This is a genomic window from Butyricicoccus faecihominis (genome assembly GCF_014648015.1).
In the GTDB taxonomy this organism is placed as follows: Bacteria; Bacillota; Clostridia; order Oscillospirales; family Butyricicoccaceae; genus Agathobaculum; species Agathobaculum butyriciproducens.
Map to the genome: position 1 here is coordinate 1 of NZ_BMQH01000012.1, position 57,671 is coordinate 57,671.

General features: G+C 56.0%; 39 protein-coding genes, 1 tRNA gene and 1 CRISPR repeat array (1 of these 41 running past the window's edge). Of the genes, 21 read left to right on the plus strand and 19 right to left on the minus strand.

The window, feature by feature from the left end; genetic code table 11:
- On the minus strand, positions 1 to 161 hold a 161-nt coding region (locus IEY11_RS15090), incomplete at its 3' end, for a Gfo/Idh/MocA family oxidoreductase (RefSeq protein WP_158575299.1).
- 339 nt (positions 162 to 500) lie between these two features.
- Here IEY11_RS15090 and IEY11_RS11740 point away from each other — a divergent pair.
- The 6 genes from IEY11_RS11740 (at position 501) to ybaK (ending at position 9,259) form a co-directional block, all read left to right on the plus strand.
- Positions 501 to 1,523, plus strand: a complete 1,023-nt coding sequence (locus IEY11_RS11740; RefSeq protein ID WP_110435861.1) for a LacI family DNA-binding transcriptional regulator — start codon at positions 501 to 503, stop codon at positions 1,521 to 1,523.
- Between the two features lie 13 nt (positions 1,524 to 1,536).
- The gene (locus tag IEY11_RS11745) at positions 1,537 to 2,814 is read left to right on the plus strand and encodes a TolC family protein (RefSeq protein WP_188886619.1); all 1,278 of its coding nucleotides are present in this window, start codon (positions 1,537 to 1,539) and stop codon (positions 2,812 to 2,814) included.
- A gap of 17 nt (positions 2,815 to 2,831) precedes the next feature.
- Entirely contained in the window at positions 2,832 to 4,097 is a 1,266-nt protein-coding gene (locus IEY11_RS11750) for a TolC family protein (protein ID WP_188886620.1), read from the plus strand.
- Between the two features lie 56 nt (positions 4,098 to 4,153).
- Complete coding sequence (locus tag IEY11_RS11755) at positions 4,154 to 5,332, plus strand: efflux RND transporter periplasmic adaptor subunit (RefSeq protein WP_158557384.1); 1,179 nt, start codon at positions 4,154 to 4,156, stop codon at positions 5,330 to 5,332.
- 6 nt (positions 5,333 to 5,338) lie between these two features.
- Positions 5,339 to 8,449 (plus strand): efflux RND transporter permease subunit, encoded by a 3,111-nt coding sequence (locus IEY11_RS11760; protein ID WP_188886621.1) that lies wholly within the window; start codon positions 5,339 to 5,341, stop codon positions 8,447 to 8,449.
- Positions 8,450 to 8,779: 330 nt separating this feature from the next.
- Positions 8,780 to 9,259, plus strand: a complete 480-nt coding sequence (ybaK, locus tag IEY11_RS11765) for a Cys-tRNA(Pro) deacylase (RefSeq protein ID WP_188886622.1) — start codon at positions 8,780 to 8,782, stop codon at positions 9,257 to 9,259.
- A 195-nt stretch (positions 9,260 to 9,454) separates the two neighbouring features.
- Here the strand turns inward: ybaK and IEY11_RS11770 are convergent, their stop codons facing one another.
- Positions 9,455 to 10,228, minus strand: a complete 774-nt coding sequence (locus IEY11_RS11770; protein ID WP_188886623.1) for a hypothetical protein — start codon at positions 10,226 to 10,228, stop codon at positions 9,455 to 9,457.
- 174 nt (positions 10,229 to 10,402) lie between these two features.
- On the opposite strand from IEY11_RS11770, the gene IEY11_RS11775 reads away from it, so the two are divergent.
- The 5 genes from IEY11_RS11775 to IEY11_RS11795 all read left to right on the plus strand — a co-directional run bounded on the left by IEY11_RS11775 (position 10,403) and on the right by IEY11_RS11795 (position 14,199).
- On the plus strand, positions 10,403 to 10,915 hold the full coding sequence (locus tag IEY11_RS11775) for a YqeG family HAD IIIA-type phosphatase (protein ID WP_118286169.1): 513 nt from the start codon (positions 10,403 to 10,405) through the stop codon (positions 10,913 to 10,915).
- The gene (locus IEY11_RS11780) at positions 10,908 to 11,768 is read left to right on the plus strand and encodes a TIM barrel protein (protein ID WP_118286170.1); all 861 of its coding nucleotides are present in this window, start codon (positions 10,908 to 10,910) and stop codon (positions 11,766 to 11,768) included. The genes IEY11_RS11775 and IEY11_RS11780 overlap by 8 nt, the downstream gene beginning before the upstream one ends.
- Positions 11,769 to 11,828: 60 nt before the next feature.
- Positions 11,829 to 12,263, plus strand: a complete 435-nt coding sequence (gene aroQ, locus IEY11_RS11785; RefSeq protein WP_119214865.1) for a type II 3-dehydroquinate dehydratase — start codon at positions 11,829 to 11,831, stop codon at positions 12,261 to 12,263.
- A gap of 19 nt (positions 12,264 to 12,282) precedes the next feature.
- Positions 12,283 to 13,347 carry an aminopeptidase P family protein gene (locus IEY11_RS11790; RefSeq protein ID WP_118730134.1) on the plus strand — a complete coding sequence of 355 codons (1,065 nt, stop codon included), beginning with the start codon at positions 12,283 to 12,285 and terminating at the stop codon, positions 13,345 to 13,347.
- 189 nt (positions 13,348 to 13,536) lie between these two features.
- Positions 13,537 to 14,199, plus strand: a complete 663-nt coding sequence (locus IEY11_RS11795) for a response regulator transcription factor (RefSeq protein ID WP_158575291.1) — start codon at positions 13,537 to 13,539, stop codon at positions 14,197 to 14,199.
- A 545-nt stretch (positions 14,200 to 14,744) separates the two neighbouring features.
- Here IEY11_RS11795 and IEY11_RS11805 read toward each other — a convergent pair.
- Positions 14,745 to 14,821 (minus strand) — tRNA-Arg (locus tag IEY11_RS11805).
- A gap of 223 nt (positions 14,822 to 15,044) precedes the next feature.
- Complete coding sequence (locus IEY11_RS11810; RefSeq protein ID WP_188886625.1) at positions 15,045 to 16,412, minus strand: TrpB-like pyridoxal phosphate-dependent enzyme; 1,368 nt, start codon at positions 16,410 to 16,412, stop codon at positions 15,045 to 15,047.
- Between the two features lie 549 nt (positions 16,413 to 16,961).
- On the opposite strand from IEY11_RS11810, the gene IEY11_RS11815 reads away from it, so the two are divergent.
- Complete coding sequence (locus IEY11_RS11815) at positions 16,962 to 17,930, plus strand: leucine-rich repeat protein (RefSeq protein ID WP_188886626.1); 969 nt, start codon at positions 16,962 to 16,964, stop codon at positions 17,928 to 17,930.
- Positions 17,931 to 18,011: 81 nt separating this feature from the next.
- The gene (locus tag IEY11_RS11820; protein WP_188886627.1) at positions 18,012 to 19,298 is read left to right on the plus strand and encodes a vWA domain-containing protein; all 1,287 of its coding nucleotides are present in this window, start codon (positions 18,012 to 18,014) and stop codon (positions 19,296 to 19,298) included.
- Positions 19,299 to 19,565: 267 nt separating this feature from the next.
- On the opposite strand, the gene IEY11_RS11825 is transcribed toward IEY11_RS11820, so the two are convergent.
- Positions 19,566 to 22,742 carry an ATP-binding protein gene (locus IEY11_RS11825; RefSeq protein ID WP_188886628.1) on the minus strand — a complete coding sequence of 1,059 codons (3,177 nt, stop codon included), beginning with the start codon at positions 22,740 to 22,742 and terminating at the stop codon, positions 19,566 to 19,568.
- A gap of 209 nt (positions 22,743 to 22,951) precedes the next feature.
- On the opposite strand from IEY11_RS11825, the gene IEY11_RS11830 reads away from it, so the two are divergent.
- Positions 22,952 to 23,908: a ketopantoate reductase family protein gene (locus IEY11_RS11830; protein WP_188886629.1), complete on the plus strand. Its 957-nt coding sequence runs from the start codon at positions 22,952 to 22,954 to the stop codon at positions 23,906 to 23,908.
- 97 nt (positions 23,909 to 24,005) lie between these two features.
- Here IEY11_RS11830 and IEY11_RS11835 read toward each other — a convergent pair whose 3' ends face one another.
- The 11 genes from IEY11_RS11835 to cas3 form a co-directional block, all read right to left on the minus strand.
- Entirely contained in the window at positions 24,006 to 26,795 is a 2,790-nt protein-coding gene (locus IEY11_RS11835) for a molybdopterin-dependent oxidoreductase (RefSeq protein WP_188886630.1), read from the minus strand.
- 20 nt (positions 26,796 to 26,815) lie between these two features.
- Positions 26,816 to 28,360 (minus strand): sodium:solute symporter family protein, encoded by a 1,545-nt coding sequence (locus tag IEY11_RS11840; protein WP_188886631.1) that lies wholly within the window; start codon positions 28,358 to 28,360, stop codon positions 26,816 to 26,818.
- Between the two features lie 15 nt (positions 28,361 to 28,375).
- Entirely contained in the window at positions 28,376 to 28,645 is a 270-nt protein-coding gene (locus IEY11_RS11845) for a hypothetical protein (RefSeq protein ID WP_188886632.1), read from the minus strand.
- A gap of 47 nt (positions 28,646 to 28,692) precedes the next feature.
- Complete coding sequence (locus tag IEY11_RS11850; RefSeq protein ID WP_188886633.1) at positions 28,693 to 29,367, minus strand: cysteine hydrolase family protein; 675 nt, start codon at positions 29,365 to 29,367, stop codon at positions 28,693 to 28,695.
- A 240-nt stretch (positions 29,368 to 29,607) separates the two neighbouring features.
- Positions 29,608 to 31,299: a CRISPR direct-repeat array (repeat unit 32 nt; unit sequence ATTTCAATCCACGCTCCCGCGAAGGGAGCGAC).
- 186 nt (positions 31,300 to 31,485) lie between these two features.
- Complete coding sequence (cas2, locus tag IEY11_RS11855; protein WP_118730144.1) at positions 31,486 to 31,776, minus strand: CRISPR-associated endonuclease Cas2; 291 nt, start codon at positions 31,774 to 31,776, stop codon at positions 31,486 to 31,488.
- 10 nt (positions 31,777 to 31,786) lie between these two features.
- The gene (gene cas1c, locus IEY11_RS11860) at positions 31,787 to 32,818 is read right to left on the minus strand and encodes a type I-C CRISPR-associated endonuclease Cas1c (RefSeq protein ID WP_188886634.1); all 1,032 of its coding nucleotides are present in this window, start codon (positions 32,816 to 32,818) and stop codon (positions 31,787 to 31,789) included.
- Positions 32,815 to 33,429, minus strand: coding sequence for a CRISPR-associated protein Cas4 (gene cas4 / locus IEY11_RS11865; protein WP_243184004.1), 615 nt, complete (start codon positions 33,427 to 33,429; stop codon positions 32,815 to 32,817). Before cas4 ends, cas1c begins: the two co-directional genes overlap by 4 nt.
- A gap of 35 nt (positions 33,430 to 33,464) precedes the next feature.
- Entirely contained in the window at positions 33,465 to 34,352 is an 888-nt protein-coding gene (gene cas7c / locus IEY11_RS11870; RefSeq protein WP_188886635.1) for a type I-C CRISPR-associated protein Cas7/Csd2, read from the minus strand.
- Complete coding sequence (gene cas8c / locus IEY11_RS11875) at positions 34,353 to 36,083, minus strand: type I-C CRISPR-associated protein Cas8c/Csd1 (RefSeq protein ID WP_188886636.1); 1,731 nt, start codon at positions 36,081 to 36,083, stop codon at positions 34,353 to 34,355.
- The gene (cas5c, locus tag IEY11_RS11880) at positions 36,080 to 36,742 is read right to left on the minus strand and encodes a type I-C CRISPR-associated protein Cas5c (protein WP_188886637.1); all 663 of its coding nucleotides are present in this window, start codon (positions 36,740 to 36,742) and stop codon (positions 36,080 to 36,082) included. The genes cas8c and cas5c overlap by 4 nt, the downstream gene beginning before the upstream one ends.
- A 378-nt stretch (positions 36,743 to 37,120) precedes the next feature.
- Positions 37,121 to 39,298 carry a CRISPR-associated helicase Cas3' gene (gene cas3 / locus IEY11_RS11885; RefSeq protein WP_188886638.1) on the minus strand — a complete coding sequence of 726 codons (2,178 nt, stop codon included), beginning with the start codon at positions 39,296 to 39,298 and terminating at the stop codon, positions 37,121 to 37,123.
- A 489-nt stretch (positions 39,299 to 39,787) separates the two neighbouring features.
- Between cas3 and IEY11_RS11890 the strand changes: the two genes are divergently transcribed.
- The 7 genes from IEY11_RS11890 to IEY11_RS11920 all read left to right on the plus strand — a co-directional run bounded on the left by IEY11_RS11890 (position 39,788) and on the right by IEY11_RS11920 (position 47,213).
- The gene (locus IEY11_RS11890; RefSeq protein ID WP_118730151.1) at positions 39,788 to 40,834 is read left to right on the plus strand and encodes a methionine ABC transporter ATP-binding protein; all 1,047 of its coding nucleotides are present in this window, start codon (positions 39,788 to 39,790) and stop codon (positions 40,832 to 40,834) included.
- The gene (locus IEY11_RS11895) at positions 40,815 to 41,495 is read left to right on the plus strand and encodes a methionine ABC transporter permease (RefSeq protein ID WP_118285836.1); all 681 of its coding nucleotides are present in this window, start codon (positions 40,815 to 40,817) and stop codon (positions 41,493 to 41,495) included. The genes IEY11_RS11890 and IEY11_RS11895 overlap by 20 nt, the downstream gene beginning before the upstream one ends.
- Before the next feature lie 12 nt (positions 41,496 to 41,507).
- Positions 41,508 to 42,461, plus strand: coding sequence for an L-lactate dehydrogenase (locus IEY11_RS11900; RefSeq protein ID WP_188886639.1), 954 nt, complete (start codon positions 41,508 to 41,510; stop codon positions 42,459 to 42,461).
- A 45-nt stretch (positions 42,462 to 42,506) separates the two neighbouring features.
- Complete coding sequence (locus IEY11_RS11905; protein WP_161274787.1) at positions 42,507 to 43,397, plus strand: MetQ/NlpA family ABC transporter substrate-binding protein; 891 nt, start codon at positions 42,507 to 42,509, stop codon at positions 43,395 to 43,397.
- A 64-nt stretch (positions 43,398 to 43,461) separates the two neighbouring features.
- On the plus strand, positions 43,462 to 44,850 hold the full coding sequence (locus IEY11_RS11910) for an FAD-binding oxidoreductase (RefSeq protein WP_243184005.1): 1,389 nt from the start codon (positions 43,462 to 43,464) through the stop codon (positions 44,848 to 44,850).
- A gap of 2 nt (positions 44,851 to 44,852) precedes the next feature.
- Positions 44,853 to 46,025 carry a pyridoxal phosphate-dependent aminotransferase gene (locus tag IEY11_RS11915; protein WP_188886641.1) on the plus strand — a complete coding sequence of 391 codons (1,173 nt, stop codon included), beginning with the start codon at positions 44,853 to 44,855 and terminating at the stop codon, positions 46,023 to 46,025.
- 18 nt (positions 46,026 to 46,043) lie between these two features.
- Positions 46,044 to 47,213: a M20 metallopeptidase family protein gene (locus IEY11_RS11920; RefSeq protein ID WP_188886642.1), complete on the plus strand. Its 1,170-nt coding sequence runs from the start codon at positions 46,044 to 46,046 to the stop codon at positions 47,211 to 47,213.
- A gap of 63 nt (positions 47,214 to 47,276) precedes the next feature.
- On the opposite strand, the gene IEY11_RS11925 is transcribed toward IEY11_RS11920, so the two are convergent.
- The 3 genes from IEY11_RS11925 to IEY11_RS14615 all read right to left on the minus strand — a co-directional run.
- On the minus strand, positions 47,277 to 48,578 hold the full coding sequence (locus IEY11_RS11925; RefSeq protein WP_110435567.1) for a hypothetical protein: 1,302 nt from the start codon (positions 48,576 to 48,578) through the stop codon (positions 47,277 to 47,279).
- Between the two features lie 400 nt (positions 48,579 to 48,978).
- Entirely contained in the window at positions 48,979 to 57,063 is an 8,085-nt protein-coding gene (locus tag IEY11_RS11930) for an InlB B-repeat-containing protein (protein ID WP_188886643.1), read from the minus strand.
- Positions 57,064 to 57,502: 439 nt separating this feature from the next.
- Positions 57,503 to 57,671, minus strand: the 3' portion of a protein-coding gene (locus IEY11_RS14615) for an SGNH/GDSL hydrolase family protein (RefSeq protein ID WP_194461873.1). The gene runs 56 nt beyond the window's last position; the window shows 169 of its 225 coding nt (coding positions 57-225); its start codon lies off the right edge, out of view — the gene reads right to left on this strand; the stop codon is at positions 57,503 to 57,505.

Consider the following 57,671-nt stretch of genomic DNA (forward strand, 5'->3'; position numbering starts at 1 on the left):
GTGATCTTGCGCTCTGCCAGCCACTCGCGTGCGCCGGACTTGTCAAGCATCGGGTCAGCAGCAGCTACTACCTGAACGCCCGGTACGGAGTTGATCAGGTTGTTAATGTGCAGCTTGCCGATTCGGCCGCAGCCTACAACGCCAATTTTCAAAATGCCCATTGGAATTCTCTCCTTTTATATAAGGTGATTCTATTATAAACCACTTGCGGGTGTGCTTCAAGGGTGCAGCGTATTTTTCAGCGCACCGCCCAATTTTGGGGCTTCTGTTTGGTGAAAAATAGCAAAGCGGAGCGCAAAAAAATCGTGCAAAATATCCGTGCATTGTGCTAAAAAGGAAAATGCACAGGAAAATGCAACACATTGCACGTTGGTGTCTAAAATGCGGTGAAACGCTTGTGCGCTTTACTGCACTATGATAAAATATGAACGTATTGTGGCAAAAATGTGTCTTTTAGGGATAAAAGAGGATACATGGATGCCTGAAAAGGAGAATATCTTATGAAGGTAACTGCACAGTGGATCGCAGAGCAGTGCGGCGTATCGCGTGGAACAGTGGACCGAGTTGTAAACGGCCGACCGAATGTAGCGCCGGAGGTGCGGGAGCGCGTGCAGAAAATAATCAGCGAATACGGCTACAAAACGCCGTCGCAGCGGCAGGCCGCCCGTGCGGGACACGGCGCGTTCCGCATCGGCGTGATTCTGCCGAGCTGGGATGCGTTTTTCATCCGCCGGATGCGCGAGGGCATTCGCGTGGCTGTACACAATCGCGGATTAAATGATGTAAATGTGCTGGTGGAGGAGCTGAAAAACCGCTCGCACCGTGCGTATTTCGAGGCCATCGGACGCATGGAGGAGCGCGGCATTGACGGTCTCATTGTCACCGCGCCGGACACGGTAGCGATGAGTGAGGAGATCGACCGGCTGGTCGCAATCGGTATTCCGGTCGTTACCTGCGACTCGGATGTGCGGCAGAGCCGCCGCCTGTATCATATCGGACAGAACATGGTCAAATCCGGCCGGATTGCAGCCGGACTGCTTGCACCGTACGTTGAGGGACAGGATGTGCTCGTCGTTACCGGCAACCGTGAATTCACGGCGCACGGACTGCGTGTGCGTGGCTTCCTTGACCGTCTGCACGAGATTTTTGACGATAATGTAAACGTCAACGTCATCGAGAGCGTCGAGCAGTATGAGCTGACCTACGACGGCGTACTGCAGCAGGTGCGGCAGAACCCGCGTCTGCGCGGTATTTATATGGCAAACGAGTCCGTGCGCGGCTGTATGGACGCGCTCGAGCGCGCAAAGCCCAATCGGCGGATTCATGTTGTCTGTCACGATCTGACGCCGCATGCGCGCCAGTATTTGGAGGACGGACGGCTGGATTTCATCGTCGATCAGGATTTTTCGGCGCAGACGACGCGGGCGATCGAAGTGCTGGCGCATACACTGCGTACCGGAGAGTCGCCGCGGCAGAGCATCGAATATATTCACACCAGCATTATCACACGGGAATTGTTGTGAGAAAGGAGCCTATATGAAAGCAAACTGGAAGCGCACACTGCTGTCTCTGGTGCTGTGCGCCGGATTTGTATGGCCTGCAGGCGCGGTAAGCACCGGACAACCGGCAGCGTCGCAGACCGGGACGAGCACCGCGCAGAGCAAACCGGCGGCTTATACCGTCAAGAAAATGGGTCTGCTGGGCGTCAAGCGTACGGTGGAGAGTGACAATAACACGGTGAAAATGCTGAACAAAACGGCAGCTTCGCTGGACAGCAGCTCGTATATGTCGGGTTCGGCGTCCGGTGCGACCGGCGAGAGCGAGATAGCAATCTACGCTGCGCTGATTGAGGATATGAAAAAGGCCATGGATGGACTGGATACGACCAGTGATCTTTATAAGACCTATGCGGCACAGTTAAAGGTATTAGAGGATTACCAGACCAGCCTGAATCAGAATGCCGTCAGCGGCATGCAGCAGGCGATGGCTATGCTGTCCCAGCTGGATGACGCGGCGTACACGCTGCGCAAGCAGGCGAAAAACGTCTCCGGTCAGCTGGCGCTCGGTGCACAGACCATGCTGATTACCATTAAAAATCTGGGCTACACCAAGGAAAACCTGCAGGTAACGCTCACACAGCTGGATCGCAATCTGGCTGTGCTGAAAACTCAGCGAAAACTCGGCATGATTGGGCAGCTGCAGCTTGACACGGTGCAGAATCAGCGCGACAAGCTGGCGCAGTCCATCGACACGCTGGAGACCACCCGCGAAAACCTCGGTTCGAGCGTTGCGCTGATGTGCGGTCTGGATGCGAACACCATCGTGATGCCGGCCGACTTTGAGACGCTGTACGAGGGCAATCTGGATAAGATGTCCTATCAGAAGGATTTGGAGCAGGCGCAGAAGAACAGCTTCCTCATCTGGCAGAAGCAGGATGCTGTGCGCAGCGCGTACAACGCGTATGACAAGAATATCAGCGGTACCGCCGAGGCGGTCAAGTCCGCTGAGGACGCATTGGCGGCGGCCAGGGAGTCGGTAGTGGCTGCCTTCGACAGCACCTACAAGACCGTCAAGGACTGCCGGACGACTCTGGCAGCCAAGCGAACCGCGCAGTCGCAGGCGGAGCTTGACCTGAAAACCGCGACCGTGAAGTACAGGAAGGGCATCATTTCCAAGCTGGCGTATCAGCAGGCGCAGGATGCCGTAACGACCGCAAAGCTGAATGTGGAAAGCGCGTATCTGTCGCTGTATACCGCATATAACCAGTACGAATGGGCCAAGGAAGGCGTACTTATCACCACCGCAGCCGCATAAGAGAGGAGTATATTATAATGAAACGAACCATTGCAGCCGGTCTTTCCGCCGCTCTGCTGTGCGGCATGGTCGTGCCGGCGTTTGCCGCCGATACCAAGACCGCGACGAACGCCACCGGCACCACCCAGACCCAGCCGACGGCGCCGGTCAAGCTGACGTTTGACAAGCTGGAGGAGACCGTCCGCCGGAACAACGTCACCATCAAGGCGAACAACAACACCGTGCTCAGTGCGGAAAAGACCGATGTAAGCGATCGATACATCGAAAGCTATTTCCAGCTTTCCGAGCAGATTTCGTCCTACCAGAAGCAGATCAAGGAACTGCAGAAAACGCTGAAGGAACTGGGAACCGACGAGGCGAACGCCGGTCTGCGCAAGACGCTTGAGAGCCAGATTTCCATCCTGCAGCGCAATCTGGCAGCTGCTGAGGCTTCGTACAGGAACCTCGACGATGACGAGGACGACGCCGAGGAAGATCAGGAGAAAACGGTTGATCACACCCGCCGTCAGATGCAGAATGCAGCCGATGAGATCTGCCTGAGTGCGGAAAACACCTACATTTCTCTGCGCGGCATGAAGTATACGCTCAACCAGACAAACCGCAGCATTCAGCAGCTTGACCGCAACATTGCGACTGTGCAGAATCAGGTAAAGCTGGGCATGACCGGTGTAAATACGCTCAAGAGCCTGCAGGCACAGCGAGAGAGCGCTGTTGCCAGCAAGGCATCGCTGACCACGCAGGTAGAGGCGCTGACCAACACGCTCGCTATCCAGTGCGGCTATACCACCGGTACGCAGATCGAAACAAGCGATCTTCCGGTCGTAACCGCCGAGCAGGTCACCTCCATTGATTATAACAAGGATCTTGCCGAGGCGCTCAAGAACAGCTATGCGATCTACTCCAAGGAGTACGCAATGCAGACCGCGTCCGACGATTACGAGAACAACAAGACCAACACGCTGTATGCTTATCAGGCAGCCAAGATCGACCGCGATGCACAGAAGGAGAGCACGACCGCTTCTTTCCGCAAGCTGTATACCGACCTGCAGGAGAAGCAGACCGCGCTTGCTGCGGCGGACGCCGATCTCGCACAGGCGAAAAAGACGTTTACGGTAAGCCAGGTGCAGTACACGCGCGGCATGATCTCCAAGATGGCGTACACGGATGCGCTTGATACCTTCACCACAGCACAGGAGACCGAGGTTGCAGCGCGTATTGATCTGCTGACCGCCTACAACACCTATCAGTGGGCAAAACGCGGTGTCATTACGGCAACAACTTGATAAGCTGACCGTTTTTGCGAATATAGCAGATATGTATAATGAATTGGAGGACCCCGATGAGCAATAGCAAACGAATCCTTGCGGCGCTGCTGGCCGGTGCGATGGTACTGTGTGCAGGCTGCGGCAAGGAAGAGGAAACCGAGGAGGAAAGCTCAAACAGCACTGCGGTTGAGGTAACCGATGTTACCTCGGGTGCGATGAGCTCGGAGTACACGCTGAATGGCAAGATTGCCGCCGTCAATGAGGTGCAGGTGTTCCCGCTGCTGGCAGGTCAGGTGCAGACGCTGAACGTCAGCGAAGGCGACACCGTATCCAAGGGTCAGACCCTGTTTACGGTGGATACCTCGACGGTTACCTCGACGATGAGCTCGCTGCAGCAATCCTACAGCGCCACAAAGACCGCGACCGACCGTGCGATTGAATCGGCAAAGGTCGGTGTGGAGCAGGCGGAACTGGCGGTCAGCAACACGGAAGCACTGCTCGAAGCCGGTGCGGCTGCCGAGCAGGATCTGACCAAGGCTAAGCAGGCACTGACGCAGGCGCAGGCAGGTGTCGCGCAGGCTGAGGCCCAGCAGTCCGCGTCTTTGGCGCAGATTCAGGCGTCTATGGACCAGATCAACAAGCAGGCAAGCCTTGGCACGGTAACCGCTCCGTGCTCGGGTACGGTTACGGCTGTAAACGTAGACCGCGGCGGCATGGCATCCTCGGCGCAGCCGAGCGTGGTTATTGCCGAGAACGGTGCGGTTGAGGTGCAGGTTTCTGTCGCCGAGGACGTATTCACCGGCATCAAGGTCGGCGATACCGCAAGCGTCACAGTTTCCGCTGTCTCCAAGGAGTCGATGAACGGTACGGTCAGCACGCTGCCGGCGGCTGCCAATGCACAGACCAATCTGTATGACGTTTCGGTTTCTCTGCCGTCCGGCACCAAGCCGCCGATCGGCGCGTTTGCTACCGTCACCTTCTATACCGACCGCCGCGCAAGCACGATTTCCGTGCCGACCGAGTCCATCCTGACCGGCAACAACAACGAGCAGTATGTGTTCACCGTAAATGCGGATGGCACTGCCGCAACCCGCGTTACCGTCACTACCGGACTGGTTACCAAGGATTCGACCGAGATCGTTTCCGGCCTCAAGGCGGGCGACCGGGTTGTTACCAAGGGCCAGTCCTATCTGTCGGACGGTGCAGCCGTGCATGTCGTCACCTCGGACGCCGCAGACGGCGGGGAGGGCTAAGCGCGCATGAAATTCGCACAAACCTTTATCAGACACCATGTAATGACCATCCTGCTGTACATACTGGTCGTTGTGTTTGGTTTTTATAGCTTCCAGAACCTGCCGCTGGCGCTCATGCCGTCCATGGAGGTTCCGGCAGCGGTTGTTTACGCTACTTACCCGGGTGCCGGCCCGGAGGATATCGAGCAGCAGGTAACCAAAAAACTCGAGGGTGCGGTAGCGGGTCTGTCCGGTCTGGATACGCTCCAGTCCACCTCGTCCGAGAATATGGCTATGCTGGTCATCCGGTTTACGAATGATACCGATATGGATCAGGCAATGACCGACCTGCGCGACAAGGTTGCACAGGTAAAGAGCCAGCTGCCGGATGACGCATCCGACCCGACCGTTATGTCGATTGATATTGACTCCATGCCGGTCGTTTCGGTGGCGCTGCGCGGCAACGACCTGGCCTCTCTGCAGTCTATTGCTGAGGACGAGATTCAGCCGGCGCTCGAGCGTCTGGACGGCGTAGCGTCTGTTGATATTTCGGGCGGCTACGAGCAGGAGATCGCAGTCCATACGGATGCATCCCGCCTGAAGGGCTATAACCTGACGATTTCGTCCATCGGTCAGCAGCTCGGCGCGGACAACATCGCCATTCCGGGCGGCGATCTGGATAACGGTTCGCAGACGCTGGCTGTCCGCACGGACGGTGAGTATTCGTCCATTGATGATGTTAAGAACGCCCTGATCTCGCTTCCGGCAGGCGGCACGGTACGTCTGAGCCAGATCGCGGATGTTTCCATGCAGCCCAAGGATCAGGACGCCATCTCCAAGGTTGACGGTGAGGAATGTATCATCCTGTCGGTCAACAAGCAGTCCGGCTCCAATACGGCGCAGATTGCCGAGCTGGCCAAGGCTGAGTTTGACTCCCTGCTTAAGAGCAACGATTCCCTGCAGTGGAATATCGTTATGGATCAGTCCGACTATATCAACATGACGGTTGATAACGCTATTCAGAACATCTGGATGGGCGTGCTGTTCGCCGCGATCGTGCTGTTCCTTTTCTTGCGCGACTTCGGCGCGACCATGGCTGTTACCATCGCAATGCCGTGCTGTATCCTGTTTACGTTCCTGATTATGAACGTGCTGGGCATTACGCTGAACATGATGTCGCTCGGCGGTATCACGCTCGGCGTAGGTATGATCGTGGATAACTCCATCGTTGTTCTGGAGAACATATTCACCTATCGAGCGGACGGCTACGACCGTATGGATGCCTGCACCAAGGGCACCGGCGAGGTCATCGGTGCGGTTATCGCTTCCACGCTGACCACGGTTGCCGTATTCCTGCCGATCGCACTTTCCGGCGGCATGGCCGGCATGATGTTCAAGGAATTTTGTATCACCATTGTAGCGCTGCTGCTCAGCTCGCTGATCATTTCCATCACGCTCGTGCCGCTGCTGTGCTATTTCCTGCTCGGCGGCACCAAGCAGCAGAGCATCAAGCCGCAGGGCTCGGGCGCAACGCCGATCACCGAAAAGCCGCTGTCGCGTGCATACCGCAGTTCGCTGAATTTCCTGATTACCCACCGCTGGGCAGGCGTCGCGCTGACCGTTGTCATCTGTATTGTCAGCGTGCTCAGCGTCAGCCAGGCGGGCATGGAGCTCATCCCGGAGATGGATGAGGGTGAGGTGAGTGTTACGGTTTCCATGCCGAACGGTTCGACTATGGAGGACACTGCCGCCATCGAGGACCGCATTGCGGCCATCGCAGTTGATACCATCCCGGAGCTGGAGCAGATCTACTACTCGACCGGTTCTTCGACCTCGATCATGTCCTCGTCCTCGGGCGCAAGCGTTACCATTTCGCTGGTAGATCTCGATCAGCGTGACCGCTCGTCAGCGGATATCGCCAAGCAGCTGCGCCGTGACCTGCAGGATATTGCAGGCTGTGAACTGACGGTTTCGACCAGCAGCACCATGTCGATGTCCACGGATTCGGACATCAGCGTTGAGCTGACCGGCGATGACTACGACCGGCTGGCTGAGACGGCAGACGATCTGGCAAACCAGATCAGCGCACTGCCGGATGCTATCAACGTGGAATCCTCGGCAGGCGAGCAGACCCCGCGTGTTGCCGTTAAGATCAACCGCGAGAATGCGTCTCGCTTCGGCCTGAATGCGGCCACCATTGGCGGTCTGGTTCGTGGTGAGCTGACCGGCTCGACCGCGACCACGCTCCGCATGAACGGTGAGGAATACGACGTTACCGTTGCCGGCGACGAGGATGTAGCAACCAGTCTGGACGCACTGCGCTCCATGCAGATTCCGACCATGACCGGCGGCACCGTACCGCTGTCCATGGTGGCGGATGTCTACACCGAGCTCAGCCCGCAGTCCATCGTTCGCAAAAACCAGAAAGAAACCGTAACCATCACCGGTGAAAGCGAATCCGGCGACAGCAATGCCATTAAGGCAGCCGTTGACGACATTGTTGCCAAGTACGAGCTGCCGGACGGCGTAGAGGTCGGCGAAGGCGATACCGCTGCTTCGCAGATCGCGGAAACCACCGGTACGCTGATGCTGGCCCTTGCGGTGGCAATTGTGCTGGTATATTTCATTCTGGCAACACAGTTCAACTCGTTCTCGCTGCCGATTGCAATCATGCTGATCCTGCCGATCGGTCTGCTTGGCTCGATGATCATGCTGTGGCCAACCGGAAATCATGTTTCCATGGTCGCACTGCTCGGTGTTATCATTCTGGCCGGTACAGTCGTCAACTCGTCCATCGTACTGATCGACTATACCCTGCAGCGCCGTCAGCGCGGTGAGGATAAGAATACGGCTATCCTGAACGCATGTCCGCGCCGTGTCCGTCCGGTGCTGATGACCGCCATGACCACTATCCTCGGCCTTGTGCCGATGGTATGCTCCAGCGGCGAAGGCTCCGAGATGATGAAGCCGATGGGTGTTGTTATGATGACCGGTATGGTTATCTCCACCATCGCAACGCTGTTTATCACCCCGGTTTACTATTCGCTGACCGACAGCGTCGCTGCCCGCCTTTCCGGCCTGTTTAAGAAAATCAAGCTGCCCAAGTTTAACTTCCATAAGAAAAATCCGCAGCAGTAAGCAAAAAGGGAACCGAAATCGGTTCCCTTTTTGAATTGAGAATGGATAATGAATGGCGGGCAAAATGGGTACCGCAGTTGTCCAATGTCTGTACAGTCTACCCCGTAGGGGAGCACAGTGTGCTCCCGCACCCATTTAACGATGACCTGGGAGAATACGGTTCGCCCCTGCGGGTATGCGTGTGCAAATGAATTTACAAACGATGTATTGATTCAACCGCCGCGATAATTTTCCATTCTTCATTCTCAATTTTCAATTCCGATATTCCCTTGCATATCGCACAAGTGAAGTCTATAATATTTGTATAAATTGCAGATAGGAGCGAACAATATGGCTTCGGATAAAACAAATGTAATGCGTGTGCTTGAGCAGCACAAGATCACCTATAAGCCGCACGAATACCCGCACGGCAAGGACGCCGTAGACGGTGTTTCGGTTGCGGAACTGCTCGGCCAGAACCCTGATCAGGTCTTCAAGACGCTGGTTGCACGAGGCAAATCGGGAGGCTTTCATGTATTCGTTATTCCGGTTGCAAAGGAGCTTGACCTGAAAAAAGCAGCCAAGGCGGCAGGTGAAAAGTCGGTCGAGATGGTGCATGTCAAGGAACTGTTGGGCCTTACAGGATATGTACGCGGCGGCTGCTCGCCGGTGGGCATGAAGAAGGCGTTCCCGACCGTGTTTGACGAGAGCGTGAACAATGTCCCGACCGTGATGGTCTCTGCGGGCAAGATCGGTTTCCAGATCGAATGTGCACCGGCGGATCTCATCAAGCTGGTACGCGCCACGACCGCGCATATTACGACGGATTAAGGCAATACTGCATGATTAAACAAGAGCGATTTGTGAGTGGATTTTGTGCACTGACGAGGCGCGGTTTTGCGGTAATACTTGATGTATTACCGTAGAATCAGCGGCAGCGCGACCGGAGCCTGCACAAGGGACCGCTATAAAGTCAGGACACAAAATTTCCGCAAAGCGCCGCAGTCTTAATTGTGCAGTGCTGCCTTACGCCTGTGGCTTCAGCAGCCCTGCCGCATCCGGAAACAGCGCGAACACATTCTGCACGCCGCAGCCCGTCAGCTGTGCCAGCTTGGCCGCCAGCGTGGAGTCATCGTCGTACAGGACAAAGTGTGCCTGTCCGTCTGCATTCATGTAGGTGAAGTATTTCGCGCACAGCTCGCGCGAAAAGAACGGCTGTGCGCCGGTCTGCGCGAGCAGCGCGGCTCTTGCTGCGGAACTGAGCGAAACGCCGTTCGGCGTGGGTGACGGCAGGGTGAAATCCTGCGAAACCGGCTGCAGAAACGCGGCAATCCGCGCCGCGCCGTAAATGCCCTGCAGGGAGGAAATGTACTCGGTCAGACTGCCGCCCGAAATTGCGGTGGAGACCGTGAGTATCGCGTGCGACAGCGTGCGTCCGCACTCGAGCGGCACATACAGCGGAATATCCGCATTGTACAGTGCTTCGTCGAATGCGGCCAGCAGGCGGCGGTTCAGCGGCGTGTCGTGCTCAAAATCCGCGAATACGCCGGGCGCTTCCGTGCGCCGCGCCTCGAAAACCAGATCGGCAGCAATGCGCTCGGCGCTGCAGAAGTTGATAGCCTGCGGCGGGTCGGTCACGCCGAGCAGGCAGTGCCGCTGCACCGCGGACACCTTGAGCCGCTGCAGCGCTCCGGACGGTGAAATACCAAGGCAAAGCTGCAAAACCGGCATGCCGAGCGAAGCGGCTTTCGTTGTGTCGCGTCCGGTGCATACCAGAATAAGATTTTTCGTGTAGACCATAATCGTCAACTCCTTGATGATAGAAATACGTTGGAACGGCCCGCGGTCCGTTCCTCCTGTCGGCAAAACTGTAGTTTTGCAACAGCTTCTTTTCTGGACTTTTTGAATAAATTCCATTACACTATATGTAGCATTACGCTAAATTAGAATACGGGTATTAACAGGAGTGTATGAATGAGCAAACTGATTCCCGATTATGTATTTGATTCGATTTACGATATTACGCCGGAGGTGCTGACTGCCCACGGCGTACGCGGCGTGCTGGTCGATCTGGACGGCACAATGGCGTCCCACAAGGCTGCTTTGCCGCCCGATACGCTGCACCTCTTTGTCGATCGGCTGAAGGATGCCGGCATTGCTGTGCTGGTGTTCTCCAACAACCATCCCGAGCGGGTAGGGAAGTTCTGCGAGCCGCTCGGTGTGGGCTATATCAGCCATGCCGGAAAGCCGTTTTCCCGCGGCTTCCGCAAGGCGGCAAACCGGCTTGGCCTGTCCATGCGCGAGATTGCCGTCATCGGCGACCAGATTTTCACCGACGTGTTCGGCGGCAACCGCGCGGGCGCGCTGACCTGCTACGTCGAAACGCTCGATCGTCGGTTCTTCTGGATCAATGTGCGCTATCAGCTTGAGCGCGGCTTTATCGCGCGCGGACGGCGCAGAATGGAGGCGAGAGCACATCATGGCTGAGCCGAAATTCGGTCCTGCGGGCAACTCGGAGTCGTTTGCCGCCGCAGGCTTCAAGAAAAGCGAGGATGCGCCTGCATGGCTCGCACAGATGGGACTGACCGCGTTTGAGTATCAGTGCGGACGCGGCGTGCGCTGCGGCGAGGAGACCGCACTCAAAATCGGTGCGGCAGCCGAGCAGCACGGCATTCAGATGAGCATTCATGCGCCGTATTTCATCAATCTCTCGTCCGAGGAGAGCGAGCGCATGGAGAAAAACGTCGGCTATGTGCTGGAGACCGCGCGGCTGGCTGTGCCGCTTGGCGCAACGCGCATGGTCGTGCACTGCGGCGGTCAGGGCAAGCTGACCCGTGACCGCGCCATGCGCAACTCGCACGAAAACGTAAAAAATATTCTGCGTGCGCTGGATGAGGCCCACCTGACCGGCTGCACGGTCTGTCTGGAAACCATGGGCAAAAAGAGCGTGCTCGGCACCGCCGAGGAGGTCTGCGAGCTGGTGGCCGCCGATGACCGCCTGCTGCCGTGCATCGACTTCGGTCATCTCAACTGCCGCACGGGCGGCCATATGAACACCCGCGAGGAAGTGAGAGCGCTGTTCGATCTGATGGAAAATACCATCGGTCATGAGCGCACGGCTAAACTGCACGCCCACTTCTCTCATATCGAGTATAACGATAAGGGCGAGGTGCGCCATTTGACGTTCGCGGATACGGTATACGGTCCGGATTTCACGCCGGTCGCGGAGGAAACCGCCGCCCGCGGCTACGCACCGACGTTTATCTGCGAATCCGCCGGAACGCAGGCGGAGGACGCACTCGCCATGAAGCAGTGCTTTATGGCTCAGGCGGAAAAGTAAAAAGTAGGACATTTGCCCTACGGAGACGCTTTGTAGAACTATGCAAAGGGGTATAAACGTATGAAAAAGGTATTATTGATCCACGGTCCTAACCTGAACCTGACCGGTCAGCGCGAGCCGGGCATTTATGGTTCGGACACGCTGGCATCCATCAATGCGGAGGTTGTACAGAAGTGCGAACGTCTGGGGATGGAATGCGCGGTGTTTCAGTCCAACTCCGAGGGTGCGCTGATCGACCGTATTCACGCGGCTCGTGAGGACTGCGATGCGATCATCATGAACGCCGGTGCGTACACGCACTACAGCTACGCCATCCGCGATGCGATTGCGGCTGTGCGCCTGCCCTGCGTGGAGGTACATATGTCCAACGTGCACGCGCGCGAGGAATTCCGCCACAAGTCGGTCATCGGACCGGTGTGCGCAGGCGTCATTGCAGGCTTCGGCAAGCACAGTTATCTGCTCGCCGTGGATGCGGTAAAATCCATCATCGGCTAATATTTAAGAGGCGATTACCATGAAAAGAAACGAACTGCGTGCCATGCTGCTTGAGCAGCCGTATGACGCGCTGGTGCTGACCAGCGAGATCAGCCGCCGCTACGCCACGGGCTTTCACTCGACGGCGGGCGCAGTGTATCTGTCAGCTAAGCAGGCGGTATTCTTCACGGATTTCCGTTATGTTGAAGCGGCACACGCGGCCATCAAGGATTTTGAGGTGCGCGAGATCAAGGCGGGGCAGAGTTATTCTGCGCTCATCAATGAGCTGCTCGACGAGGACGGCGCAAAAAAGGTCGCTCTCGAGGACAAAACGCTTACCTATGCGGAGTTCATGTCGTGGGGCACGGCACTGCACGCGACAGCTGTCCGTCTCGAGGACGGTGTGGAGCAGCTGCGCATGTGCAAGGAAGAGGACGAGGTTGAGAAGATCGTCGCGGCACAGCGCATCGCTGAGCAGGCGCTTGAGGAGGTGCTGAACGACATCAAGATCGGCGTGACCGAGAAGGAGATCGCGGCACGGCTGACCTACCTCATGCTGCACTATGGCGCGGAGAACATGTCGTTTGATCCGATCGTCGTTTCGGGTGCAAACAGCTCCAAGCCGCATGGTGTACCGGGTGAAAAGACCATCCAAGCGGGCGATTTCGTGACGATGGACTTCGGCTGCATTTACGACGGCTACTGCTCGGATATGACGCGCACGGTCGCGGTCGGTCATGTCACCGACGAGATGCAGACCGTGTACGACACGGTGCTGAACGCACAGCTTGCAGGCATTGCCGCCTGCAAGGCCGGTGTGACCGGTCGGGACGTCGATGCGGCAGGCCGTAAGATTATCGAGGCAGCAGGCTACGGTGATGCCTTCGGTCACGGCTTTGGCCATGGTGTAGGACTGGAGATCCACGAGGCTCCGGTTGCCTCTCCGCGCGGAGAAGCGCCGCTGCCGGCAGGCAGTATCGTCACCGCAGAGCCGGGCATTTATTTGCCGGGCAGGTTCGGCGTGCGTATTGAGGATATGCTGTACGTCATCGAGGACGGCTGCATTGATCTGACCGATGCACCCAAGCAGCTTATCGTTCTGTAAATTGTAAAAAAAGGAGAAAACGCTGTTTTCTCCCTTTTTTATATTCCGTGAATGTTGAAAATCGGTTGCCGCCTCGCTTGACGGCGGCTTGATGAAAAAGAATCAATTTAACAATTTATCCATAAGCTATACACAAAAAATCCACACAAGTTCGGCACAATGGTTACACCGATAGGAGGAGATGTTCTCATGCGTATTTTGTTAATCAATGCAGAGCAGGACGAGCGCCTGTTCGCCACTTTCAAGCATGAACATATTCTGTATGATCAGCAGCCGGAGAGCGACACGCTTGATATTTCGGAGAATATATATGATGTAATCGTGTACAATGCCACTAAGCTGGATGAGAAGACCATTGATGCGGTGCGCTCTCTGCGCGAAAGTGGCGATATGACACCGTTGCTCGTCATGGCAGGTCACACGACCGCGCGGGCGCGTATCCGTATTCTGAATGCGGGTGCGGACAATGTGCTCATGCGTCCGTGTCAGAGCGATGAGATTCTGGCGCATGTCAATGCACTGGCACGTCGGCCGAGAATGATGCAGAGTGAAATCCTGACCGCTGGCGATCTGACGCTCGACCGCGGCCGTTGTGTGCTGTCGAGCAATGACGGCGAAGTCCGTCTGTCCGGCAAGGAGTTGCAGCTTGTAGAGATGTTCCTGCGGGAACCGGGACAGGTGCTGCCGCGTGAAATGCTGCACCAGAAGGTCTGGGGAGCAGGCAGGGACGCGACCTACAATAACATCGAGGTTTATTTGACACTTGTGCGCCGCAAGCTGCGTGCGGTCGGCTCGAAGGCCGAGCTGATCTCCGAGCGAGGCATCGGATATTATCTGCAGGAAGCAGAATAAGGGAAGGGACGTACTTTTATGGTACGTCCTTTTATTTTTCCTTCCTTTTTGAACTTCTGCCGTTCCCTTGCTTCCTGATCTGGTGCAGACCAGAGACCTGCGACAGTTCCGAAAAGGTGAACGGCTGAGGTCAAACCGTCTTCAGATGGAGGATGGGATGTTTCTGCTGAGATATTTGGTACAGGCATTGAAATGTGGATCCGTAGTCAAGGTACATATGAAGAATATAGAAAAATTCGACAGGGTTACGAGATCGACAACCGCAAAATCTTCGGTGAGTACGCCGAAGATGTGATTGGTGTCAAAGAACGTGCAGGTGTCAAGCACAACACGATATACGAGAAGTTACATAAAGAAAAAGAGATGATGGAAGCAAAAATGCTTCTGCCATCTCTTTTTTAGGTTTGTAAAGAAGAAACGATTCATTTGGATAAATTACAGTGTTCAAAATCATCTGCCATACCGGTCATGGTATTGCGGCGTTGCCTTAAATGTATCAGAAAATAAGAAAAACCGGTTATTTCAAACGAAATAACCGGTTGATCTGGTACGCCAGAAGGGATTCGAACCCCCGACCTTTTGGTTCGTAGCCAAACACTCTATCCAGCTGAGCTACTGGCGCATACACGATCTATTTTCTTTTGCTGTCGGCGTTTCGCTTTGTCGCTCTCGCTGACTGCCTTATTATAATATCACGGGTGGGCCCTGATGTCAACAATTATTTTCAGATTTTTTGAAAGTTTTTTCGGAAACCTGTTTTCGGCAAAACAAAGCCGCCTGTGGGGGAACAGGCGGCTATATACAGCAGAGAAGTTGGAGGTCTGCCATATACCTTATATTGCGTTTTATTCCTGCGGCGGAATGGTATCGAAGCCGACCTGCAGCTCGTCATCGGTGGGAACGTGGTTGCGCATGGTGCCGTTATGATATGCCTCGTATGCTGCCATATCAAAGTAGCCGGTACCGGTCAGACCGAACAGGATGGTCTTAGCTTCGCCGGTCTCCTTGCACTTGAGCGCTTCGTCGATTGCGGCGCGGATGGCGTGGCTGGACTCCGGCGCCGGAAGAATGGTCTCCACCTTGGCGAACTGAACCGCTGCGTCGAATACGTCGGTCTGCTTGACGGAAACCGCCTCCATATAACCGTCGTGGTACAGCTTGGAGAGGATCGGGCTCATGCCGTGGTAGCGCAGGCCGCCTGCGTGGTTGGGCGCGGGCATGAAGCCGTTGCCGAGCGTGTACATGCGGGCCAGCGGCGTAACGTGGCCGGTATCGCAGAAATCGTAAACGTACTTGCCGCGCGTGAAGGAAGGACAGGACGCAGGCTCAACCGCAATGATGCGCGGGTCAGCCTTGCCGAGCAGTTTATCCTGCATGAACGGGGAGATCAGGCCGCCGAGGTTGGAGCCGCCGCCGGCACAGCCGATTACGATATCCGGATACTCGTCGAGCATCTCCATAGCCTGCTTGCTCTCCAGACCGATGATGGACTGGTGCAGCAGCACCTGATTGAGCACGGAGCCGAGTACATAGCGGTAGCCCTCGTGTGTAGTAGCTACTTCAACGGCCTCAGAAATCGCACAGCCGAGTGAGCCGCCGGTGGTCGGATCGTGTGCCAGAATAGCGCGGCCTGCCTCGGTCGTATTGGACGGAGACGGCGTTACATTTGCGTCAAAGGTTTGCATGATGGCCTTGCGGAACGGCTTCTGCTCGTAGGAAACCTTAACCATGAATACCTTCAAATCCAGTCCGAAATATGCGCATGCCTCGGAGAGTGCAGTACCCCACTGACCGGCACCGGTTTCGGTGGTAAGACCCTTGAGACCCTGCTCCTTGGCATAGTACGCCTGCGCGATCGCGGAATTCAGCTTGTGGCTGCCGGAGGTGTTGTTACCCTCAAACTTGTAGTAAATCTTAGCCGGGGTGCCCAGCGCTTTCTCCAGATTGTACGCGCGGCACAGCGGAGACGGACGGTACAGCTTATACATATCGAGCACCGGCTCGGGAATATCAATATAGCGGGTGTCGTTGTCCAGCTCCTGGTGCGCCAGCTTTTGGCAGAAGATGGGGTACAGCGCTTCTTCCAGCAGCGGCTGATGCGTGCCCGGATGAATCAGTGGGTCCGGCTTTTCCTTCATGTCCGCCCGCAGGTTGTACCACTGCTTGGGCATCTGGTCTTCGGTCAAATAAAGTCTGTGGGGGATTTTAGCCATGGTGATTGCTCCTTTGCAAATTTCAGATAGAGCGGAGAGATGGTGAATATCTTCATTCGTCACTCTCAACTCGGTTTTACAAAATAAAAAGCTCCTGTCCCAGATTTCTCTTGGGACAGGAGCGAATACGCTCTTGCGGTACCACCCAGATTGACGCAAACTGCGTCCACTCTGCTCACACATCAAGCAATGCGCGCTCCCCTGATAACGGGCGGAGTCCCCGTCGCAGTTACTTGGCCGAAGCCGTTCGCCTTGCCCTGCTGAAGTCCATTCACACGGTCCTTGCCTGCCGCAATCACACCTCCTGCGGCTCTCTTGGAGGTTCGGTCTCCCTGCTACTCGTCTTCGTCATTGGTTTGTGTTGGTTTACTTGGTATGGTCACAGTATATTCGCAAAACAGAGGATTGTCAAGTGTAATTTGCGAAAAATAATATATTATTTCTAATATAAATTCTTATCATGAGAATGAAGGACGCAGTATCGTCTTTTTCTGCATACTGTGCTATAATGGGTAGCAGAATGAGAATTTATCGAGGGAGCGAGTGCAAATGCGCGTGATCGAGGGGGAAAACGAACTGCGGCTGACCTGTTCGCGGAGTGCGAGCGGCGGCATTGCGCTTTTGCGGTGCGAAACGCAGGACGATATTGTGCGTCTGCCGGACGAGATCGACGGCGTGCCCGTCACCGAGGTCGGCGCGTATGTACTCAGCGAGCGGGCCCCCGATCTGACAGGCAGGGACGCGTTCGCTGTCCGTATTACCTGCGGCGGCACGGAGCCGAAGCACAATGCAGCGGCTATCCGCACGGTTACGCTCCCGAAGGATGCGAAAAGCGTCGGAAGCTACGCATTTTATAACTGCCGAAACCTTGAACGCATTGAACTGACCGATTCGGTGAGTGAGTTCGGCGGTGGTGCTCTCATGAACTGCATGAGCCTGCGCGAAGTCATCCTGCATGCCGAGTCTTTCGCGCCGACCTGCCTGCCCAGGCTGCTCGGCGAGTACGCCGGAGAACTCGATGTGCGGTTTGATGAGCACGCGCGGCTGCTGTTCCCCGAGTACGTCGAGGAGCTGGAGGACCTCAGTCCGGCGCATATTTTTCAGCGGCGCATTCACGGTGCAGGCTACAGCTACCGTCAGTGCTTTGACGGCGGTGTGCTGAATTTTCGGCAGTATGATGCTGCCCTGAGCGAACTGCTCGAGCGGCACGATTTTTCGGTCGCGGCACGCGTTGCCGTGCGGCGGCTTGCCGTACCGTTTACGCTCTCGGATGGCGCAAGAGCGGAGTATCTTACGGTTTTGTGCGCACACGGCGGCAATCTGGCGCAGTCCTGCGCCAAGGCAGGCGAGACCGCTGCCTTGACTTTCCTGCTGTCGCTCGGTGTGCTCTCTGCCGCCGATGTGGATGCCGCGTGTACGTCTGCCCGCGCAGCAGAGAAGACGGCAGCACTGTCCGTTCTGCTGTCAGCCGCAGGCAAAACCGCATCCAAGGGACGGACAAAATCGTTTGAATTATAATATAAATATATAAAGTTATCAATAAATCCGCAGGGCAGGGTGCTCTACGATGCAAGATGAACCTGTGAGGTGATGTTTTCCATGCCGCAATCCTCCCGCTGGGCTTCCATCGGACGCGAAATCCTGTTTTCCGCCCGCACCGAACTGTACATGAACCTGCCGTTCCTCGATTCCGCGCTGGCGGCGCTGCCTGCGGCAGACGGTTACGATACACCCACGCTGGCTACCGACACGCGCGTGCTGTTTTTCAGCGGTGCATGGCTGGCGCAGCAGTACGAGCGTTCCCGCGCGAACGTCAACCGCGCCTATCTGCACACGCTGTTCCACTGTCTGCTGCGCCATCCTGGAAAGACACGCGGACGCGATGCCGATCTGTGGGATCTGTCGTGCGATATTGCGGTCGAAAGCATGCTGGATTCACTGGATTACCGCTGCCTGCAGGCGGAAAAGATGTCGGTTCGGCGGCAGAATATCTACCGCGAGCTCAAGGACGAGCTGCCCGTGCTGACCGCCGAGGCGGTATATCGGCATTTTCGGCGCACGCGGCTGAACTCCTATGACTGCGCTATGCTCACGCGCGTGTTTGCGACAGACGAGCACACGCTGTGGTACAAGGAGGACGACGATCAGCAGGAGCGCCGCTGGCAGCAGCAGGCCGAGCGCACGCAGACCGCGATGGAGACGGTTTTCGCGAACAAGGCGGAAGGCGGTCAGGCTGTGCGGGAGCAGCTTGCCGTTTCCACCCGCAAAACGACTGATTTCCGCGCGTTCCTGCGCCGGTTTGCCGCTCTGCGGGAGGAGGTCTCGGTGGATGCGGATTCGTTCGACTACGGCTACTACGCCTACGGGTTGCGTCATTTCGGAAATATGCCGCTTATCGAGCCGTTAGAAACGCGGGAGGTGCGGAAAATCGAGGATTTCGTCATCGCTATCGATACCTCGATGTCCACCTCCGGTGAACTCGTGCGCGCGTTCCTCAGCCGCACCTATGAGCTTTTGCAGGAGAACACCAGCTTTTTCCGGCATTTCAACCTGCGTATTCTGCAGTGCGACGATCAGCTGCGCTCGGACAAAAAGGTGACAAATGCGCGGGAACTTGCGGAATATATGGAGCATTTTGAACTGATCGGTCAGTCTGCGACCGATTTTCGTCCGGTTTTCGAGCACGTTGACCGCTTAAATGCCGAAGGCGCGTTCCGCCATCTGCGCGGCCTGCTGTACTTCACGGACGGACTCGGCATCTACCCGAAAAAGCGTCCGAAGTACGACGCGGCATTCGTCATGCTCGAAGGCGAAGCCTATCCGGATAAGGTGCCGTCCTGGGGGATTCGGGCGGTAATCAGCGAGGATGCGTTGGCCGTAGAATAAAAGTAGAATGAAAAAGGACGCTTTACGCGTCCTTTGAGGCTGTCGCGAAACTACAGTTTCGCCGACAAGCAGGAACGGACCGTGGGCCGTTCCAAAGTCGTCCGAAAGTTCCTATACAGAAACTTTCTCCCTCCAGAAGTTCAAAAAGGGTGATACATGCTCCCCTTTTTTGAGCATTTGCAGAGCAAATGCTATTTCATATGCGCGCTGCCGCGCGAAATGCTGAAAAATGCTGACTATATGACTTTTCGACAGACTGAGGACGCTTTACGCGTCCTTTTTTGCAGTTCGGTTATTTTTCACCCATTCGGCAATCGTCTGCTTGACCTTCTTTATCTGCAGTGGCTTTGCCAGATGGGCATTCATGCCTGCGGCGAGGCACTTTTGTGCATCCTCGTAAAAGGCGTTTGCGGTCATGGCGATGATGGGCAGCGTTTTCGCGTCCGGTCGGTTGAGCGAGCGAATGGTCTTCGCAGCGTCAATGCCGTTCATCACAGGCATCATCACATCCATGAGAACTGCGTCGAAGGTGTCCGGTGGATTGTTCTGCACGATCTCCACAGCCTGTTTGCCATCCGTGACGACGGTTACGGTCGCTCCTTCGTCGGTCAGCAGAATCTGTGAGATTTCGGCGTTGAGTGCATTGCCCTCGACGAGCAGCAGCCTGCAGCCTGCAATGCTGATATCCGGCGCGGCATGTGCGTCCGGTGTCTGCTCGGGAGACGGTGCAATTTCAAACGGCAAGGTAATCACGAAGGTGGAGCCGACGCCAAGCTGACTCGTGACCGCAATCGAGCCGCCCATCCGGTCGACAAGCTCCTTGGTGATGGTCATGCCGAGACCGGTGCCGTGATAATAGCTGCGCGCGTCCTGCTTTTCCTGCGTGAACGGCTCAAAAATATGGTCAACAAAGTCCGGACTCATGCCGATACCCGTATCCGAAATCGTCCAGCGGTAGATGCATTTGCCGTCCTGTTCACCGAGCGAGTCCGTACGGGTGGTGATTTTACCGCCGGGACGGTTGTATTTGATGCAGTTGCTGTAAATATTGAGGAAAATCTGCCGCAGATGCAGCGGACTGCCGTAAATATACGGGTACGGAATGATGCATTTGTCCTTTTCGTACACCCACTCAATGCCGGCTTCTTCGGCGCGGCCGACGATAATGGTAATGATATCGCGGGTCAGCTCCACCAGACTGATGCGCTCATGCGTGAGGACGGTCGTGCCCTCCTCCAGTTTGCTCATCTGCAGCACATCGTTGATGAGCGACAGCAGGTGATTGGCGGAAATCTGCATTTTTTTGTGATTTTCCAGCAGCAGCGCCTTGTCATCAAAGTGGGTTTCGTCCACCTGCAGCAGACCGATAATGCCGTTGAGCGGTGTGCGGATATCGTGACTCATGCGTGAGAGAAATTCGGTTTTGGTGCGGTTCGCAATACGCATTTCATCGAAGGCGGCCTGCAGACGGGCGTTCTCCTGCTCGTCGCGGGCGTGCATCTGCGAGGTATCCTGCAGCAGGATAATCGCCGTGACCATCGGCGTTTCGGCATTGATTTCCGGATCGAACACGGTGGTCTGTGTCATCAGCACGGTTTTCTGTACCCAGCGGATGGCGCCGTCATCCTCCTGCACGCAGTATTCCACCGTGATGTGTTTTTCACCGGCGGCAAAGCGCTTGAGCAGACGGGCACTGGTATCTGCCGTGCGGTAGCTGCCGAGTGTTGCCGGTGTGACGCGCTTGCGGTACTCGTCGCAGTAGTCGCGGTAGGCGCAGGGAAGCGGGTAGTCGAGGAACAGTGCCCGGTCCGAATCGCTCTTGCCGGCAGGTGAAATGTTGCGCTCGAGGGTGTCGCGCGTGAGGTTTACCGTGTAGATTGTGCCTGCCATATCGAGCAGCGCGTCCACATAGCTGTCGTTCTCAAGGATAGACTGCTTTAGCTGCTCGTAGTACAGCGTCAGCTGCTCCTTCGGGTCGATGGCTTGGTCGGCGTTCAGCCGAATGGTCTCGAATGCGAGGATGAAATGATGCAGCCTGCCGTTTTTGTCCCAGTCAATCGGAAGAACGGTCAAACGGCTGTAGCAGCTTTCCTCGGCCGCGTTGTACTGCAGTTCGAGGGTATCCTCTGCGCTGTGCAGGCCGCGCTGCAGTACGTCAAGCTGCAGCGCAGAACGGACGCGGCTGCGCTCGTTTTTAGCAGCCTGTTCCTCGGCAATCTGCTCGACGGCGCTGGTGTAGCTGCCGTCCGATGCCAGAAAAAAGTTCTCGCACGCGCGGATAGTGCGGTAGGTGTCCAGACGCGCATCGCAGTACAGGCAGTCGGAAAAGCTGCGGTGCAGGCGGTTGACCCGCTTCAACAGCTGAAAATCCAGCCGCTTTTCGGCGGCGGCTTCCTCACGCTTGACGTGGTTTTTGTTGATGTACATGTTTTTGTCCGCAAGGTCAAACAGATCGCGCATATTGCTGTCCGGATTGTCCGATGCAAGCGCAAAGCCGGCCGCATAGCTGAGCGGTGTATCCGGATGCTGTCGGGACTCCTCGGCAAGCTGTTTACGGACATGGGAAAGCAATTTCTGCAGCGCATCGGCATCCGGTCCGTGCGTTATCGCGAGGAACTCATCGCCGCCTGCACGGCCGACAAAATGCTCCTCGGGCATGGCCGCACGCAGCGCGATCGCAAATCGCCGGATGTATGCGTCACCGGCCTCATGGCCCATGCTGTTGTTGATGCGGCGCAGATTATTCAGGTCAAAGCTGCACACGCCGGTTTCTGGCGCAGGCGGCGTCGGATCGTCGAGCAGCTCCTCGCACTTGTTCTTGTTGGGCAGGCCGGTCGCGGCATCCAGATAGACCTTATGCTGCAGAGCACGGTTCATCGCAGCCGTGTGCAGCGCCTGAAACAGCTGGTAGCCGATCAGCAGCATGAGCACAACGATATCCGCGGTGATGTACTTCTCCAGAGCGGAAAGCGAGGTTGCCTTGCGCTGCGAGTACGCCTCCGCCAGACCGGTCGCGTCGTCGCAGATGCCGAAAAAGGTTTCGCTGATGGGAATGATGTCCGTGTTATTTGAGCCGACTGCGCGCACGCGGCCGATCTCCTGCTTGAGCGCTTGAAAATAGTCGTCCAGTTCCTGCATTTTGCTTTGGAAGGCGTCATTGTTCAGCCGCACGAGGTTGAGCTCGTCGCTGCCGAAGCGCAGTCCGACGATAAACGCGTCAATATCTGCGAGCATGCCGTCCTGCGGCTGACCGGAGATTTCCAGCTTGACGATACGCTGGGTCATGCCGCGCACGAGTCCGGCGTAGTTGACGATACGCGCGGTGCCCTGAACACTGGCAACGAGGTTCATCATCCAGACGATCAATATAGTCAGCACGACTGCCAGTGCGCCAATGGCGGCGTTGACGATGCCGGTGCTTTTCTTTTTGGGGTTGCCAGCCATGTGCAATGCCCTCCTTGCAGGCTGTCGAATTTTGTCGAACAAATTAGACAGGTGAGAAAGTTATATATAAAATTATTATATCGTGAAAAGGGAACAGATGCAATGACAGAAGCGAAGAATCACACGCTTCACAGAGATATCCACAGACTTGTGGATACATTGCCGATTTTGTGCTATAATGCAGAAAAAAGCAATCGGAGGGACAGAGGATGAAGCTGCGTTATATGATTATCGGTGCCGGTGGCGTTGGCGGACCGGTAGGCGCGTATTTGAGCAAATCCGGTGCGGATACCATGCTTATTGCACGCGGAAAGCATCTTGCGGTCCTGCAGGAGCACGGCTTGACGCTCGTATCCGGGGAAAATGAGCGCGAGAGCATTCCGGTCAAGGCGATCGACATGGACGGCTTTCTTGCCGCGCGGGAGCAGGGCGCTCCCGCGCCGGATGTGATTTTCGTGTGTGTCAAAGGATACTCTCTCGCGGATACCGTGCCGTTCATCCGCAAGGCAGCAGGCAGGGACACGGTAGTTATTCCGGTGCTCAACATCTACGGCACGGGCCGTGCCCTGCAGGCGGAGCTGCCTGAGCTGCTCGTCACAGACGGCTGCATCTACATTTCGGCCAACAGGATTGCGCCGGGCGTCATTCAGAAGCACGGAGCGATCTGCCGTATCGTGTACGGACTGCCGAGCCACAAGACCGACCATCCGGTGCTGCAGCAGGTCGAGACCGATCTCAAAAACGCCGGGATCGACCCGGTTTATTCTCCCTATGTCGAGCGCGACACGCTGCTCAAATTTGCATATGTGTCACCGAATGCGGCCTGCGGACAGTATTATCACGCAAAAGCTGCGGAAATGCAGCATCCGGGCGAGGTGCGCGACAGCTTTGTGCGCCTGATAAAAGAGGTCGCTGCGATAGCGAACAAGATGGGTATTCCGCTGGAGAGCAGGCCGGGGGAACTGGTCGAGCGCAACCTGCGCATTCTGGACGCACTTGCACCGACTGCGTCTACCTCTATGCAGCGCGATATGGAAGCCGGAAAGCAGTCCGAGGTGGATGGTCTGATTTATCAGGTTGTGCGTCTGGCAGAGCAGTATGGCGTGGATGTGCCGGAGTACCGCACAATCGCAGAGGCGGTAAAAAAACAGACGGAAAATAAGTGAAAACGGCAAAGACCCGGAATCTTCCGAAGAAAGATTCCGGGTCTTTGCGCTATAGATGGTGATGCTGTTTCGACTGTCATTGTCAACAACGACAATTTCACTGCACACCGTCCGATGGACGGTGACATTCGCAATCCTTTTCGAGCGCCTGAAGCTGCTGCTCCATGGTCGGCACCTCGCACTTGCCGGTGCGGATGGCCTCGAGCACGACCTCGGGCGACGCAGGAACCTTATTGATGCGCACGCCGATGGCACGCGACACGGCGTTGAGAATCGCCGGTGTGACGGGCACGGTCGCAACCTCGGAAATGCCCTTGGCACCGAACGGGCCCTGCGGTTCCGGGTCCTCGATTAAAATAATCTCGTAATCCGGCGTATCCTCGGCACGCGGCAGACCCAGCTGACGGTACAGCGTCTTGACCGGATAGCCGTTCCTTGTCGGATAACCCTCGGTCAGTGCGTAGCCCTGTCCCATCGAGCAGGAGCCGTGCATCTGTCCCTCGATGATATGCGGATTGATGGCGCGGCCGACATCGTGCGCCGCGATGATTTTGAGCAGACGAACCTTGCCGGTCTCCTTGTCCACCTCGACAATGGCGGCCTGCGTGGCATACGCATACGCCGGAAAATTGCGGTATTTTGCACCGCGCTGCTTTGCGCCCTCAAAATCGCCGATGGCGAAGCAGGGGTCGGATGCATAATAGTATTCCGCGCGGCGTTCTTCGCCCGGCCGCCACGGACGGCTGTCTAAATCCTGCTTGAGCTTGACGCACGCCTCATATACCGCACGGCCGCCGCACAGCGTCTGCCGCTCGGAAACCGATTCGCCGGTGGGGATAGTCAGCTCGGTGTCGCCGTTGGTGATGTAAATATTTGCGATATTCATGCCGAGCGTTTCCGCCGCGATCTGCGTCATGGCTGTGCGGAAGCCCTGTCCCATATCCGTGCCGGAAACGATCATGTGCAGGCGGCCGTCGCCCTGCAGAATCAGCTTGCACGCGCCGTCATCGGTGAAAATACCCTTGCCGACGCCGACATTCTTAAATCCCGAGGCCATGCCCCATCCAAGTACCTTATTGCCCTTGGGATACTGGCCTTCGTATTCCTTGAGTGCTTTTCGCAAACTTTTTTCGCATTGATTGATGGTATCCATCATACCCATGCTGTATTTTAGCACCTCACCGCCGACTGACGTTGCACCCGGATAGACGGCATTGCGCCGGCGCAGCTCGAACGGGTCGATACCCAGCTTTTCCGCCATCATATCCATTGCGGTCTCAATCGAAATCGCCGCCTGATTGATGCCGTAGCCGCGAAACGCGCCGCCCTGCAGATTATTGTTGCGGATCGCCGAGCCTTCCACCTTGACATTGGGAATGATGTACGGGCCGCCGCTCATCAGCGCACCGGTCATCAGCGTGCCGTAGCTTTCGCATTCGTACGGGCCGCCGTCCGAAAACATGCGGCAGTCCAGATACTGGAACTTACCGTCCGGCGTAAAGCCGATCTCGTAATCCGTATGGTAGCCATGGCGTTTGGTGGTGAGGATTAAATCCTCCTTGCGCGTCAGCGTAATCTTGACCGGCTTGCCGCAGGCATGAGCGGCAACAACCGCCGGTGCTTCGAGAAATGAGTCGCATTTTTTACCGAAGCCGCCGCCGAGCGGCGTTACGATAACGCGGATATCCTCCTCCGGCTTGTCCAGAATCTTTGCTAGCATACTGCGGATTTCGAACGGCGCCTGTGTGCAGGAATAGAGGATCGTTTTGCCGTCCTGCACCATGCCGATAGCCGAAACAGGCTCCATGCAGGCGTGCTCCTGCGGCTCAATATCCTTGGAGACGTTGAGCTTGACGATATCCGTCCGCTGCTTTGCCTGCTCCACATCGCCGCTGACGCGGCCGGTGTGTACGATGAAGCTGTTTTTGCGGTAGCCGTCCGCCATGGTGTAGATACCGGGCAGTTCTTCATAGTCGATTTTAACCAGTTTGGCGGCCGCTCTCGCGTGCGCCGCCGTATCCGCGACAACCAGCGCGAGATGGTCACCGAGAAACCGCACCTCATCCGTGCAAAAGACCGGCTGCTCCGGCGTCCATGTGCCGACCTTATTCATGCCGGGCACGTCAGCCGCCGTCACGATGCGCACCACGCCTTCTGCCTGTTCGGCGGCGGAGTAGTCCACCGCGTTGATCTTTGCGTGCGGCGCCGGCGCCCAGACAAATGCACCATGCAGCAGAGTATCTGCGCCGATGTCCTCAGCGGTGAGGTCGTCGCAGAATTTCAGTTTGCCGCCGGTCTTGTCCATGCCGTCCACATCCCAGACCGACTTGCCGACTGCGGAACCGGTGATTTCGGGCACGACCTGATTTTCCCCGACCACAATAACCGTGCTTTCGTGGCTGCGGAAGCTGTCGATATCCGGATCTTCCCCGCGCAGCCGCGCCGCTGCCAGCTTGACCGCCTCGATAATTTTGACGTAGCCGGTGCAGCGGCAGTAGTTGTTTTTCAGCCCGTCGCAGATTTCCGGCTCGGTCGGGGCCGGATGGTGCAGCAGCAGCGCCTTTGTCGCCATCACCATGCCCGGTGTGCAGAAGCCGCACTGCACAGCGCCGACATCGAGAAACGAGTGCTGAATCACCTGCAGCATGGTGTCGTTCGGTGCGTTTTCGATGGTTTCGACGGCTTTGCCGTCCAGTCGGCGCACGAGCGTCACGCATGAGCGCGTCAGCCTGCCGTCCACCAGCACGCTGCACGCGCCGCAGTGACCGGTGCTGCAGGCTTCTTTTGTGCCCTTCATGCACTTTACATTGCGGAGATATTCGAGCAGGGTGCGGTTTTCACCGTCCTGCACCTCGATTTGTGTGCCATTGAGCGTAAATCGTATCATGGGATTTCGCCCTCCTGCCGTTACTTGATTTTTGCTTTGATGCGCATGAAGCGTCTGTGACCGGAGTCAAGCGCCTCGTAAAAGTCCTCGCTGTCCTTCGGGTCATCCTTTGTCAGCTTGGAGACCACATACATCAGCACGAACGCGGTCGCCAGACCGATCGTGCCGTACCACACATAGCCGAGATCCCAGACGAAGAAGGTCAGGCAGATGATGATCGCACCGATCGAAATCGAGGTGATAGCGGCTTTTCGGGTTGCCCACTTGCAGTAAATGCCGAATACCAGTGCCGGGAACAGCGATTCGACCAGGGAGTCCGCGAAAATCATCAGATTGTAGACGTATTCCCAGTGCATGAGCGATACGCCGACCGTCACCGCGCCGAACAGCAGGATAACGACACGGACGACCGTGGTTTCCGATGCCTTGAACTTGCAGTGACCGATGCCGACCAGCAGGTCCTTGTAGATGATAGAGGACATGACCATCAGCAGCGCATTTGCGGTGGACAGACCGACCGCCAGTACGCCGATGAGGAACACGATCATCAGAATCTGCGCGAGCAGACCGTGCGTGCCCGCGATGATGTTGCACATATACGGGATAACCAGTTCGGTTTCCGAGCTGGTAAGGTCAGGCATGGCAGCCAGCGCGACCAGACCGATGAGCATCGTGCCGCCCCAGACGATGATCTGCAGGAACGGTGCAAGGAACGCCATCTGACGCTGGTCCTTCAGACCCGCGCTGTAATAGCCGGAGCGCACGAACACCTGCGGCAGCAGCAGCGTGTAGCCGAACGCACACGCAAGCGGATAGCTGACGCGCGACGGATAGGTGCATATGCCGATCGGACCTGGATAGGAGAACCAGTCCGGCGTCTGAACACGGACGGTCTGGAATGCCTCGATGATCGAGCCGTTGAATACGATCTTGAGCGTTACGAAAATAATTGCCCACAGCGCCAGAATGAAGAACCAGCCCTGTACAGCATCCGCCAGTGCGGTGGATTTTACGCCGCCGAGCATGACGAATACCGTCATGATAATGCCGCAAATGAGCGTAAATGTCTGCGAGGATACCGCGCCGCCGGTGGCCACCTCAGCCGCGCGTCCGCCGGCTACCAGTACCGCCGAGATAAACGGCACGGCGCAGATAATGTAAACAATGTCGATGATAACGGTCAGCGCCTTGGACTTGTAGCGGCAGAAGAAGAAATCTGCCGGAGTGGTGAAGTGCTTCTGCTGGTTGACCAGCCATACCTTGGTCATTGTAAAGTAGCAGATGATCGGGAACATGGAGTAGATGCACATCTCCGAGAAGAAGTAGCCCAGTCCGTAGCGGTAATATGCGCCCGGGCCTGCGAAAAATACCCAGACGCTCATGCAGGAGGCGATATAGGTCATGACCATGACCGGCCACTTGAACCGGCCGCCCTGCAGATCGACCTTGCCGGCGTCACGTTTTTCCTTCCATGTGGTGTAGCGCGCGATGGCGATTAAAAATAGAAAATATGCCGCAAAAACGATCCATACCGTTTTGCCTGAAAGTAAACCCTGTGTTGTCATTTTCTCTGTTATCCTTTATTTGTCCGATTCTTTTTGCGTTTCGGAAGCGGCAGGCGTCATATCCTCTGCCGTTTCATCCTGTTCCTCGTCCTCAATCAGAGGATACTCCTTTTCGGTCAGCTTGCAGCCGATATACACGGACAGCACCGTGCCGACAAAGCTGATGAGGCCGTGTACGATGCAGGCCGTTTCGCTGCCGTAGGGCGGGAAGCCCGGGAAATTATAGAATACCCAGAAGAACAGCACAGACGCCAGCCAGATTTTCTCTGTTCTGCCGATTTTCATTTTGTGTCACCTTGTTTTCTTGTTTATATGTAATTTCAGGTATGCATTTAGTCCTGAGAGCGCCACTCGTCGAGCAGCGCATCCGAATCCACGACAAGTCCCAGATGCAGCGAGATCATGCGCAGCGCAGGCTCTTCGAGGTGCTCGGAGCCACGGGTCAGGTCGCGCGGCACGACGACGCGGAAATCGCGGTTTGCGGCATCGAAGGCGGTGTTGATAACGCAGCAGTCGGTCATGCAGCCGGTGAGCACCACGCGGCGGATGCCGAGGTTGCGCAGCAGCAGTTCCAGATCGGTCGGATAGAACGCGCTCAGGCGCTTTTTGGTCGTTACCATGTAGTCCTTGTCGTGTACGTCGATGGACATTCTGTTCCAGCGTGTGCCTTCGATGGCGTGCTCTGCGATGTTGGGAATCTCACCGACCGTAACCGGAAACACCATGCGCCACGCAGACGGAAACAGCTTTTCGTCTGCACCGCCCTTACGCAGCGTTGAGCGGACATGGATGATTGGCAGACCGAGCGCGCGTGCTTCGTTCATGAAATGATTGAGCGGTTCGATGATCTCACGTCCTCGCGGAGACGGACATGGACAGTCCGGATCGGTTGACAGGTGTCCATCGTGCATGTCGATCGTAATGACAGCCGTATCGCGGCGATTAAGGAAAACCTGCTGTAATTGCTCCGGAACCTCCTTTTCGATGCTGTCAAAGTATGCTTTCATTTGATTTTTCTCCTTCCCGGCAAAACGCCGCAGCAATCTGTGCGGCGCTGTCAATAGCGGTATTGGAGTTATTATAGCACATGTGTCATGACATGTGCAAATGTTTTGGTCGGGGTGGGTGAAAGATTGTGAGGGATGGGGACCGGGGCGAGGTTGGGCGGGAGGATGGTGGTGCGGCTATCGCCATCGCTCCGCGAAGGGAGCGACAGCATACCGCACATCATTGACCCCAACACCGAAATTTCAATCCGCGCTCCCGCGAAGGGAGCGACGACGAGGCACAGTGCATTTTCAATAGCCGTGACTGATTTCAATCCACGCTCCCGCGAAGGGAGCGACCTGTGTCACCGGTCTGACCCCTGCACCTGTTGCATTTCAATCCACGCTCCCGCGAAGGGAGCGACGCAACCGTAACCCCGAATTGCGATGTCAACGTCAAATTTCAATCCACGCTCCCGCGAAGGGAGCGACAAGGACACCAAGATGCCACTGGAGGGCGCGACTTTTATTTCAATCCACGCTCCCGCGAAGGGAGCGACGCCAGGCGCAGCCGCTGCACAGCCGCTGGCGGCAATTTTAATCCACGCTCCCGCGAAGGGAGCGACTCTGCACGCTGGTTTCCATGGTCGTAGCCAGATCATTTCAATCCACGCTCCCGCGAAGGGAGCGACGTACGCCTGGCAGCGGAAAAAGCTATCATTTGGCATTTCAATCCACGCTCCCGCGAAGGGAGCGACGGTCCCCCCTGTGCCGCTGGGCCGCAGGGGAGGGAAAAAATTTCAATCCACGCTCCCGTGAAGGGAGCGACGCGATGAGTACCAACGCGGCCACTTGCGCGACTATATTTCAATCCACGCTCCCGTGAAGGGAGCGACGCTCCTGGGTAAAGCTGCTATCAAGCAGCAGGACATTTCAATCCACGCTCCCGAGAAGGGAGCGACAGCATACCGCACATTATTGACCTCAACACCGAAATTTCAATCCGCGCTCCCGCGAAGGGAGCGACCAGACGCTTTGCCAACGCCTCAACGCGGTCAGATGATTTCAATCCACGCTCCCGCGAAGGGAGCGACCTCGATGTCCTTGGAGTTATCCCATGCAAAGGTCTATTTCAATCCACGCTCCCGCGAAGGGAGCGACGAAGTAATAGCGTGATGCGTCCATATCATGGTCATTTCAATCCACGCTCCCGCGAAGGGAGCGACGCGCCAACTTGTTGCATATCACCATGACTGGAAAATTTCAATCCACGCTCCCGCGAAGGGAGCGACTTGCGGTGTACCTTCTCGTACTCAACACAACACCATTTCAATCCACGCTCCCGCGAAGGGAGCGACGATACGGCAACAGGTCGATCATCACGCGCTAAAGATTTCAATCCACGCTCCCGCGAAGGGAGCGACCAGCGTGTACCAGACTACTACCAGAGGGCACAGCAATTTCAATCCACGCTCCCGCGAAGGGAGCGACGCCTGTGGCTTCGAGATCATAGCAGGGGGAATTATTTCAATCCACGCTCCCGCGAAGGGAGCGACCATTGTACGTGCCGGTCTGCTCAGCCTGCGAAAGCCCATTTCAATCCACGCTCCCGCGAAGGGAGCGACGGCCGAGGAGGAGCGCGAGGAGCTTGCCGAGGAATTTCAATCCACGCTCCCGCGAAGGGAGCGACGCATGCGTTCCGGGGTTGTGGATAAGCAGCAGCGATTTCAATCCACGCTCCCGCGAAGGGAGCGACCTTGTCCGATCTTCGACTGACAGTTCCAGTCAGCATTTCAATCCACGCTCCCGCGAAGGGAGCGACGGTACTGATCTTGTTTTGTACTTAGCTTGTAATATTTCAATCCACGCTCCCGCGAAGGGAGCGACGCGCGCAAACCCATACATATGTGATTTCCAGTACATTTCAATCCACGCTCCCGCGAAGGGAGCGACAGCAAAAATCACCAAGACTATTCCCAATGATCTTCGCAAAATAAACAATTACAATAACAGTTTTACACAGATTTGTGCAAAACACAACTGCAAATTTGACATCCGATAAAAGTATTGGATATATCCTATCGGAAATTCCGGTGCGAAGCGCCGACGCTTTTCGGTTCGCTTACACTTCGCACCGCCTTACACCATGAGCACGCCCTCCGGCTCATAGCCGCGTTTCGTGCCGAAATGCTCAATCTTATTCTCATACTTGCTGCCGAGATAGTAAAATCGCAGACTGTCCAGTTCATCATCCATAATGGAGCACAGCTTCTGCTGCAGCATACGGCACTGAGCCGCGTCAATCAGGCATTCAAACACGGAATTCTGCACACGCTGTCCATAATTGACGCACTGCCTGGCAATCTGCCGCAGGCGTTTGCGCCCGGCGGCTGTTTCGGTGTTGACGTCATAAGTAATCACAACCAGCATATTCGACACCTCATTTCCACAAAAACGGCGGATAATCGTCCAGATCGCCGCGCAAATAGCGCGCCAACAGCAGTGCCTGCGCGTAGGGCACCATACCCCAAGACAGCTTTTCCTCAAGGTATGGGTGACGAATTTCCTCGCGCTTTTTCTCCTGCCAGCCCTGTAAAAAGGTTTTGCGGGCGTTCTCTGAGAGATAAACCGCACCGTTCTCCTGCACCTCAAAATCCTTCGCGGAAAACCTGCCGAGATTGACAGCCGAAAGCACAAAACGGTCTGCAAAGCACGGCCGAAGTTCTTCCATCAAATCGGCGGCAAGAGACTGCCGGCCCGGACGGTCGGTGTGCAGAAAACCGACATAGCTGTCCAGTCCGACGGCTTCCAGCGCAGCGGCGCAGTCGTTCGCCAGCAGGGAATAGGCGAACGACAGCAGTGCGTTGCATGGGTCGAGCGGTGGACGGCGCGAGCGTCCGGTGAATGAAAACACGTCTTTGTGGTTGAGAATCAACCGGTCGAATACATCGAAATAGATGGCCGCACCTGCGCCCTCCAGTCCGCGCAGAGAGCCTGAATCAGTCTCTGCCTGCACCTGCGGCAGCAGCGCTTTCAGCTTGGCGGAGGCGGCTTTGAGCGTTTCCGTGTCCACGCGCATGGCGTGGTCGCGGCAGGTGCGCTCGATGCTCCACCGCGCGTTGTAAATCTTGCCGAACACCATCATGCGGGCAATACGGCAGGCTTGTGGTGGGTCATCCGCCGTACGGTATTGTGTGCGTCGAAGCAATACATTACCGTTGCTCACGCCGCAGGTTCGCGCCAGAAACCGCCCGCGCGGTGTGCAGAACGACAAGCTTACAGCTCGCTTTGCACATGCGCCCATGAGCGCCGGGGACGCGCCTGCATAGCTGAAGCTGATAATTCCGGCGAGGGCATGGAGCGGGAAACGAGCCGTTACCTGCTTCTCGCGGTTGACGACAACATTTTCGCCATCGAGTGTCAGATAGGCGTCCTCGGAGGTGACAAACAGCGTGTTAAGCAGCTTTTTCATTCCTCCATCGCTCCTTTCAGGTAGACGGAGACAGATTTTGCCTTCATCAGCTTGGGCAAACACAATTCCTTGAGCGAGCAGGCCGAGCAGCCTTTCTGCGGTTTTACCTTAGGCGTGCAGCCGCGGCGCAGATAGTCGTGCATTTCGGCAAGGCTGTCGCGTACACGCTGCCGCAGTTCGTCTGTAAATTCGACAGGCGTCCGTCGGCGCGGTTCACCGTAGAACAGCGCACCGTCGGAAATCTGACAGCACAGCATTTCCTCAAGGCACATCGCCTGAGCGCACAGCTGCAGCTCGTCCGCGTCGTGCGGCTTGGGCTTGCCGCGCTTGTATTCGACCGGAAACGGTGACCACAGTCCGTCTCGTCCCTGCAGGGCAACGCCGTTTTCCGAGCGATGAAATTCCACCACATCGCATTCACCGGACACGCCGAGCACCGTCGAATGGATGCGCATGGCACGAACAATCAGCAGGTCGCCGCGGCTTTCTGTGCCGCCGCCGTGCGCTTTCTCGTGCAGAATCGAGCCGTCCACCGTGCGGTAATTCTCCGCCCACTGATGCTCCACATGGATGAGCGCCCATTGCCGACGGCAGAATGCGAAATGCTGCAAACCGGAGAGCTGGAGGAAGTCCTCCTCGGCGTAGATTACCCCAGTACCTTGCAGGTCACGCCGTCCGGCAGGTTGGCTTCGTCAACCGTGATGGTGTAGTCCGTGTACGCACGCGGCGCAATCACGTCTTCGTTGTGCTCGGCATGGACCAGATCAAACAGCTTGTGCGAGGGTGCGTTGCCAAGCTCGGAATCATGCTTGAACACAATCAGCTGGCGTACAGCCATCTTGCCGCGAGCAGCCGAATGGTCGTTCTCGAACATGTTGATGATTGCTGTCCACAGCAGTTCAAGGTCATCCTCAGAGAATCCGGTCGTCTTGCGGGCGAGGTTGGCAGAAACATAGCCTTCCGCACGGTACAGACCGTAAGGCACGATGTATTTGCGGCCCATTTCGGTGCCCTTTTTCTCCGCGTCAGCCTCGGTGGTGATGGCAACACGCGTGATGGTGACTTCCTGCGGCACAATGGGATCCACACTGCGGGCAAAGCCAAGCTGTACCGGACCGCGCACCTGTCCGCAGTTGAGCGCACCCTTTACAAAGGTGGTCATAACCGCGCCGAATGTGCGAATATCGTAGAAATTCTGGCACATAAAGTCACGCAGCTTGCTGTCAAGCTGATCGTCCTTCTTCTTTGCATCCTTGAGCTTGTCCGGCGCTACGCCGACATAAGCGCAGGCTTCCGCATCGCTGCGGTTGAGCGGCACACTGTCCTTAACGTAAATGCGGTAGCCGGATTCGCCTTCCTTGGCCATCTCTACATAGTTGCGGATTTTGCGCTTGAGGCATACATCGGTCACCAGACCGTAGCCGGTTTCCGGGTCGATACGCGGCATGTTGCCCGCATCCGGATCGCCGTTCGGATTGCCGTTTTCCACGTCGAAAAAGATTACAAATTCATAGCGGTTTTTGATGGGTTCCATTTACTTGTCCTCCTTTACTTTGCGATGGTAGTATCCAAGATAAAAACAGGTGGTTTCTTCGGGGTTATAGCGAGAAGGAAGCGTCTCGGTCAGCAGAGAGAGCAGATGTTCCTTTTCGTTTTGCAATTTAACGGCGTAATTGTGCTTATTGCGCATCAGTTTTTTTATATGGTACTCACTAAGCGGAATAATTTTATTAAATGCAGTTTTAGGAGTGGAGCCAGCCGCACGAAAATAGCTGTCCTTAATACTGCGGTTGATTTGATAATCTACAGATGCAAGCTGAATCTGCTCAAGGACATAAAATAACTGTCCCAGAACGTAGGGCTGGTAGGTGCAGTCTTCGTTTAATTGCATATAAGCCACCTCTTGTAAAGTAGGATGATTTTTGTAATTTCGCCTTAAATACGCCTTCAAAATTGCGGCCCGCCGCCAGTTTATCTCAGAATCTGCGCGGATACGGAGCATAACACCATTCAGCAGTGCCGCCGGATAGCGGTCGTTGTTCCAGACGGCGCGGGCAGTCGCACCGGCCATAACCGGACTCGGCTTTTTGTCGCGGGCACTCTGGTTGACGGTTTCGGCAAGCAGCTGCCACAGCGGCAAAAAGCCGGCAGGCGCCTTCGCCGGACGCTTGATTTCCAGACGTTCATAGTGCGCGTTGACGTTCTTCATCAATTCACCAAACGTGTTTTTATAGAAGAATCGCACACTCAGACGCGCAGCATTCGGTGCCAGACCGAGAATGTAGAATGCACGGTCAGGATCAAGATTTAATTCCTGACACGGTTCGCTGTCTGCAAGGTGTTTGAGCGCAGCGGATAAGTCATTATCCGACCAGCTTTGCGTGTTATTGCCCATAAGGCAGCTGAAAAAATCAGTATACTGCGGTTCTGCAGTCTCCGCCCAGCAAACGACGGTGGTGTCGCCGATGTACTGCGTATGCTCGCGGTCAGCCAGCAGGTGATTGAGCGCCGTCGTATAAGCAAATGCAGCGTGCTTACCAACAGGTGCATTGTAGTTCTGCTCGTGACCGTAGGAACAGAAGGCGGGGGCGTTGAACGACACGAGTGCGGCTCCGCTGGGCTGCGCATCACGTACACCCTTGATGGCAGGATGAACGGCGGCAATCTCATCCAGTTCGCCGGTGACAAGACATTGCTGTTTGGGCGTATCGGAGTCACCGTCGTAATGTGCCTGCCATGCAGCGCAGATGACCGGATCATCTGCCGGATACTGCCCATTCACATAAAATACCAGATTGGCACCGGCAATGATTTTGTCGTAATCATCGACAAGAGCAGGGTGCTGTGCAGCTTCGGCAGGCTGCCATGTATCAAAGAAAGAGAGAATTGCGTGTGCGAAAGGAGAGTCCACAGTGCCTAACAGCTTGTGGTGCAGCTCGGCAGCGGCGTGAAAGCATTGCAGACTGCGTTCCGGTTTGCCTTTTGCGTCTATGCCAAGCAGATATGCCGAATTATCCCACATAAAGTTGGACGTGACACCGGAAGAACGCTTGACTGCCGCCGGCAGACGAATATCCTCGCGCGGACGGAGCACTTTCTTTTTGCCTGCATCCACTTCATGCAGCAGCGGAATAACCTGGGCGAGTTCACCGTTTTCCCGCAGCTGGAGCGCATAACTGATTTTCGGTCTGCCCCAGCCGGGCGCATCGATTTCACCGCGGGCATTGAGGGCATCATAATATTGCGTCAGCGCCTGCAAAATCATTTGACCACCTCCGCACTGTGAATCGTGGGAACCTCCATGACACCGTCTACCAGCTTGGCGCGGAAGAACATCGGTGTGATATTGGCGGGATCGCTGTAATCCATGTCGAGCAGCATCCAGCCGAGATCGTGTTCACCGAGCAGTTCCTCCGGACAAGGCGGAAGTTGTTCACAAAGCTCAAACTTTACCGGAAATTCCCGTGTGCCGAAGTAGGGCATGCTGTAGCACTGTCCGCGGCGCAGACGGCGTTTCATAATGTCTTGAAACTTACCGGGATTGTCAGTCGGCGCAGCCTTGTCGGTCATTTCAAAGTGCGCTTCAATGACATAGTGGACATCACGCAGTACCATTGCGGCACGCTGCTGAATGCTTTCCGATGCAGCAAGGTACAGCTCACCCTTGGGTTTTGCAATCCACGCCTTGACCGAACGTGCGTTGATGGTGTCCTTCACCTCATTTCGACGGATGTTGGTGAAGTGAATCGGCGCACAGACATGAATGCGGTCGATGATCCAGCGAAGCCCGGGGTGCCAGTAAATACTTTCCAGCAAACCGCGCGCCGCAGATGGTGTCATGCAGTCATAACTGACTCGTTCGGTCTTCATTTCGGGTCGGCTGAATAGAGCGTATGGACCGCTGACTTCAACTTGAATTGACATTGGTATATTTCCCTCCTTTACGAAGCCTTGCCAGATATTCCTTGGCATCAACAGAGAGTGGGATATGTGACAGGGCTTCGGTGTAATTTATTGAATAGACAGGGAAGCAAACTTCCTTATCCATGTTTATATCATAGCACTAAAATAAAACAAGAACAACTAATTTCATGAAAAATGTATTCTGCAATATGCATAAATTTAAGAGGGAAGATTTATGCATGTATATAAATTAATACATATAGAGGTTGTATGTATTTCTATTATTCATGGAAAAAGTTATAATAATATTATTGTCGCTGCGAACAGCGTGGATTGAAATATGAAAAATGTTTTCAGTAGAAGAACGAGAGAATGTAATTGCATTCTCTCGTTTTTCTTTCACCCGAAAAACGCCTGACCGCTGTCTGCCTTGAGCGACAGACCGGTTTTCTCATCATACAGCGACAGATCGCACAGAATAGCACTGCGGTCGTCCAGAGCATTGGTTTCATCGGCGGTTTGAAGCGCACCGGCATCATACAATGCCTGAAAATGCGCATTATACACCTGCACGGCGTACTGCCCAAGCTGCCGATACAGCTTTTTAGAGCACGCACCATCGCAAAGCCGCTCGATGAGTTCAGAACCGTCCTTCCACGGAATATAAACTGTGCGTGTGTCGTTGTCGATCATGCGAAAATTCTCGGCAATCGTGCGGAACGGATACAGAGAGCCGCCGCGTCCATGCTCAAACGCGTCGATCACGCCGATTTTATCAATCGCGGAACCGTTCAGCTTGCGCAGTTCGCGGAAATAGTTTTCCATTGTCTGCGGAGAAGCGGGATCGGCATTGTTATCCAGCGCAATATTTGTCGCGCCGATGGCTTGTCCAAACAGCGGCGGAGCCTTCTCCGTGCGGCGGAAAATAGTAACAATGCTGTTCTCTGCGGCACGCTTGCCCTCGCGGTTGCAGCGTCCGGCGGCCTGCAGAATGGAATCCAGACCCGCCAGTTCGCGGTAAACGGCGGGGAAATCTATGTCAACACCGGCTTCAACAAGAGAAGTCGATACGACACGGCAGGGTAAACCGTCATTTAGTCGGCGTCGGATTTCCTCGAGCACCGTACGGCGGTGTGCCGGAACCATCAATGTGGACAGATGGAAACTGCCTTCCTCCGGCAATTTCAAGAAAATGGACTGCGCCGCTTTGCGGGAATTGACGATGCAGAGGACCTGCTCATGTGCGCACAGCAATTCGGCGAGTGCGTCATCCTCGAGGACACCGACTTGCCGGAACGTTACACGGCGGAATTTGTCAAAATAGAACGGAATCTCCGGGCAAATCTCGGAAACCGCATGCGACGGTGCGAATCGCTGAATCAAATCGCCGAGTACCGGCTGGGTAGCCGTACACAGCACGGCAGTTGCGCCGAACTGCTCTACCAGAGCGCTGATGGCTGCAACGCACGGCATCAGATGGCACAGCGGAAGCATTTGCGCTTCATCGAAAATAATCACGCTGTTCGCCAGATTGTGCAGCTTGCGGCACTGTGAGGAACGGTTAGCGTACATCGACTCGAAAAACTGAACGGCGGTTGTGATAACGAGCGGGCTGTCCCAGTTTTCGGCGGTCAGTGCCTTGGGATCGGGATTGCCGTTTTCCTCATCGTTCTCGAACTGTACACCGGAGTGATGCTCGAGTACGTTTTCATCGCCTAAAATACCGCGGAAAACATCGGCATTCTGCTCGATGATGGAGGTGTACGGTACAACATAAATCACACGTTTCATACCGTGTTCAACGGCGTGATGCAGCGCAAATGCGAGAGAACTGGTCGTTTTACCGCCGCCGGTCGGAACCGTAAGCGTGTAAATGCCCTTGGGATTGGCTGCGGCGGAAACGCACGCCTGCAAGATCTGCTGACGGAGCTTGTTCAGCGCGGAAGTCGGGTTGTCCCATTCGTTTAGCTTGGCCTGTAAGCGGGTGAGCAGGGTTTCGAGCGAGTCTCCGATGCCGCGCGGCATATCGCCTTTCATGAATTGCTCGGTATCCAGATAATCCGCGTCCACCAGACAGGAGTACAGCATGCGCGTGCGGAATGACTCGGAAAGCGACGGCTTGGTGACCGGACGCTGCGGCAGGCGTACCGGCGGAATGGGGCAACCCGGGTCGAGCGGCGGAATAGCGGGAGTGCCCCACTTTTTTATTCTGCCGGTGAAGGTGGGCGTGCCTTCTGGGTCGTTTGTGCTGCCTAAATCCGGCAAACCGCTGTGATGCCCCATGACACAAGCGGCTAAGAGCAGATTGTTTGACAACATGATGTTTCGTGCACCGGCGGTTGCATGATCGACCTTTGGACCATTATCCAGAAGACGATGCTGAAATGCGGCAGTTGCTTTGCCGTCATCATGGTGAACACCGGCCTCGTGACCTTCAGCTTGTGCATCGAATGCTTCGGCAAACTGCCCGCAGAGCGTGCCGACACCGCGCTCGTGATCGGAGAGAAGCTGATATTCTGTACGTTCAACGCCGTTTTCATTGATCGGACGGGTATGTGCATAGAATTTTTTATCCATAGCGATCACCTTCTATTGAATTGTTATATACAGTATATAACAGTTAAAGTCCGATAAAAAGTACAACACCCAATATGCCTGCTAAGAAGACCGCCTTGAATTACAGCAAACTGCTGAAAATATCAGTCAAATCCTATAGATTTCGTTGGCTTTATTTGTGCAAAACTGGCAAAACCTCCAGAAAATGAAATTCCTGCAATTCCGAGGTTGACACTGGGGATTGGCTGTGCTATTCTATAACCAACAAATCCAGTAGGGGATCGGAAAGGAGCGAGCAAAATGTTCATCGTAAACGCACGAATGTCGGGTCGAATGTGTATGAACATGCTGTATTATGCTCAGATGCTGCCTGACCGACAGAATACGAAATTACTTTGATCGTCTTGCCTGACGCTGCGCGTTCTTGCGGATTCATTGTATTTTCTGAAGCGGGGAGCTGCGAGCTTCCCGCTTTTTTTGCGCATTTAAGAGGAATAAGGAGGAATTTTCTTGATAAAATTGTCACATATCTCGAAGGAGTTTGTGAGCGGCAAGCGAACCGTTCATGCGGTGCAGGATGTTTCGCTGACGATTGACAAGGGCGAAATTTTCGGTATGATCGGCTTTTCCGGTGCGGGTAAATCGACGTTGGTGCGCTGCATCAATCTGCTCGAGCGGCCGACCTCCGGCAAGGTGATCGTAGATGGTCAGGATATGCTGTCGCTCTCGGCAAAGGAGCTGCGGCAGGCCCGCAAGAAGATTGGCATGATCTTTCAGCACTTCAACCTGATGCCCTCGCGCACCGTAGCCGGCAACGTAGCGTATCCGCTGCGCGGCAGCGGCCTTTCCAAACAGCAGATCGAGGAAAAAGTACAGCGGTTGCTTGATCTGGTCGGCATCGGTGATAAGGCGGAGGCGTATCCCAAGCAGCTGTCCGGCGGTCAGAAACAGCGTGTAGCAATCGCTCGCGCACTGGCAAACGACCCGAATGTGCTGCTCTGCGATGAGGCTACCTCGGCACTCGATCCGCAGACCACCAAGGCGATTCTGCAGCTGCTCAAGCACCTGAACGAAACCCTCGGCATCACAGTCGTTATCATCACTCACGAAATGGCGGTCGTCAAGGAGATCTGCCACCGCGTAGCCGTTATGGAGCACGGCAAGGTGGTCGAGTCCGGCGAGGTGTTCAACATTTTCGCCAACCCGAGAGAGGACATCACCAAGAACTTCATCCACACGACCTCCAATCTCCGCAAGATCGAAGACCTCATCGCGGAGGATTCGCCGGTCGTCAAGCTCAATCCGGGCGAGCTTATCGTGCGCCTGAGCTACATTCAGCGCAATGTATCCGAGCCGCTCATCTCGACGGTATCGCGCAAATTCGACATTGTGCTCAACATCATCTTTTCCGATATCGCCATCGTGCAGAATGCACCGATCGGCGGCACGGTAGCCATTATCAGCGGCAGCCGCGATCAAATCACACAGGCAATCGCTTATCTCAGTGAGAAAAACGTAGGAGTGGAGGTCATCAAGGATGCAAGAGTTTCTGAATAACATCATTCCGAACGTGATGGCAAAGCTGCCGGACTTCTATGCAGCCATCGGCGACACGCTGCTCATGGTGGTCTGGTCGGGTGCGATCTCGTTCGTGCTCGGTCTGACACTGGGCGTGCTGATCACGGTCACCAAGCCGGGCGGCATTCTGGAAAACAAAATCGTCTATCAGATTCTGGACAAGCTGGTCAGCCTGTTCCGTTCCATCCCGTTCATCATCCTGCTGACGTGGGTAATGCCGGTCTCCCGTGCAATTATGGGTACGGCAATCTATGTTCGGGGTGCAATCGTTCCGCTGGTATTCGGTGCGGTGCCGTTCTTCACCCGTCAGGTGGAAAGCGCACTCGCAGAGCTTGATCCGGGTCTGATCGAAGCGGCGCTCTCGATGGGCTCCACACCGCTGGAGATTATTTTCCGCGTTTACCTGAAGGAAAGCGTTGCCGCCATCGCGCGCGGCACAACCATCACGGCGATCAGCCTGCTGAACCTGACCGCAATGGCCGGTGTCGTCGGTGCCGGCGGTCTGGGCGACTTCGCCATCCGTTACGGCCACGACCGCAACATGCTGGACGTTACCAACGTCACTGTTCTGGTCCTCGTCATCATTGTTTGCATTATGGAGTTCGTTGGCGGCAAGGTCGTCAAGAAGAACACGCATTAAGGAGTGTCTGACATGAGTATTTCCAATCGTAAAGTTGTTATCGTCGGTGCAGGACATGTCGGCTCCCATGTCGGCTACGCACTGATTTCGCAGAGTCTGGCAGACGAGATCGTCTACATTGACTCCGATCACGCCAAGGCAGTCGCACAGGCGTTCGACCTGACCGATGCGACCAATTACCTTCCGGTTCGCACCAAGGTCACTGCGGGTGACTACAGTGACGCGAAGGACGCGCAGATCATGATCATTGCGGCAGGCCCGCTGCCGACCGGCAATCAGACCCGCATGGACACCCTGGGACAGACCATCGCCATTTTGAAGGATGTAACAAAATCTATCAGGGAATCCGGATTTGACGGCATTATCATCAGTATCTCGAACCCGGCAGACGTTATCGCGCATTATATTCAGCACACGCTGAACTGGGCGCCGGAGCGCATCTTCTCCACCAGCACTACGCTGGACTCCGCAAGACTGCGCCGCGCGATTGCGCAGGAGATCGGCATTGACCAGAAATCCATCACCGCTTACGCGCTCGGCGAGCACGGCGAAAGCCAGATGGTCGCATGGTCGGCGGTCACCATCGCGGGCAAGCCGCTTTCCCAGTGGCGCGAGGAGTATCCGGACACCTTCGGCAAGCTCGACCTCGATGCACTGGCCGATGCGGGCCGCGAGGGCGGCTGGACCATCCTGCGCGGCAAGCAGTGCACCGAGTTCGGCATTGGCGCTTCCGCCGCAGAAGTGGTTCGCGCCATTTTCTACAACGAGAACCGCGTTCTTTCGGTTTCTGTTCTGCTGAACGGCAAGTATGGTCAGCACGATGTGTATGCCAGTGTGCCCGCTATTGTTAACCGCGACGGCATCGCAGAGATCATCGAGCTGCACCTGACTCCCGAGGAGCAGGAGAAGTTCAACGCATCCTGCAAGACCATGAGCGAGAATTATCAGCTGTCGCTCACTCTCTAACATCAGTCAATTAAAAAATTCACATCATAAACGGAGGTAATCCCAATGAAGCTCAAAAGAATCATCGCACTGTCCCTGTCCGCAGCAACCCTCGCCCTGTCCCTGACCGCCTGCGGCGGCTCGAGCAGCGCAGCTTCCGATAATGCACAGGCATCCGACAGCAATTCCGGCGATGCCGTAACCGTAAAGCTCGGCGTAGTCGGCAGCATCTACGAGGATCTGTGGACCCCGGCCAAGGAAAAGCTGGCTGACGAGGGTATCGACCTTGAGTTCGTACAGTTCTCGGACTACGTTACCCCGAACAACGCACTTGCGAACGGCGAGATTGACCTGAACGCATTCCAGCACCGCATTTACCTGCAGAGCGAGATTGACAACTACGGCTATGAGATCGAGAACATCGGCAACACCTTTATCATTCCGCTGAATCTGTACTCCGACAAGGTTAAGTCGGTTGATGAGCTCAAGGACGGCGACACCGTAGCCATTCCGGACGATGTAACCAACGGCGGCCGCGCGCTCAAGGTGCTGGAGGCTGCCGGTCTGATCAAGCTGAAGGACAGCGCAGAGTTCAACCCGACCATCGACGACATCGAGACCTACAACACCAAGATCACCATCGAGGAGCTGAAGGCAAACGTTATCCCGTCCACGCTGGCTGACGTTACCGCAGCTGTCGTAAACGGCAACTACGCACTGGATTTCGGCCTTAAGACCGAGGATGCCATCTACAAGGATGATCAGCTGGACATCGAGGAGTACTGGAACCTGATCGCAGCACGTTCCGCTGACCTTGAGGATGCGGACAAGCTGGAGACCTACAAGAAGGTCGTTGCAGCGTTCCAGTCCGATGAGACCGAGGCAGTATTCAATGACCAGTTCGGCGGCTACTTTATCAAGGCAGGCTGGGATCAGGATCTGCTGGCAGACAAGTAATTCATAATTATTCCTAATGCCGCCGGAAACAACCGGCGGTATTTTCGGCAGGGAGGAAACAGTAATGCAGATCAACAAACAGGCGCTGCAGGAGATCATTCCGGACAGCGAACGCCTGCTTTTCGAGGAAAATATTCCGGCGGAGTACCTGAGCGACGCGCTCGGCCGCCGCACCGGCACAGCGGATGCACTCGTGTTCGCGCTCTCGACCGAGGAGGTCAGCGGCGTGCTCCGGTACGCCAACGAAAACGGCATCCCGGTCACGCCGCGCGGCGCGGGCACCAATCTGGTAGGCTCGACAATTCCGCTGTTCGGTGGTATCATTCTGGATGTATCCCGTATGAACCGCGTGCTCGAGCTGGACCGCGACACGATGACGGTCACCGTCGAGCCGGGTATGCTGCTCAAGGATCTGCAGGCTTACGTCGAGGAACGCGGCCTGTTTTATCCGCCGGACCCGGGTGAAAAGGCGTCGAGCATCGGCGGCAACATCAGCACCAATGCGGGCGGTATGCGCGCAGTCAAGTACGGCGTAACGCGCGATTATGTGCGCGGGCTGGAGGTCGTCCTTGCGGACGGCACGGTGCTGCATGTCGGCGGCAAGCAGGTGAAGGACGCGAGCGGACTGTCGCTCAAGCATCTGCTCATCGGCTCGGAGGGTACGCTGGCGGTCATCACCAAGTGCCTGCTGCGCCTTCTTCCCAAGCCGGAGACCTCGGTGAGCGTGCTCGTGCCGTTTGCCGACCTCGGCACGGGTATCCGCAGCGTGCTGACCATCCTGCAGGCGAACGCCAACCCGACCGCAGTCGAGTTCATGGAGCGCAAGGTCGTAGCCCTCGGTGAGAGCTTTTCCGGCGTGCAATATCCGCGCCCGGATGCCGGTTCATACATCCTGCTGACGTTTGACGGTCACGAGAGCGAGGTAAACGCGAACATCGAGCGCGTGCGCCGCCTTGCGCTCGCCAACGGCGCCATCGACTATATCGTGCTCCGCAGTGCTGAGCAGGCGGCGGACATCTGGAAGGTGCGCGGTGCGCTCGTCATGGCGGTCGAGGCCGTGTCCGAGCAGGAGCCGGTGGACATCGTGGTGCCCATCAGCCACACGGCGGATTTCGTTCGCTATATCAACGAGCTGGAAGCATCCTCGGGGATGCGTATGATTGCGTTCGGTCATGCGGGCGACGGCAACGTACATCTCTGCGTGGTGCGCGACGGCCGCGACCAGCAGACCTGGGAGCGCGAGCTGCACGACAACATGGAGCAGGCTTACGCCAAGGCGTATTCCTACGGCGGCGTAGCCTCGGGTGAGCACGGCATCGGCATTTCCAAGCGGTCGTACTTCCTGCGGGAAACTGCGGAGGAGAATCTTGCCGTGATGAACACCATCAAGACCGCTCTCGACCCGAAGCACACGCTTAACGATCAGAAATCTTACATTATGGGAGGAAAATAACCATGCAGAGCTTATCCGAACGCACCGCCGGCTTTACCGACTCGGTCATCCGCCGTATGACGCGCGTTTCCATGCAGTATGATGCGGTAAATCTGTCGCAGGGCTTCCCGGACTTTGAGCCGCCGAAGGAGCTGCTCGACCGTCTGGCGCAGGTGGCCTACGAGGATTACCACCAGTATTCCATTACCTGGGGTTCGCAGAACTTCCGCGAGGCGCTGGCCGCCAAGCAGACCTATTTCATGGGTCGCAGGATCGACCCGAACACCGAAATCGTCACGACCTGCGGCAGCACCGAGGCGATGATGGCTGCGATGATGACAGTCACCAATCCGGGCGATAAAGTCATCATTTTCTCCCCGTTTTACGAGAACTACGGCGCGGACACCATTCTGTCCGGTGCAGAGCCTATCTACGTGCCGCTTGTGCCGCCGGATTTCCATTTTGATGCGAACGTGCTTGAGGACGCGTTCCGTCAGCACCCGAAGGCCATCATCCTGTGCAACCCGTCCAATCCGTGCGGCAAGGTGTTCACCCGTGCAGAACTGGAGATTATCGCGTCTCTCGCAGAGAAGTACGATACCTACGTTATCACCGACGAGGTGTATGAGCATATCGTATTCGCACCCAACAAGCACACTTATTTTGCCACGCTGCCGGGCATGTGGGAGCGCACGCTGTCGTGCTCGTCGCTTTCCAAGACGTACTCGGTTACCGGCTGGCGACTGGGTTATATCATTGCCCCGCCGGAGATCATCGACCGTGCGAAAAAGGTGCATGATTTCCTGACCGTCGGCGCAGCAGCACCGCTGCAGGAGGCTGTTGTTACCGGTCTGAAGTTCGGTCAGGACTACTACGACGATCTGCAGGCCAAGTACACGCACAAAAAGGATCTGTTTCTGAAAGGTCTGGACGATCTCAAAATCGCCCATACCGACCCGCAGGGCGCGTACTATGTTCTGCTCGACATTTCCGAGTTCGGCTACGAGAGCGATCTTTCGTTCTGTGAGGATCTGGCGCATTATGTCGGCGTAGGCGCGGTTCCCGGATCGAGCTTCTTCCGTGAGCCGGTCAACAACCTGATTCGCCTGCATTTTGCCAAGAAGGACGAGACGCTGCTCGATGCACTCAACCGTCTGGAAGGTCTGCGTGATAAAATCAAACCGAAACACCGATAAACAGGAGGAAAAGCCGTCATGGATGTAAAGAAAGCCGCAGCGGAAACGAAGGACTACATCGTATCCATCCGTCGGGAATTTCACCGGCACCCCGAACTGAGCCTGCAGGAGTTCCGCACCGCGCAGCGCATTGAGGAGGAACTGGACAAGTTCGGCATTCCGCACACGCGCGTAGGCGAAACCGGCGTGCTCGGCACGCTGAAGGGCGCAAAGGACAACGGAAAAGTGCTGGTTCTGCGTGCGGATATCGACGCGCTGCCCATTGAGGAGACGCACGAGTGCGCCTATCGTTCGGAGAATGCAGGCGTCATGCACGCCTGCGGCCATGATGCGCACGCTGCCTGCCTTCTGGGTGCCGCGAAAATCCTGTCGGAGAACAGAGATGCGTTCAGCGGAAAGGTCCGTCTTGTGTTTCAGCCGGGAGAGGAAATCGGAAAAGGTGCAAAGCCGTTTGTCGCAGCCGGTGTGCTGGAGGGTGCCGAGCGCGTGTTCGGTCTGCACACGGCATACGATTTGGAGGCAGGCACGGTAGGACTCAAACCGGGCATCAACAACGCCGCAGTCGATCATTTCCGCATTCGCGTGCACGGTAAGTCCACGCATGTTTCCACGCCGCATCTGGGCGTGGATGCGCTGTATATCGCCAGCCAGATTGTTGTGGCAGTGCAGGGACTGGTTACGCGCCGCACTTCACCGACCGAGCCGGTCATCATCGGTATCGGCAAGCTGAACGCAGGCACGACCTACAACGCCGTGGCAGCATTTGCTGAAATGGAGGGCACAACGCGCACCATTTCGCAGGAGAGCCGCGACCGCGTCCGTGCACAGGTCAGTGAGACCGCGCAGAGCATTGCGGCGCTGTACGGCGGCACGGCGGAAATCGAGTGGACGGACTTTGCCGCTGCGCTCATCAACGACCCGCAGGTTTGCAGAGAAGCGGCGGAGGTCGTGGACGAGCTGCTCGGCGCGGGACACGTTGTAACCGACCGCGAGCTGTCGCTCAGCGGCGACAATTTCGCCGAGTTTGAGCTGTATAAGCCGGGCGCGTATGCGTATCTCGGCACCGGCAATCCGGATTTGCCGCACACGATGATCACCAACCATAACGGCGGCTTCGATGTGGACGAGAATGCACTTGTGACCGGTGCCGGTCTGTATGTCGGGTATACAGTCGCGCGGCTTGGATAAAGCAAAACGCTCAGCTATCAAACGATAGCTGAGCGTTTTGCTTTTGGAATTACAGTTTTGAACTTACATCCCGCACTCAAGTCCGTTATACCGTGTCACCACAAACGGATAGCTGAGTGTTTCAGGCTGGATGCCAAGCTGCCGCAGACCGGCGCACAAATCCTCGACAACCTGCATATCGTGGTCGCGCTGCGCAACGGACAGTTTCATTTTATCTCCATACGACGAGATCAGCAGCGCAAACGGCTGCACGGCGCACGGCAGGATTGCGCCGTAATCGAGTACATACGGACGGCAGCTTTCCGGCAGGGCGAACCGGCCGACATTGGTAATGAGAAAGCTGTCCTCGAGCACAAAATCAGTCGTGACCTTCTGTGCCGCCTGCATTTTCTCCGCGAGCGGCATGTCTGCCTCATGCAGCGATTCACAGCGGTCTGCGGCGGCTTTCGCGCGATAGAGCAGCTGTTCGCGCTGCATCTGATCCTTCAAAAATGCCTTCGTGCGCCGGAACACCTCGTCATTCGGCAGATCGCGGTACTCCGGAAAATACGGCAGATCGATAAAGCAAATAAAATACCGCGTGGTAAGCGTCGGCAGCAGCGGACGCAGATCGACCGGAATCTCCGCGATAACCGGCTTGTCCGTTCCGCCGAACTTATCATCAAACGCTTTCATCATCAGCGGAGCCAGTACAGACAGCGGACTGACGCCGATGGACTTTGCGTAATCGTGCAGCTGCGAAAACGGGAACGTCACCTCGGTGACGACCTCGGAGCCGTCAGCGCCCCACTGTACCTCGGGGGCATGAACAGCCTCCGGCTTTTTCCAGATGCCATCCGGCGAAAATTCACGGTCTGCCAGCTGCTCGTAGCCGTTTGCGCTCTCCTCGGGAGACCAGCGGGTATCCATGCCGCGCACAGAGCCGTCATTCTCAACCGGGAAACCGCAGTTTTTCAGGTACTGGAACAGTACACAGCGGATAAACTCCTCGAATCCGCGTCCATCCGAGATAGAGTGCTGATACTCCATATAGATGGTCTTGTCATGGTAGCCGACGAGAAATAAGTATCCGTTCGTATCCTTGGAGCCGATGGTGTAGCGGGTGGATACACCGTCGAACGGCAACACTACGGCAGGCTGCACGTTTCGGCGGTAGCGGAACGCGGTCTCGGTCGGCTCGGCGGTCAGCATCATGTGCGGAAAGCGCAGCAGTGCCTGCTCGACGGCTTCGCGCAGCTTGTCCGGGCGCACTTTATCGCGCATGCGGATGGTGTGGCGCGGCACACAGGCGACGGTTTCATGGGTGTTATACAGGAAGATTTTTGCATAGCTGTCCGTGCGGAGCAGCGGGTCATTCATGGTCATTATAGCATTCTCCTCAAAGCATAATCCAGCGCATCTTATATGGTAATTTCAGTATATCACCCTGCAACGACGTTGTAAATCAAAATGAGTCGAATTTGCACAGTATTATGCAAATATAGAACATGATGTACGATATAATGAGCCGCGAGCCTGAAAATACTTGCGATTCGGTTGGCAGAGTATATCACGCCGGAGAAGCTGACATATGAGCATGGAATTTCTGCCGCGGCTGTTCGATTCGTTCTCGCGTGAGCGTATTCCGTGTGAGAAGCAAAAAAACAAGCGACACCATATTTCGAGTGGTGTCGCTTGTGTGCGTTTTCAGGCGCTGTCGGTATTGTCTGCCCTTGCAGGGCGGTTGTTCATACCATATCCGTTGGGAGGTATGGATCGGATGGGATTACTGGTCGGTGTAGCGGCTGAGGATAACCGCTACCTGAGCACGGGTTGCGGTGCCGTTCGGCACGAGCGTAGTCGGGGTAACGCCGGTTACCAGACCGTTGCCGTTCGCCCAGCTCATTGCTTCAGCAGCCCACGACTCGACAGAAGCCGCATCTGCGTAGCCATCGAGTGCTGCGCTGCCCTGCGGCGTATGACCGCGATAGGTATCGTAGCGGTACAGGATGGCCGCCAGCTGCTGACGGGTGATCAGCGTATCCGGCTGGAATCTGCCGTCGGTGAAGCCATTGACAATGCCATTTTCGGAGGCCCATGCGATGGCTTCTGCGTACCACTTGCCGTCGGCCACATCGGTGAACTGTGCTGTGGAAGCGGCCTTGCTGCCGCTCATGCGGTAGAGCACCTGAACCAGCATTGCGCGGGTCATGCCGTCATCCGGACCGAACTTAGTCGCGGTCAGGCCCTTGAACCAGCCGTTCTCGAGTGCGGTGTTGACCTCGTTGTAGAACCACTTGCGCAGGTTGACATCGGAGAAGTCGCTGCTGTACTCGTGGGTGATAACGAAGGTGGAGAAGTGGGTGGTCTTAAAGGTAGCCTTTCCGGTCGCTGCATCATAAATGACAGGCAGCTTCTCGAACGAGCCGTCCTCAGCAAGATAGTATGCAACCAGATGCGCGGCGTTCTCGCCGCTCTTGAGGCTGTATGCTACAGAAACCGAAGCCGTGCCGTTCAGCGCATGAATGCGGGTTGCAGTGCCGTTTTTCGGATGCACCTGCGCAGAAATGTTCAGGATGGTGCCGTTCTTCGGCAGGTATTTGCGCTGTGCGTCCGTCAGGGAGAACTTGTCAGCGGAAGCGATCGAAATACTTGCCATACCGTCGGCCTGTGCGGCGCTGCCGAGTGCGGTCAGCGTCTCACGGTCGAGTGCAACCGTGCCGTTCGGCAGGGTAAGCGCTGCGCCGTTCTTTGCACCGGCGAGAGCAGCTACCACATCGCCGGTGAGCGATACCGCGCGTACGGTGGAGTCTGCGGACAGATCAAGCGTCAGCGAATCCTTGCCGGAAACCGCAGTCAGCTTGGAGCTGTCGGCAGAAACCGCTGCGGTGCCGTTCTTTACCACAACCGTTGCGGGAATCTTGGTGCCGTCCGGCGCGGTAATGGAGGACGAGCCGCTGTCGGTCGGAGCCGGTGCAACAGCGCCGCCGCCTGCTCCACCGCCGCCTGCGCTGCCGCCGCTGCTCGGCTTGACGGCAAAGGCTGCGGTAACTGCAACGTCATTCGCCGGCATGGTGAAGGTGTAGGTCAGGGTGGACGCGGAAACCGTCTTGTCGAGCGCGGTCTCCGGTGTCAGCGTCAGGGTTTTCAGCTGATAGCCGCTTGCGGGTGCAGCGGTGAGCGTTACCTTGTCGCCAGCCTTGGCGCGTGCCGCAGAAGCGGAAACGCTGCCGTTTTCGGCCTTGCCGGCCGTAATTGCGTAAGTTTTGTGGAACAGAGTGTCGGTGTTGACCGCCAGAGCGTCTGTTACGTTGCGGATAACGGCTTCGAAGCTGCCGTCCTTTTCGGTTACGGAAACAACGGCATTCGGAGCCGCCTTCTGGAGTTCGGACTTGATTTCCTCGGCGGTGCCGACACAGTTTGCACTCGGTGTGAGCGTCAGCTTGACCGTGCCGTTCTTGCGAACCTGAGCGGATGTGCTGTTGACTGCACCGGTGTCGTTCGACTGAATCGGCGTGGTGTAGGTGAATTTGCCGGTGCCGTTCGTGCCGGAAATCTTGGCATTGTACTGTACAAGGTCGGTGAAGTGAACGCGGATGGTCTGGTTGGCATCGAGTGTGTGAATATAAATTGGATCGACAAGATTTACACCATCAACCTGTACCGCAGCAGCGTTTTCTTCTGCGGTAATGTCACCCTGGGTAACCGTCCACTTTTCGACCATCTTTTGGGTGTTTGGTGCTGCAGTGAAGGTGATTACGCTGCCGTTCGGCTGCTTGGTCTGAGAGTTGATCGCGGTGTCGTCAATCTTGGCGGTCAGATGGCCGTTCGCATCAGCGGTGCCGAAAGTAAGCTGATAGCTTGCCGTAACCTTAAAGTATACGGTTGCAGTAATATTCTTGTCCGCACGGATTTTGCCTTCCGGATTGGTTTTGGAGTTTCCGGCAGTCTTTTTGCCGTTTACTTCCCACTGTTCAACCTGATAGCCAGTCTTCGGCGCTGCATGGAAGGTGATTTCCTCATCCTTATAGATGGTTACGCCTCCTGCAGGCATAGCCTTGGTCTCAACTTCCTCACCGTAGATATCATACAGCATGTATTTTACGGTGCCGTTGCCGGCTGCAGCGGTAGCCTTGGCGGTGTAGGAATCGCTCTGGGCAAATTCAGCGCTGATGGACAGATCGCCAGCCAGTTCGCTGATGGTATAAGTGCCGTTGGTCTTTGCCGTAGCTTCATCCTGAGCAGTACCGTTTACAACCCAATTCTTGAAATGCCAGCCGCGGTCTGCGCGTGCCTGCAGCTCAACCTTGCTGCCGCCGGGAATCTTGGACAGATCGTCCACAGCTTCGCCGTCTACGGTTGCAATGATCGTGCCATGCTCCATTTTCGGTGTGGTAATCTCAAATGCGGCACGGTCGGTCTTAAGCGAAACCTTGGTGTTCTCGGTGATGGGGAAGGTATAGCTGCCGTCAGCGTTGAGCTTTCCTGCTTCAACAGCCTTGCCGTTCACCTGATAGGTCTCGCCCGTGGCGGCAGCATAGCCTGCCTTGGGCGCTACCGTAATCTCCGTATCGCCGGTGACGCTTTCGCCGCTCTTGAGAGACTTGGTGAGCGTCTTGGAGGTATCGTCCGGATCAACCGTCTGATAGCTTGCGGTCAGTTCGCCTTCCAGCGTCAGCGTGTAGCTGTCGCGCTCGAATACGGCAGCCAGATCAATATCCTGCACGCCAACCTCAACAGAGAGCGTGTTGGAGCCGTTCGTCGGGTCCGATTCGCCGGACGGATAGCTGTTTGCACCGCGTTTCGAGAGAATCCACTGCTTGAAGTGCCAGCCGGTGTTCGGCGTTGCGGTGAAGTTGAACTTTGCACCGCTGGCAATGTAAGCCGGGAAGTTCTTGAGGCTTTCGGAGCCATTTTCATCCGTGCATTTGAGTGTACCGCCCTGCTTATTCTGAACGGAAGCATTCAGTTTGGTATTGGTGGTCTTGAAGTAAACCAAAACAGATGCCGGTTTTGGAAGGGTCTTGATGGTAACCGAGCTCTTCTCCTTACTGTTCTCGATTTCCTTGCCGTCATAGGTCCAGTAATCGACTGCATAACCTGCATCCGGCACAGCCGTCAAGGTAACATCGGTGTTTGCGGTAAAGCTGGAGATTGCACTGCCGTCATCCGCCTTGCCGGCATTCAGACCTGCGGTAATGATCGACGCAGAACCGACAGAGTGCTTGTTTGCGCCTTCGCCGAAGTCCTCAGCCTTGAGGGTAAGGATGTAAGTCAGGCCGTTTACCGTGTAAACACCGGGGATAAAGGTAAATTCGTAATTGTTGTACAGCGTTTCGTTGGTAGCGGTAGTCTTGCACGGGGAAACCGTGTAGTTGCTGGGCGCAATGTTCGGCGCGAGCGTCACCGTGTTGCCTGCGGTGTTGACTGCGGCATAGTCAAGGTGCAGAGCAGCAATCTCATCAGCAGTCATGTTTTTCGTGTCTGCCGTGAGAGAAAGCTGATTCTTGTCTTTCGGGTTGACCTTATCCTGTGCAACGCCGTCCTTCGGGGTGACAACGCGCAGCGTAACGGCACGCTGAACAACGGTAAACTCGGTTTCCGCAACCGGATTGGTTTCGCCGTTTATATAAGCATACAGCGTGTAAGTGCCGACATTCAGCTTATTGTTCTCTGTCAGCGGCTGCGAATCCTTGGAACCGGAAACCGCATACTTGAAGGTTGCGTTAGTGACCTTCTGCAGACCATGCGTATCCTTACTCATGCGGGAGAGCGACGGCGTTACCGTATCGCCGTAGGTGAAGCGGGTGACGCTGTTGTTATCCTTGCCGTTGGTGAGCGTCAGCTGATAGCCGGTCGCGTTCTCGCCAACGAGAACCATCTGGCCTTCCGCACTGCTCATATCCTTGAATACATAGCTGCCCGGATAATACGGGGTAACCGTGTAAGCACCGTCTGCGGGCACGACAACGTCCTTGGTGGCCACGCCATTGGCGCCAATCTCTGCGGCAACCGTGGTAGAGAAGTCCGTGCCGCGAATCAGGAAGCTGAGCGTGCCGGTCGGGATGGTGGAGGTAGCAGACGCGGAACTCATTTTAGCATTGATGTGCAGCGTGCGGTCAAACTGAGCAGTGTTGTCTTTTTGTACATTCTCTGCCGTAACATTCAGCTCACACTTGGGTGTGCGCTTGCTGTACTGTGTGGTAATCTCAGGCGAGTAAGCGGAAATGCTGTACTCGGTCTTGGAGGTGTTATCGTAGTAGAGCACATTCAATCGGCAGCGGTAAGTGCCCTTGTCGGCAGAACCGGCGTTGCTGATGCTCAGCGTATCGGAAACGCTGCCGGCAATCTCGGTCCAGGAACCATTGTTCAGCTTCTGCCACTGATAGCTTACGCTGTTGTACTTGCCGCCGTCCGGATTTTTATTGTCTCCGTTATACTTAACTGTTGCGGTTGCCAGAGAATCCGGATAGATCGGCAGAACCGTCTGATTCTCCTTGCCGTCAATCGTTACCGAAATATCGGGATAGCCTGCTGTGGTCTTGGTGCGGCAGGTCAGCGGTTCGCTGTAAATGCTGTTGCGCTGCTGCTCAGCCTTGTTGTTGTTGCGGGTCTGAATCTGATATTCATACTCGGTATAGGGAGACAGGTTCTTATCCGTGTAGCTGAAGGTGTAGGTGCCGTCATCGTGACGCTCACCATCGGTGAACGGCACAAATGCGAGTTCCTTGCGGCCGGAGCCATCCGGGAAGTTGTAGTAGCGGTACAGCTGGAAACCGGAAACGATCTTGTCGTACGTCCACGTCAGGGTGACGGAATCATCGGTGGTTTTCGCAACATCCTGCTCAAAATCCTCCGGCAGCGGAGACGGAGCCTGCGGCTCGGTTACCGCGTAGGTAACAACCGGGAACGCCTGATTGCCGCTGCGGTAGTTGTAGCAGAAAATTTTCCAGTTCATGCCGTAGCCGTATGGTTTTGCTTCGATCGGCATGTTCTGCAGCGAACCGGAGAACGAGCCGCCTGCGGTGTTGACCGATACCTTGCCGGCAGAGTGTTCCGAACCTGCCACAACGCCTGCGGTTACGCCGCCTGCGCCTGCACCGGCTTTCGTTTCGATCGAGGTGGTGTTGGTGTAGTTTGGGCTGTCCGAGGTGGAGAAGCTGATCTCCTGCGTGATGCCGGAGCCGCCGCCTGCCGCGGTGAAGTCAACCTTAGCCGGATCACCGTTATAAGCCTTAGCGTTTGCGTATGCCTTATGCGTGCTCGGATAGCTGGACGGATCACCGATCGTATGCGTCAGCACACTGCCCGAAATGGACGGCAGCACGCTGTAATCCTCGGCAATGTTTTCGTAGTCGGACAGGTCGATCAGACCGATCGAGGCTTCGTGCGGGATGGAAACGGTGGAGGTTACTTTCGTGTATTTGCCTGTTCCATCCGGGATGTAGGAGGTGTACTCGTAAATCTCCATCGGGATGGAATAGAACGCCACTCTGTCCTCGCCGGAGGTTGTCTCGTAGGTGATGGACTGCTCGAGCGAGGAGGTGTGCTCGGTCTCGTAGGTGAAACCGGAGGTAAAGGCGGCTTCTGCCTCAACGCTGCCGATCTTAACGCCGAATACCGAGAATTCCTGCTCAAAGGAGACATATGCGCCGACCGAGATGGTAGAGGAGGAGCTGGTGCCGTTCTCGGTGCCTTTCATGCTCGAGTAGGTGGTGGAGGACTCGGCATAGTTGCCGGACAGGTCATCGCGGTCGAGCAGATCGGAGAAGTACGGAGGCGAAGCCAGTACCGCCAGAACCTGCGGATCGGAGTAGGTGTAATAGTGCTTGCCGGTGTAGGTCATGTAGCTGGTATCGTCGTCCGTGTTGGCGAGACAGAGCGTGTACGAGCTGTTGACATCGGTTTTTACCGGCTGAGAGCCGTCAAACAGGTTGACGGTCGAAAGTCTGGTTGTACCCGGCGTGCGGGTGGTGTACGGTGTCTGAACCGCCTGATCTACGGTTTCGTAGCCGACAAAAGCCTGGTAGTAGGACTTTCTGCGGAACAGCTTGTGCCACCAGCTCTTGTAGTAGGCACGGCGCTCGTACTTCGGGACCTGACCCTTGACGGTGTAGGATTCAGACTGCTTGTTCTCATCCTTGGACATGGTCTGCGTCAGGGTGAACAGCGTACCCGAACCTGCGGTGTTGTTGTCTTTATCCACCGCGGTGGTCACAGAGCCTGCGGATGCATCGTACTCAACGTAGTCCTCATCCGGCATAGCAGGCGTGTTGTCGAGTGCCTGCTTGATATTCAGACCGTTCTCATCGCAGGAGACAACAAGGCTATCAAAGTACAGCAGATCACTGGTTTTGCCGTCATCGGCTTTTTCACCTGCGGTCGGACGGGAGATAATCGCCGTATTGGCCGGACACAGCGGCAGAGAACGGAAGGTATCGTTGTGCTTTGCCATTGCACCGTAGATGTACTCGCCTTTATCGTTCTTAGAGAACAGATCGAAATTCTGCGAAACAGACGGCTTGAAGGTGACGCCGTTCCATGCGTACAAACCTACATAGCGCGTGTTCTGCTTATTTGCCTTGAGGTCAGCATCCGACTGAGCCGCCAGAATCAGCGTTTTGCCGCCGCCGGTCATATCGCCGAAGGCGAAGGATGCGCGGACCAGATTGCTGCCCTCGTAGGTCAGCGGGAATTCCTGCGAGCTCTGCAGCATGTGCGCGCTCGTGGAGCCGAACATTACAACGGCACGCGAGCCTGCGTTCTGCTGCGGACCGTAGTAGTAACCCCAGGTGCAGGCGAGATCGTCTACGCCGTCCTGGTTGACGTCACCGCTGACGAGAGAGATCATGTTGGAAACGACACTGCCCTCACGGAAGAAGTACGTCCACGCCTGTCTCCAGTTAGAGGGATGGGAGTAATCTTCAGTCTGCAGGTCGTAAATCTCAATGCGGGAATTGCCGACCTCCGGCACATAGACCGCAACCTCGTCCTTACCGTCGTTGTCCCAGTCGCCGGTAGCTACCTGCAGGTAGTTTTTCAGCTGATACGGGTTTTCTGCGAAGTTTTCGACCTTTTTGGCGGTCGTGCTGCCTTCATCGCTGGTGTCGGTCAGATTCGGGTTGCCGATTTCCTTGCTGGTGTCCAGCAGCGTGATCGGCTTGCCGTACTTGCCGGATTCAGCATCGCCGAATCGCAGGTACAGACCGCCTTTTGCGCTCAGGTCACCGGCGTAAACCATGACCGTCTGCGAGGACTTGGCGTCACTGCTCGAGGTGAAATGGCCTGCGGCCACGTCTGCCATGGCGTAATCGGTACCATCCTGCAAATCGGTAGTAGCATTGGTCATGCCGGTCAGATAGCCCTTGGTGGCATAGCCGCCATTGTCCTTGCTGCCCACCGGGAACTGTGCGTATGTGCCGGTAGAGGTGGTTTTACCCTTGGAGATTTCCTTGGAATTGGTTTTAGCCGTCAAAAACTGCTGAGCCTTGGTAGATGTGTTATCATCATTGCCGTACAGCGTGCTCTGCAGCTTGTTATCCTTATCGTTGGATGCGGAAGTGCTCTTTGCACAGCTTTCTGCGTCGGCCTTGGTTCCCATACTGATGGTATCCGACGGCAGAACATCACTTGTCAGACCAACGGTATACAGCTCGTACACCGGCGTAACCTTGATGGTATTGCGCCCGTATGGGTTGCTGGGGTCGTTGGCATTAAAGCCGTCGGGCGCTTTGCTCGAATCAATACCGAGCGCCGCAAGCGCGTCCGAGCTGCCGGTATCCGCCGCCGCTGCGCGGATATCAAGCGGGCCGCCTATGCCGGCGATAAGAGCCAGTGCCAGAGCAAGGCTTATGCCGCGTTTGAATTTCATGGTATATTCCTCCTTTTCCAATTCTGCGGTGCGGTGGAACGAGCCGCGCCTGCAGAAAAGAGACTGAAAATTGCCTGCGTTTATCATAGCAGCTTTGCAGCCTGCTGTGCGGTCGGGCACACGAAATGTCCGATTTTCGACACGAAATACACCGATAGGAAAAATAGAGTGAACTACGCGTAAATTCTGCAAAAAATGACACACAATCCACAGAAGTTATCAACAGGCTGTGGATAAAATGCGGTAAAAAAACACCCCGGTTTTGTCAGGTGACAAAACCGGGGTGAAAGGCGCCTGCGCTGCTTTTCCGCTTGTGCGCTGCGGCGGCTGCCATAGCCTGGCACCCTTGCATTCCGCTGAAACGGGTTGCGCCTGTATTTTACCGCGTTTGCAGTATCAAGGAAGGGGAAAAGATGACGAATGATTTTGGACAGGGGGGTTAAAGCAGCTCGCGCAGCCTGTCCGCAATGAGCCTGCCGAGCACGGCGTGCTCCTCTGCGGTCAGATGAATCTGGTCCGAGCACTTTGCCGCCGTGACAGCCGAGCTGTCCAAGAAGGCGCAGCCGTACTTTTCCGTCAGTGCGCGGAACCGTGCGGGCAGAGCACGG

Coding starts and splice junctions, on each gene's coding strand:
- IEY11_RS11925 (WP_110435567.1), bottom strand. CDS start 48,578: ATGACCATGAATGACCCGCTGCTCCGCACGGACAGCTATGCAAAAATC.
- IEY11_RS11905 (WP_161274787.1), top strand. CDS start 42,507: ATGAAGCTCAAAAGAATCATCGCACTGTCCCTGTCCGCAGCAACCCTC.
- cas8c (WP_188886636.1), bottom strand. CDS start 36,083: ATGATTTTGCAGGCGCTGACGCAATATTATGATGCCCTCAATGCCCGC.
- cas2 (WP_118730144.1), bottom strand. CDS start 31,776: ATGCTGGTTGTGATTACTTATGACGTCAACACCGAAACAGCCGCCGGG.
- IEY11_RS11755 (WP_158557384.1), top strand. CDS start 4,154: ATGAGCAATAGCAAACGAATCCTTGCGGCGCTGCTGGCCGGTGCGATG.
- IEY11_RS11825 (WP_188886628.1), bottom strand. CDS start 22,742: ATGGCTGGCAACCCCAAAAAGAAAAGCACCGGCATCGTCAACGCCGCC.
- IEY11_RS11910 (WP_243184005.1), top strand. CDS start 43,462: ATGCAGATCAACAAACAGGCGCTGCAGGAGATCATTCCGGACAGCGAA.
- IEY11_RS11930 (WP_188886643.1), bottom strand. CDS start 57,063: ATGAAATTCAAACGCGGCATAAGCCTTGCTCTGGCACTGGCTCTTATC.
- IEY11_RS11810 (WP_188886625.1), bottom strand. CDS start 16,412: ATGGCTAAAATCCCCCACAGACTTTATTTGACCGAAGACCAGATGCCC.
- cas3 (WP_188886638.1), bottom strand. CDS start 39,298: ATGGATAAAAAATTCTATGCACATACCCGTCCGATCAATGAAAACGGC.
- cas5c (WP_188886637.1), bottom strand. CDS start 36,742: ATGTCAATTCAAGTTGAAGTCAGCGGTCCATACGCTCTATTCAGCCGA.
- IEY11_RS11840 (WP_188886631.1), bottom strand. CDS start 28,360: ATGACAACACAGGGTTTACTTTCAGGCAAAACGGTATGGATCGTTTTT.
- IEY11_RS11750 (WP_188886620.1), top strand. CDS start 2,832: ATGAAACGAACCATTGCAGCCGGTCTTTCCGCCGCTCTGCTGTGCGGC.
- IEY11_RS11830 (WP_188886629.1), top strand. CDS start 22,952: ATGAAGCTGCGTTATATGATTATCGGTGCCGGTGGCGTTGGCGGACCG.
- IEY11_RS11775 (WP_118286169.1), top strand. CDS start 10,403: ATGAGCAAACTGATTCCCGATTATGTATTTGATTCGATTTACGATATT.
- IEY11_RS11845 (WP_188886632.1), bottom strand. CDS start 28,645: ATGAAAATCGGCAGAACAGAGAAAATCTGGCTGGCGTCTGTGCTGTTC.
- cas1c (WP_188886634.1), bottom strand. CDS start 32,818: ATGAAAAAGCTGCTTAACACGCTGTTTGTCACCTCCGAGGACGCCTAT.
- ybaK (WP_188886622.1), top strand. CDS start 8,780: ATGGCTTCGGATAAAACAAATGTAATGCGTGTGCTTGAGCAGCACAAG.
- IEY11_RS11915 (WP_188886641.1), top strand. CDS start 44,853: ATGCAGAGCTTATCCGAACGCACCGCCGGCTTTACCGACTCGGTCATC.
- IEY11_RS11780 (WP_118286170.1), top strand. CDS start 10,908: ATGGCTGAGCCGAAATTCGGTCCTGCGGGCAACTCGGAGTCGTTTGCC.
- IEY11_RS11895 (WP_118285836.1), top strand. CDS start 40,815: ATGCAAGAGTTTCTGAATAACATCATTCCGAACGTGATGGCAAAGCTG.
- IEY11_RS11770 (WP_188886623.1), bottom strand. CDS start 10,228: ATGGTCTACACGAAAAATCTTATTCTGGTATGCACCGGACGCGACACA.
- IEY11_RS11790 (WP_118730134.1), top strand. CDS start 12,283: ATGAAAAGAAACGAACTGCGTGCCATGCTGCTTGAGCAGCCGTATGAC.
- aroQ (WP_119214865.1), top strand. CDS start 11,829: ATGAAAAAGGTATTATTGATCCACGGTCCTAACCTGAACCTGACCGGT.
- IEY11_RS11745 (WP_188886619.1), top strand. CDS start 1,537: ATGAAAGCAAACTGGAAGCGCACACTGCTGTCTCTGGTGCTGTGCGCC.
- IEY11_RS11815 (WP_188886626.1), top strand. CDS start 16,962: ATGCGCGTGATCGAGGGGGAAAACGAACTGCGGCTGACCTGTTCGCGG.
- IEY11_RS11740 (WP_110435861.1), top strand. CDS start 501: ATGAAGGTAACTGCACAGTGGATCGCAGAGCAGTGCGGCGTATCGCGT.
- IEY11_RS11835 (WP_188886630.1), bottom strand. CDS start 26,795: ATGATACGATTTACGCTCAATGGCACACAAATCGAGGTGCAGGACGGT.
- IEY11_RS11820 (WP_188886627.1), top strand. CDS start 18,012: ATGCCGCAATCCTCCCGCTGGGCTTCCATCGGACGCGAAATCCTGTTT.
- IEY11_RS11900 (WP_188886639.1), top strand. CDS start 41,508: ATGAGTATTTCCAATCGTAAAGTTGTTATCGTCGGTGCAGGACATGTC.
- IEY11_RS11760 (WP_188886621.1), top strand. CDS start 5,339: ATGAAATTCGCACAAACCTTTATCAGACACCATGTAATGACCATCCTG.
- cas7c (WP_188886635.1), bottom strand. CDS start 34,352: ATGGAACCCATCAAAAACCGCTATGAATTTGTAATCTTTTTCGACGTG.
- IEY11_RS11850 (WP_188886633.1), bottom strand. CDS start 29,367: ATGAAAGCATACTTTGACAGCATCGAAAAGGAGGTTCCGGAGCAATTA.
- IEY11_RS11795 (WP_158575291.1), top strand. CDS start 13,537: ATGCGTATTTTGTTAATCAATGCAGAGCAGGACGAGCGCCTGTTCGCC.
- IEY11_RS11920 (WP_188886642.1), top strand. CDS start 46,044: ATGGATGTAAAGAAAGCCGCAGCGGAAACGAAGGACTACATCGTATCC.